The following is a 56,963-nucleotide window of genomic DNA, read 5'->3' as shown; positions in this document are numbered from 1 at the left end:
CGGGACGGAAGGGGAGCAAGGGAAATGAAGGGCACTGTTGGTGAGCTCGGGGAGTTCGGGCTCATCAGGGAGCTCACCTCCCGTCTCACCACCACCCCGGCGGTCCGGGTCGGCCCCGGCGACGACGCCGCGGTCGTCGCCGCGCCCGACCGGCGGGTCGTGGCCAGCACCGACATCCTCCTGGAGGGACGGCACTTCCGCCGCGACTGGTCCACCGCCTACGACGTGGGACGCAAGGCGGCCGCGCAGAACCTCGCGGACATCGCCGCCATGGGCGCCGTGCCGACCGCGCTGCTGCTCGGCCTGGTCGTGCCGGCCGAGCTGCCGGTGACCTGGCCGAGCGAGCTGATGGACGGCCTGCGCGACGAGTGCCAGGTCGCGGGCGCCTCCGTGGTCGGCGGCGACGTCGTACGCGGCGACACGATCATGGTGTCGATCACCGCGCTCGGCGACCTGCGCAACCAGGAGCCCGTCACCCGGGGCGGCGCGCAGCCCGGCGACCGGGTCGCGGTCACCGGCTGGCTGGGCTGGTCCGCGGCCGGGCACGCGGTGCTCTCCCGCGGCTTCCGCTCCCCGCGGGCGTTCGTCGAGGCGCACCGGCGCCCCGAGCCGCCCTACCACGCCGGGCCGGCCGCCGCGGCGCTCGGCGCGACCGCGATGTGCGACGTCAGCGACGGGCTGATCGCCGACCTCGGGCACATCGCCGAGGCCAGCAAGGTCCGCATCGACATCCGCTCCGGCGCGATCGACATCCCGTCCCAGATGAACGACATCGGGCAGGCCGTCGGCGTCGACCCCATGCAGTGGGTGCTGACCGGAGGAGAGGACCACGCGATCGTGGCGACCTTCCCGCCGGACGTGAAGCTGCCCGCGCGCTGGAAGGTGATCGGCGAGGTGCTCAACCCCTCGGCGCTGCCCCAGGTGACGGTCGACGGGGCGCCGTGGACCAGCAAGGGCGGCTGGGACCACTTCGGGGACATCGAGGCGTGATCCCGCGCGTGCTGACGGTGGCGGGCTCCGACTCCGGCGGGGGCGCCGGGATCCAGGCCGACCTGAAGACCATGCTGGCGCTCGGGGTGCACGGGATGAGCGTCGTCACGGCGGTCACCGCGCAGAACTCCGTGGGCGTGCAGGGCGCCTGGGAGCTGCCGGTGGAGGCGGTGCGGGCCCAGTACCGCAGCGTGGTCGACGACATCGGCGTACAGGCCGTGAAGACCGGGATGCTCGCCTCGGCCGAACTCGTCGAGGCGGTGGCCGAGTTGATCGGCGCGACGGACGCGCCTGCGGTCGTCGACCCGGTGGGCGTCTCCAAGCACGGGGACCCGCTGCTCGCGGCCTCCGCGCTGTACGCCGTACGGACGAGGCTGCTTCCGGTCGCGACCGTCGCGACGCCGAACCTCGACGAGGTGGCCCGGCTCACGGGTGTGCGGGTGGAGTCGGAGGCGCAGCTGCGCCCGGCCGCGGCGGCCGTCCTCGCGTACGGTCCGGCGTGGGTGCTGATCAAGGGCGGTCACCTGCCCGGCGACGCCGTGGACCTGCTCACCGACGGCTCCGTGGAGCACTGGCTGCGCGCGCCCCGGCTCGACAACCGGCACACGCATGGCACGGGCTGCACCCTCGCCTCGGCGATCGCCGCGCAGCTCGCGAAGGGGCGGTCCGTGCCCGAGGCGGTGGCCGCGGCCAAGGAGTACGTCACCGGGGCGATCGCCGCCGGCTTCCCGCTCGGCGCCGGCATCGGACCCGTCGACCACGGGTGGGCCCTCAGGAGGGAGACTCCCTCGCCCTGACCCGCCTCCGGGCCCCGGGCACAGCAGGAAGCCGGCCCACCTGGTGGTGGACCGGCTCCGTGCAGCGAACCAGCGGTGGCCGCGCGCTCAACAGCAGAGCGTCAGCGCGAGACCTTGCCGGCCTTGATGCACGAGGTGCAAGCGTTCACGCGCTTCGGCGTCCCGCCCACCACGGTACGCACACGCTGGATGTTCGGGTTCCAGCGGCGGGACGTACGGCGGTGCGAGTGCGAGATGTTGTTGCCGAAGCCCGGCCCCTTGCCGCAGACGTCGCAGTTGGCAGCCACGGGTCACTCCAAAGACTTCAGATGCACTTACGGTTGATCCCGGCATGCCGGGATCAAGATCTAGGATCAGCGATCTGGATGGCGTTGCCAGGGGAATGGCCCGATCAGGATCGGGCAACCGGAGCAGCATACAACGACCGCGCCGGTGCAACGAAACTACCATGGCTGCTCAGACCCCCGCTCCCGGCCCCCGTCCGGCCCGCCGCCGGGTCCGCACCGGCCCGGGGTCTACGCTGCGTGCAGTCCAGCAGCTCAAGGAGGCGCAGGTGGCGCACGTGCCGCAGACATTCTTCGATGCTCTCGCGGTGCGCACCTGGTGCGGCCTCGCGCTGGAGGCGCTCGGACGCGCGCGCGAGGAGATCGACGCGATCAACGTCTTCCCCGTCGCCGACGGGGACACCGGCACGAACCTGTACCTGACCGTGGAGTCAGCCGTCGCGGCCGTCGAGGCGGTGTTCACGGCCCACGAGACCGGCTCCCGGGCGCCGGGCAGCACCGACGGGCCCCTGCTGGCCGACGCGGTGCACGCGATGGCGCACGGGGCACTGATCGGCGCGCAGGGCAACTCCGGGACGATCCTCGCGCAGTTGCTGCGCGGCATGGCCCAGGTCCTCGCCGACGGTGAGACACCGCACACCGACGGACCCGGTCTGCGGCGCGCCCTGCACAACGCCGCCGAGTCCGCCCGCCGGGCCGTCGAGCACCCCGTCGAGGGCACGGTCCTGTCGGTCGCCGCCGCCGCCGCGGAGGCGGCCGTCGCGGCGGACGGGGACTGCGGGGCGGTCGCGCGGGCCGCCTACGAGGGCGCGCGGGCGGCACTCGCCGCGACGCCCGGCCAGCTGGGGGTGCTGGGCCGCGCCGGGGTGGTCGACGCCGGCGGCCGGGGGCTGGTGGCGGTGCTGGCCGCGCTGGTGGAGACGTTCACGGGGGAGACGCCGAGGGCGGTGCCGGTGCGGGTCGCCCCGGCCCACGCGCGCGTGGCGGACGCGGCCGACGGGCCCGAGGAGGGCGCGGCGGACCGCACGACCGCCGGCGCCGGCGGCGAGTGCGGCGACGGCCCGGAGGACGGCGGCCCCGCCTTCGAGGTGATCTACCTCCTGGAGGCCGGGGACGCGGCGGTGGCGCGGCTGCGCGAACGCCTCGACGGCCTCGGGGACTCGCTGGTCGTGGTCGGCGGCGACGGGCTGTGGAACGTCCACGTGCACGTGGACGACGCCGGGGCCGCGGTGGAGGCGGGCATCGAGGCCGGACGGCCGCACCGGATCAGGATCACCCACTTCGGGGCCGGCGCCGTGCACACGCGCGCCGGTGAGCGCCTGCCGCAGGAGCCCGCCCAGCGCGCGGTGGTGGCCGTCGTGCCCGGCGAGGGACTGGCCGGGCTGTACGCCGAGGCCGGCGCGACCAGCGTGCTCGCGCGCCCGGGGGAGCCGCCCGCCAGCGGGGAGCTCGTGGACGCCGTACGGCGGGCCCACGCGCGCGAGGTCGTGCTGCTGCCCAACGACGCCGAGCTGCGCCACACCGCTGCCGCGGCGGCCGAGCAGGCGCGCGCCGAGGGCGTCCGGGTGGCCCTGATCCCGACGCGCTCCCCGGTCCAGGGGATCGCGGCGCTGGCCGTGCACGAGCCCGGGCGCCGCTTCGACGAGGACGTCGTGGCGATGACCTCGGCGGCGGGCGCGACCCGGTACGCCGAGGTGGCCGTCGCCGAACGCGAGTCCTGGACCACGGCCGGGATCTGCCAGGCCGGCGACGTGCTCGGCCTGATCGAGGGCGACGTGGCCGTGATCGGCTCCGACGTCACCGCCGTCGCCGAGACGGTCCTCGACCGCATGCTCGCGGCCGGCGGCGAACTCGTCACGCTCGTCCTCGGCGACGAGGCGCCCGAGTCCATCGCCGGCCACCTCGAAGCACGCGTGCGTGAGTCGTACCTCGCCGTCGACACGGTCGTCCACCACGGCGGACGGCAGGGCGCCCCGCTGCTGATCGGCGTCGAGTAGCGCGCCCCCGCGGCCCCTTGCGCCCCGCGGCCCCTTGCGCCCCGCGGCCCCTTGCGCCCCGCTGCCTTGCGTCCTGCCGCCCTGCGCCCCGTGGTCCTGCGTCCGCGGGCTTGCGGGGCGGGGCAGCTCGGTCGGCGTGGGGCTCCGGACGATCCGCCGCTCTGGCGTCCCGCTGCTCTGGCGTCCCGCCGTCTTGCGTCACTCCGCTCGCGCGCCCGCCGCCTCGCGCCCTGCCGCCCTGCGCCCCGCGGTCCAGCGTCCGCGGCCTTGCGGGGCGGGGCAGCTCGGTCGGCGTGGGGCTCCGGACGATCCGCCGCTCTGGCGTCCCGCCGTCTTGCGTCACTCCGCTCGCGCGCCCGCTGCCTTGCGTCCTGCCGTGCTGTGCCCCGCGGTCCTGCGTCCGTGGTCCTGCGTCCGTGGCCTTGCGGGGCGGGGCAGCTCGGTCGGCGTGGGGCTCCCGGACGCCGCAGCCCTGCGTTCCGCCGGTCTGCGTCCTGGGGCCTGGTGCCGGCAGCCTGTGCCCCGCCGCCCTGCGTTGTGCCGTCCGGCGTCGCTCTGCGCGCTCCAGCCCCGCGGTCGGCAGCCTCGCGGGGCCGCTCAGCCGGTCTGCTGCTCCCGGACGGCCCGCAGCAGGTGCTCCGCCTCCGCCCGCCGCCCCGCGACCGTCCCGTCGGGCTCGTCCGGTTCGTCGGTCGTCTCCGACTCGTCGCGGCCGTCGTACGCCGCCAGCACCGCACGCGCGCGTGCCGACGCCCGCTCGGGCCGGCCGAGGTCGGCCTCCAGCCACCCGGCGGCCAGTTCGGCGCCGGTGCGGCTGTGCAGGGCGTCGCCGCCGAGGGAGGCGAACACCGCGGCCGCCTCGGAGACCTGGGACAGGGCTGCCTCCAGCGTGGCCCGGATGGCGTCGTCGTCGGTGTCCTCGGCGGCGGAACGGGCCAGCAGTTCGCCGAACTGGCGGTGCGTGTGCCCGAGTTCGGCGAGCAGTTGCGGCCGCGCCGGTTCGTCGGGCGGGCCGGCGTCCAGCGCCGCCCGGCACTCCCGGACCGCGTCCGTCATCAACTCCCGTGCCGCCCCGGCTCCGTCGTCCGTGCGCAGCGCGAGCCACGCGCGGGCGCGCAGGGAGCGCACCAGGCCGTGGACGTCGCCGAGGGAGCGCCACAGCTCGCCCGCGCGCACGTAGGCCCGGTCGGCCTCGGCCGGCAGCCCCGCGTGCCCGAGGGACTCGGCGGCGAGGTGGGCGAGCGTGGCGTGGTCGTGCTGCTCCGGCCAGTGCCGGGCGATCTCGGCCGCCCGCAGCCGCCGTTCCGCGGACGCGCGGTGCTCGCCGAGCTCGCTCAGGCAGTCGCCGAGCCACCACAGCGTCTGCACGACCGCGCCGTCGCCGTGCGTCCGGACGTTCAGGTCGGGCAGCGCGGACTCCAGCACCTCCGCGGCCTCCGCCCACCGGCCCTGGCGCAGCAGCAGGCCGCCGAGCTGGTGCCGGGCCCAGGCGCCCAGCGCGGGACCCTCGTCGGCCTCGTCGGCCCAGTGGGCGGCCTCCAGGGCGTGCGCGGCGGCCTCCTCGGCCAGGTCCCGCCCGCCGAGCACCTCGGCGAGCTGGAGGTGGAGCTGGGCCCGTCCGACCGCCTCCAGGTACGGTCCGCCGTGCTCCAGGGCCGCCCGCAGCGCCCGTTCCGCCTCCGCGACGTCGCCCAGGTGGTGCGCCAGTCCGGCCAGCCGCGCCTCGTACTCCACCGCGAACCACGGCAGCCCCGCGTCGACGAACTGCGCGGCGGCCCGCCGGAACAGCTCCGCCGCCTCCGCCAGGTCCCCCGCGCGGGCCGCGAGGTCCGCCAGCATCGCCCGCGCCTCGGCCGCCCGCGAGGCGAGCCGTATGTCGCCCCCGGCGTGCCCGTCGACCAGGGTGAGCACCTCGCGCACCGCGGCCTCGGCCCCGGCGGTGATCTCCTCCGCGACGCCTCCGCCCCCGGCGGCCTCGCCCGCCTCCTGCACCCGCCGCATCCAGATCCGCGCCCGCCCCATCAGCACGGACGCCGTCGGCCGTACACCCGTGGCGCCCTCGGCGTACAGCGCCAGCACCCGGTCGCAGGGCTCGGCGACCGCGGCGAGGGCCTCCTCGACCCGGCCCGCCAGGGCGCGTACGTAGGCCGCACGCGTGCGTGCCGCCAGCGCCTCCCCGGGATCGCCCGCCTCCGCGTACAGCTCGGCGGCCCGCTCGAACAGCTCGGCGCCCTCCGGTCCCCGGCCCATCGCCTCGTGGTCGACGACCTCGGCGCGGTCGCGGGCGTCCAGCCGGTCGCCGCCGGCCGCCTCCGCGGCCCGTGCGACCGCCGCCCACGCCTCGACGGCGTGCGGTCGCAGGCCCTCCGACAGCCGCCGCGCCTCGGCCAGCAGGGCGTCCAGGCCGGGCTCGCTCGCGCCCGCGGCGACCGGCGCCGCCACGGGAGGCGGTGGCGCGGAGACCGGGCGGGCGGTGCGCACACCGAGCGGCAGCCGTTCCACCAGCGGCTCCTGCGCCATGCGCGCGCGTGCCCGGTCACTGACGTACGGGGTGCCGTTGCGCTGGTCGAACCGCGCCGCCAGGGCGAGGGCCTCCGCGCGCGCGTGCGCGCCCAGTTCCCGCGCCGTCCACGCCCGGCCCGCCGGACCCGGCACCTGCTCCTCGCCCAGCCCCCGCTGCTCCAGCCGGTCCATGAGCAGCGCCACGACCGCCATGAAGTCCAGCTTGCTGCGCGGATGCCCGGTGTCCGTGAAGTACGCCGGCCGCTCCGCGAGCAGTTCGAGACCGCGCGCCTCGTTGCCGGTCAGCGCGCAGAACTCCACGTGGTCCGCGTACGCGCCCCGCATGCTCTCCATGGACCGCACCAGCCGGAAGCCCCGCAGGTGGTTGGCGCGCGCCTCGCCGGGCCGGTCCAGCCGCAGCAGCGGCACCAGGGAGGACGCCAGCACCGTATGCGGTTCGTGCGCGCAGGTGAACTCGCCGTCCAGGACCGGCCGCCACAGCCGCAGCGCCTCCGCGTCCCGGCCCCGCTCCGCCTGCCACCAGCCCTGCCCGTGCAGCTCGCACGCGTGGCAGTCGGCCATCGCGTCCCGGTCCGCGGCCAGCCACGCGGCGTACGCCCGTTCCGCCCGCTCCACGTCCCCGACATGCGCGGCCACGCTCAACTCGGCGCTGCGCACCGCCCGTTCGGAGTGACCCGCGAGCCGGTAACGGTGCTCCATCTCGGCGAGCCACTTCTCGATCGAGGCGAGCGGGATGTGCGGCTGGTCGAGCATGCCGGCCGACATCCACTTGAAGACCCAGTGCAGCGAGTGCGTCTCGTACTCGTCGAAGTCCTCCGGACGCTCGTCCCACATGCGCAGCAGGCGCGCGAAGGGGACGAACATCTTGTCCTTCTCGGAGCTGTAGTTGTAGACCTTCAGCTGGTGCCCGAGCGCCTCGATCACGGCCAGCGGGACGTCCAGCTTCTCGGCCTCGGCGAGCAACTGCTCCGCGCGCGCGTTGCGGGCCGGCCCCTCCGGCTGTTCGGAGTTGTCCGCCATCGCCCGGCGGAGGGAATCGATGTCCGTGACGCCGCTCACCGGTGACCGTCCTCGCCGTGCGTGGCCCACTCCAGCAGGCCGATGAACGCCCTGTTCAGCAGTGCCGAGTCGGCCGGCCGCAGCGGACGCTGGGACATCAGCAGGGCCTGCCCGTACAGGGACTCCGTCGCGGTGCCGATCAGCTCCGGATCACCCAGCGAACTGATCCGCCGCACCAGCGGGTTGAGGTGGTTGAGCACCAGACGCGCGCGCGGGGCGCTGCCGCGCAGCGAGCCGAGGATGCCGGCCCACAGGTCGTCGGCCTGCTCCTCCGCCTCGGCGCGGGCCTGTTCGTGACGGGCCGCGCGGTCGTCCAGGTGGAGGGCGGGGACGGACAGCGGGTGGAAGGCGCGGAGCACGATGTCGCACCCCACCGGGTCCAGCCTGGCCCGCGCCGCCGCCAGGAACCCGGCCAGCGCCAGCTCCTCCGACGGGTCGACGGCGTCCAGGTGCGCGGTCACCGTGTCCGCGTCCAGCTCGGCGACCACCGTCCCCGGCCGCACCGACGGCAGCGCCTCGACCAGCTCGCTGTCGTACGTGTAGCCGCCGTTGATCACCCCGACGCCCTGCGCGGACGCGATCGGCGCGACCTGCCGGTACTCCTCGACGGTCCGCGTGAAGTGCACCACCGGGTGCCGTTGCGCGAACTCCTCCAGCGACAGCCGCCCGTCCGTCGTCTCGAAGGGCAGCCACGGCAGCATCGTGCGCAGCATCTCCCTGTCGTGCCGCGCGAGCGACTTCACGCCCAGGTGGTGCACGGCCAGGAAGGCCGCCAGCCGCTCCGGGTCCCCGGCCGCGAGGCCCGTCAGCCAGGACCGGATCCGCTCGCCGAGCGCTTCCCGCACGGCCGCCAGCGTCTCGTCCTCGTAGAGCGACTCCCGGGAGGCGGTCGGCCGCAGGCTGTCCGTGTCCAGGACGCAACGCACGAAGAACGCCCAGTCCGGCAGCAGCTGTTCGGCCCGCTCGGTCAGCAGCATGCCCTTGAGGTGGACGCGGTGCGTCGCCCGCTGGGCGGGGCTGACGGCCGACGGCAGGACGTAGGCCACCCCGCGGATCCCGGCGAGCGGCACGTCCAGCCCGATCGAGTCCAGCGGGGTGAAGCCGAACAGCTCGTGACAGTGCCGCGCCAGGGCCACCCGGCGGGCGGCGGGGGAGGGGTACGGGCGGTCCCAGGGCGCGGGCAGGTCGGTGACCGTCTCGTCGCCGACCCGGACGTCGTAGGGCAGCAGGGAGCCGAAGTGGCGCGCGAGCGTGAGCACCCGCTCCGGCGACAGCCACTCCGCGGCCCCGGCCCGCGCCACCAGGTGCACGGTGGTGCCCGGCTCGGGCCGCGCCTCAGGGGGCAGCGTCCGCACGGTGTACGAGCCGTCGTCGCTCGCCGTCCACTCCACGGGCGCCGCGTCCGGCGTCCGGGCGCTGCGGCTGACCACGCGGATCCGCTCGGCGACCACGAAGCAGGCCAGCAGGCCGATGCCGAACTGCCCGAGGAAGTCCGAGCGGACCTCCTGGATGCCGTCGGCGCGCTTGGAGCTGCGTCCGATGGTGGCCAGCAGGTCGTGCACGTCCGACTCCGTCAGCCCGACGCCGGTGTCCTCGATCCGCAGGGCGGCACCGCCGTCGGGGGAATCCGCGTGGAGCCGCACCCGCGCGGGGGCGCCGGGCTCTTCCGCGCGCCGGGCCGTGATGGCGTCGACGGCGTTCTGCAGCAGCTCCCGCAGGTAGACCTTGGGGCTCGAGTAGAGGTGATGGGACAGCAGGTCCACCAGGCCGCGCAGGTCGACCTGGAACATGTGAGGTGGGTGGGGTGAGTGGGACGGCTGGGATGACTGTGAGGTCTGGGAGTCCATCATCGCTGCGCCGGTGGGGGGACGGGGGAGGCGCGGGGTCGGGCGGTCCCTGGTGGGGCGGTGACCGCGGGATGGCCGGAGGCGCGTCATCCTAGGGCCGGACCGAACCGCCTGACCATGGGTTTCGGGGTACGCATAAGGCAATGTCAGTGCCGTGGTGTGCAATGGATCCTGTGCCCGCACTGCAAGGACCACTGCAACAGCCGCTGAAGTCGGTGCTCGGCCCCGCCACCGCGAAGGTGATGGCCGAGCACCTCGGCCTGCACACCGTCGGCGACCTCCTCCACCACTACCCGCGCAGATACGAGGAGCGCGGCCAGCTCACCCACCTCGCCGACCTCCCCATGGACGAGCACGTCACGGTGGTCGCGATGGTCGCCGACGCCCGCCTGCACACCTTCGCCTCCTCCAGGGCCCCCCGGGGCAAGGGCCAGCGCCTCGAGGTCACGATCACGGATGGCAGCGGCAGGCTCCAGCTGGTCTTCTTCGGCAACGGCGTGCACAAGCCCCACAAGGAACTCCTGCCGGGCACCCGCGCGATGTTCTCCGGCAAGGTCTCCGTCTTCAACCGCCGCCTCCAACTGGCCCACCCCGCCTACGAGTTGCTGCGCGGCGCGGAGGGCGACCCGGGGGAGACGCCCGAGACCTGGGCCGGCGCCCTGATCCCCATCTACCCCGCCACCGCCAAGCTGGAGTCCTGGAAGATCGGCAAGGCGATCCAGACGGTGCTGCCCACCGCCCAGGAGGCGGTCGACCCCCTTCCGCCCTCCCTGCGCGAGGGCCGCGGCCTGGTCCCCCTGCCCGAGGCCCTGCTGAAGATCCACCGCCCGCACACCAAGGCCGACGTCGCCGACGCCCGCGCCCGCCTGAAGTGGGACGAGGCGTTCGTCCTCCAGGTGGCCCTGGCCCGTCGCCGGCACGCCGACACCCTGCTGCCCGCCGTACCCCGCAGACCGTCCTCCGACGGCCTCCTCACGGCCTTCGACGCCCGCCTCCCCTTCACCCTCACCGAGGGCCAGCGGAAGGTCTCCGAGGAGATCTTCGCCGACCTCGCGACCGAGCACCCGATGCACCGGCTGCTGCAGGGCGAGGTCGGTTCGGGGAAGACCCTGGTCGCCCTGCGCGCCATGCTCGCCGTCGTCGACGCCGGCGGTCAGGCCGCGATGCTGGCGCCCACCGAGGTGCTCGCCCAGCAGCACCACCGGTCCGTGGTGGAGATGATGGGGGAGCTGGCCGAGGGGGGCATGCTCGGCGGGGCCGAACAGGCCACGAAGGTGGTCCTGCTCACCGGCTCCACCGGCGCGGCCGCCCGGCGGCAGGCACTGCTCGACCTCGTCACCGGCGAGGCGGGCCTCGTCATCGGCACGCACGCGCTGATCGAGGACAAGGTGCAGTTCCACGACCTCGGGCTGGTCGTGGTCGACGAGCAGCACCGCTTCGGCGTCGAACAGCGCGACGCCCTGCGCGGGAAGGGCAAGCAGCCGCCGCACCTGCTCGTCATGACCGCCACCCCCATCCCGCGCACCGTCGCCATGACCGTCTTCGGCGACCTGGAGACCTCCGTCCTCGACCAGCTCCCGGCCGGCCGCTCGCCCATCGCCAGCCATGTCGTCCCGGCCGCCGACAAGCCCCACTTCCTCGCCCGCGCCTGGGAGCGGGTGCGCGAGGAGGTGGCGGGCGGCCACCAGGCGTACGTCGTCTGCCCCCGCATCGGCGACGAGGACGACGAGGGCGCGGACCCGAAGAAGCGCAAGTCGCCGGAGGACGAGGCCGAGAAGCGGCCCCCGCTGGCCGTCCTCGACGTGGCCGCCCAGCTGGCGAAGGGCCCGCTCCAGGGGCTCCGCATCGAGGTCCTGCACGGCCGTATGGCGCCGGACGACAAGGACGCCGTCATGCGCCGCTTCGCCGCCGGCGAGACCGACGTCCTGGTCGCCACCACCGTCATCGAGGTCGGCGTCAACGTCCCGAACGCCACCGCGATGGTGATCATGGACGCCGACCGCTTCGGCGTCTCCCAGCTGCACCAGCTGCGCGGCCGCGTCGGCCGGGGCTCCGCGGCCGGCCTGTGCCTGCTGGTCACCGAGATGCCGGAGGCCGCCCCGGCGCGGCAGCGCCTGAGCGCGGTCGCCGCCACCCTCGACGGCTTCGAGCTCTCCCGCATCGACCTCGAACAGCGCCGCGAGGGCGACGTCCTCGGCCAGGCCCAGTCCGGCGCCCGCACCAGCCTGCGCATGCTCACGGTCATCGAGGACGAGGAGATCATCGCCGAGGCGAGACAGGAGGCGACGGCCGTCGTGGCGGCCGACCCGGAGCTGACCGGCCTGCCGGGCCTGCGCACCGCTCTGGACGCCTTGCTGGACGAGGAGCGGGAGCAGTACCTGGAGAAGGGGTGAGTCCGGCCGCCGGCAGCGCGTGAGCACCCCCTTGCCCCCGGCTGCGAGACTGGACCCGTGGCCGTCCGGCCGACTGTCGGACGACCGTCGGACGACCCGTCCGACGAGCCATCGGACGACCCGTCCATGACCCGTCCGACGGCCCATCCATGACCCCATCCATGACCCCATCCATGACCCATCCGACGAACGAGGACCCGCGATGACCCGCGTGATCGCCGGCGCGGCCGGCGGACGCCGCCTGGCCGTCCCTCCCGGTACCGGCACCCGCCCGACCTCCGACCGCGCGCGCGAGGGCCTGTTCTCCACCTGGCAGTCCCTGCTCGGCGGCCCCCTCGACGGCGAGCGGGTCCTCGACCTGTACGCCGGCTCCGGCGCCGTCGGCCTGGAGGCGCTCTCCCGCGGCGCGGGCCACGTCCTCCTCGTCGAGGCCGACGCCCGCGCGGCCCGCGTCGTGCGGGAGAACGTCGGCCGCCTCGGCCTGCCGGGCGCCGAGGTCCGGGCGGGCCGCGCCGAACAGGTCGTCCAGTCGCCGGCGCCCGAGGAGCCGTACGACATCGTCTTCCTCGATCCGCCCTACGCCGTCCCGGACGACGATCTTCGGGAGATTCTCCTCACACTCCGCTCGCAGGGCTGGCTCGCGGCGCAGGCCCTCGTCACCGTGGAGCGCAGCACCAGAGGCGGCGAGTTCAGGTGGCCGGACGGCTTCGCCGCGATCCGGGCCCGTCGCTACGGCGAGGGAACGTTTTGGTACGGTCGCGCCGCCTCTACGTGCGAAGACGCACGATGACCGGACCGGAGAGCGAGGGATCACAAGTGCGCCGCGCCGTATGCCCCGGGTCGTTCGACCCGATCACCAACGGACACCTCGACATCATCTCCCGCGCCTCCCACCTCTACGACGAGGTGTACGTCGCGGTGATGATCAACAAGTCCAAGAAGGGCCTGTTCGAGATCGACGAGCGGATCGACCTGATCCGCCAGGTCACCGCCGAGTACGGCAACGTGATCGTGGAGGCCTTCCACGGCCTCCTCGTCGACTACTGCAAGGAACGCGACATCCCGGCCATCGTCAAGGGCCTGCGCGCGGTCAGCGACTTCGACTACGAGCTGCAGATGGCCCAGATGAACAACGGGCTCTCCGGCGTGGAGACCCTGTTCGTGCCGACCAACCCCACCTACAGCTTCCTGTCCTCCTCGCTCGTCAAGGAGGTGGCGACCTGGGGCGGCGACGTCTCCCACCTGGTGCCGCCGGTGGTCCTGGAGGCCCTGAACGGGCGCCTGCGCCAGGGCTGATGGGGCTACAGTCGTCCCGTCCGTCTCCAACACATCGGCAGGAAGTGGCGAGCACACGGTGGACGTGCAGAAGAAGCTCGATGAGATCGTCGCCGCGGTCTCCGGCGCCCGGTCCATGCCCATGTCGGCCTCGTGCGTGGTCAACCGCGCCGAACTGCTCGCGATGCTGGACGAGGTGCGCCAGGCCCTGCCCGGCTCGCTGGCGCAGGCGCAGGAGCTGATCGGCGACCGCGAGCAGATGGTGGAGCAGGCCCGTCAGGAGGCCGAGCGGATCATCGGGCAGGCGCACGCCGAGCGCGGCTCCCTGGTCTCCGACACCGAGATCGCCCGCCGCTCCCAGGCCGAGGCGGACCGCATCCTCGCCGAGGCCCGCAAGGAGGCCGAGGAGATCCGCGCCGAGGCCGACGACTACGTCGACTCCAAGCTCGCCAACTTCGAGGTCGTCCTCACCAAGACCCTCGGCTCGGTCGGCCGCGGCCGCGAGAAGCTGCTCGGCACGGGCCCCGGCCTCGACGAGCAGGGCTACGAGGACGAGGACGCCCCGGAACGCAGCCACGACCCGGAGACCCTGCGCCGCGACGCGGACGCGTACGTGGACAGCAAGCTGGGCGCCTTCGAGGCGGTCCTCGCCAAGACCCTGGAGGCCGTCGGCCGCGGCCGTCAGAAGCTGCACGGCCGCATCGCCACCGACGACCTCGGCGCCCTCGCCGACGACCAGGGCACCGTGCAGCACTCCAGCGACGCCGACTACCTGGCCGACCTGGCGGCCCTGGCGGAGCAGGACGCCCAGGCGGCGGCAGGCCGGTCCCAGCAGTACGACCAGCAGCCGGCGTACTCGGGCTACACCCAAGGCGCCCCCGTCCAGCAGGACGCCTACGACGGCTACCAGCAGCAGTACGGCGGCCGGCCGGACCCGTACGGCTACCAGCAGGCCGACCCCTACTCCACCGCCTCCGGCTACGCGTCGGCCGGCGCCCCCCTCCAGGGCTACGACGCCCAGCAGCCCGCCTACGACCCGAACCAGGCCCCGCAGCCTCAGCAGGCCTCGCAGGCCCAGGCGGGATACGCCCTCGACGAGACCAGCCTGTTCGACACCGGCATGATCACCCCCGAGCAGCTGCGGGAGTACGAGCAGGGCCGCGGCCAGTGAGCAACCCGCCGATTGGGCCGTAGGCGAAAGGTCCAGTATCCTGGCTGTTCGGTCGCGCGTACATCCGCGATCAACGCTGCCCGCACACCTGAAGGCGGCGTCCCCCCGAGTTCGGATCGAAAGCAGGAATGGCCTCCAACGCCCGCCTCGACCACCGCAACCCTCTCGTGTTCGACACGCACGAGCTGGGCCGGCGGCCCGGCGCGCTGCAGCGCCTGAACCGCACCGTCGACGCTCCCAGGGACCTGGGTATCCAGGGGGTCATCGGAGTGCCGGAAGGCGCCCCGGTGGAACTCGAACTCCGGCTCGAGTCGGTCATGGAAGGGGTGCTCGTCACAGGCACCGCCCGTGCACAGGCCGAGGGGGAGTGCGTAAGGTGTCTGGAGCCGCTTCAGCTCGATGTCGAAGCGGACTTCCAGGAGATGTTCTCGTACCCTGACGCCGACGACCGGGGCCGCACGCACCACGCGGAACCGGGCGACGACGCCGAGGACGACGAGGACAGGCTCTTCCTCGAGGACGGCCTGTTCGACCTCGAACCAGTGCTGCGTGATGCGGTGGTGCTCGCACTGCCGATGCAGCCGGTGTGCCAGGAAGACTGCCCGGGACTGTGCGCCGAGTGCGGAGCACGCCTCGCGGACGACCCGGACCACCACCATGACGCCGTCGACATCCGTTGGGCGGCACTGCAGGGACTCGCCGACACCATGACGGACGGCGAGAAGGACGAGATGAGCGGCGACGCGACTCGATCAGCGCGCGTCGACGAGAAGCAGGAGAAGTAGCCGTGGCTGTTCCGAAGCGGAAGATGTCGCGCAGCAACACGCGCCACCGCCGGTCGCAGTGGAAGGCTGCGGTCCCCACCCTGGTTGCGTGCGAGCGCTGCCACGAGCCCAAGCTGCAGCACATCGCGTGCCCGTCTTGCGGCACCTACAACAAGCGCCAGGTCCTCGAGGTCTGAGCGGCTGGTGAGAGGCACCGTGTCCACTGCCAAGAAGGCGGATGACGCCAAGGCGGACCCGTCCGCCAAGAAGAAAGCGGACAACACGGCCTCGTCCCACACGCTTCTGGAAGGGCGGCTCGGCTACAAGGTCGAGTCCGCCCTTCTGGTGCGAGCGCTGACCCACCGTTCCTACGCATACGAGAACGGCGGTCTGCCGACCAACGAGCGCCTGGAGTTCCTCGGGGACTCCGTGCTCGGCCTCGTGGTCACGGACACGCTGTACAACACCCACCCCGACCTGCCCGAAGGCCAGCTGGCCAAGCTGCGGGCCGCGGTGGTCAACTCGCGTGCGCTGGCGGAGGTCGGCCGCGGTCTCGACCTTGGCTCCTTCATCCGGCTCGGCCGCGGTGAGGAAGGCACGGGAGGCCGGGACAAGGCGTCCATCCTCGCCGACACCCTGGAAGCGGTGATCGGCGCGGTCTATCTCGACCAGGGCCTCGACGCGGCCTCCGAACTGGTGCACCGCCTGTTCGACCCGCTGATCGAGAAGTCCTCCAACCTCGGAGCCGGCCTGGACTGGAAGACGTCCCTGCAGGAGCTCACCGCGACCGAGGGGCTCGGCGTTCCCGAGTACCTGGTCACGGAGACCGGCCCCGACCACGAGAAGACCTTCACCGCTGCCGCCCGCGTCGGAGGCGTCTCGTACGGCACCGGCACCGGCCGCAGCAAGAAGGAGGCGGAGCAGCAGGCCGCCGAGTCCGCGTGGCGGTCCATCCGGGCCGCGGCGGACCAGCGCGCCGCGGCGGCGGCCGAGACGACGGCCGCGGCGGTCGCCGAGACGGCGGCCGAGGCGGTCGCCGAGACAGCGGCCGAGGCGGTCGCCGAAGAAGCCGCCGGAGACGGGGACAGCCCGTCGTCGCTCTCCGCCTGACCGCACGGCGAACAGCACATCCCGAGCGCCCGTTCCCGACCCGGGACGGGCGCTCGGCTCGTACACCGGTCTGCCCACGGGGGGATCCCATGCCCGAGTTGCCCGAGGTCGAAGTCGTCCGGCGCGGCCTGGAACGGTGGGTCGCCCACCGGGTCGTCGCCGACGCCGAGGTGCTGCACCCGCGCGCCGTGCGCCGTCACGTGGCCGGCGCCGACGACTTCACACACCGTCTCAAGGGCCACCGCGTCGGCGTGCCCAGCCGCCGCGGCAAGTACCTGTGGCTGCCCCTGGAGGACACCCGCCAAGCGGTGCTGGCGCACCTCGGCATGAGCGGCCAGCTGCTGGTCCAGCCGCACGAGGCGCCGGACGAGAAGCACCTCAGAGTCCGGGTCCGGTTCGGCGACGACCTGGACACCGAACTCCGCTTCGTCGACCAGCGCACCTTCGGCGGGCTGTCGCTGCACGACACCACCGACGACGGCCTGCCCGACGTCATCGCGCACATCGCCCGCGACCCCCTGGACCCGCTGTTCGACGACGAGGCCTTCCACCGGGCCCTGCGCCGCAAGCGGACGACGATCAAACGGGCCCTGCTCGACCAGTCGCTGATCAGCGGGGTCGGCAACATCTACGCGGACGAGGCCCTGTGGCGCGCCCGCATCCACTTCGAACGCCCCACCGCGACCTTCACGCACCCGCGCACCGCCGAACTCCTCGGCCACATCCGGGACGTGATGAACCAGGCCCTGGCGGTCGGCGGCACCAGCTTCGACAGCCTCTACGTCAACGTCAACGGCGAGTCCGGCTACTTCGACCGCTCGCTCGACGCGTACGGCCGTGAGGGGCTGCCCTGCAGGCGCTGCGGTACGCCGATGCTTCGCCGCCCCTGGATGAACCGGTCCAGTTACTTCTGCCCGCGCTGTCAGCGGGCGCCGCGCGTCCCGTCGTAGCGGCGGCGGGCCTCGAGCACGTCGTCCATGCGGCCCTCCACGAAGTGGATGAGCCCCAGCAGGCGCTCGGCGACCTCGCGGCCGAGCGGGGTGAGTTCGTAGTCCACGCGGGGCGGGTTCGTCGGCTGGGCCTCGCGGTGCACCAGGCCGTCGCGCTCCAGCGCGTGCAGCGTCTGGGACAGCATCTTCTCGCTCACGCCGTCGACCCTGCGGCGCAGTTCGTTGAAGCGCAGGGAGCCGTCGTGCAGCGCGCCGAGGATGAGCGCGCCCCAACGGCCCGTGACGTGCTCCAACGTGCCGCGCGACGGGCAGGCCCTGGCGAACACGTCGTAGGGCAGGTCCCGCGCCGGCGCGCGCTCCTCGGTGCTGTCCATGACGTCAGCGTACTCGGACACAGCGCTGCCCGACGGGTGGCGCTGCACAGCGGTCAGCGCTCCCGTCCGTGACGGCCCGTCCCCTCAGTAGCCGAAGTCCTGCGTCCACCAGGGGCCGCCCGACCCGAAGTGCACGCCGACGCCCAGCGTCTTGAAGTCGCAGTTCAGGATGTTCGCGCGGTGGCCGGGGCTGTTCATCCAGGCGTCCATCACCGCGGCCGGGTCCGTCTGGCCGCGGGCGATGTTCTCGCCGCCGAGGTTGCTTATGCCGAGCTTGGCCGCCCGGTCCCACGGCGTCGCGCCGCTGGGGTCGGTGTGGTCGAAGAAGCCCTCCTCGGCCATGGCGTCGCTGAAGTCGCCGGCCAGCTCGCCCAGCGAGCTGTTGGCGGCCAGCGCGCTGCAGCCCACCTTGGCGCGCTCGTCGTTGACCAGCCTGAGCACCTCGGCCTCGGCGGCCGTCGCCGCCGACACCGTCACCGCGGGGGCGGCGGTCTCCGCGGGCTTCGAGGTCTGCTTCTTCGAGGGCGTCGTCTTCGGCTTCTTGGCCTTGCCCGGCTCGGGCTTCGGCTTCGGCCGCTTCGTCGTCGGCGCCTCGCTGGGCGCGGCCGTCGACGTGGACGGCGCCGGGGACGAGGGCGACGTGGTGCGGCCGGTGCCGCGGCTCGTCGCGGAGCCGGCGGCGCGGCTGTCCGCGCTGCCGGACGTGCCGCCCTGCTCGCTCGCCGAGTTGGTCGGCGAGCCGGCGGCCTGCACCTTGTCGCCGCTGCTGCTGCCGCCGCCGAGCTTGTAGTTGTCGAGCCCCGGCACCGCGCCGGTGCTCACCGCGACGGTGCCCAGGGCGACCGCAGCCGAGACGCCGAGCAGACCGCTGCGCACCGGCGTCACGGCCCGCTTCCTGCGCCGGCGGTGGTTGCCGCCGCGCCGCGTGCCGCCGTCGGGCGTGAACCCGTGCTCCGGGAAGACGGTGGCGAAGTCGTCCTCGCTGGCGAAGAGGTACGCGGCGCTCCTCGCCGACGCCTCGGCGTACGCCTCGGTGTCCAGGAACGGCGCGGTGCCCATGCCGGGCGACCCGCCCGGGCCGGACGTCTGCGGCGGGTCGTAGCTGTACGAGTACTGCGGGGGGTCGTAGCTGCCCGGGTAGGAGCCGCCCGTTTCTGTAACCCCCGTGGCGCGGCCCGTGGCGGCGCGGCCGGCGGCGGAGCGTCGGTGGCGTCCCATGTTCTGGCCTTCCTCGTCCTGGCGGTCAGCCCGGCTCGCACGGCGCGTGCGGGTGACGCCGCTCACTCGAAGGAGTGAGTTTCATATGAGATTCATTGGGTCGGGACGGTACCGCATGCCGCGCGGGGAGGAAGTGCCCAGGGAGACATCGGTTCGCTAGGTTGCAGCCATGAGCGAGGATGTGCGACTGGTCGCCTGGGTACGAGGACGCGTCCAGGGTGTGGGTTTTCGCTGGTTCACGCGGGCCAAGGCCCTCGAGATCGGCGGCCTGAGTGGTTTTGCTCTCAATTTGGGCGACGGGCGGGTCCAGGTGGTCGCGGAGGGCCCGCGGGAGCACTGCGAGGGGCTGCTCGACTGGCTCCAGGGTGACGACACGCCCGGACGCGTGGACGGCGTCACCGAGATCTGGGACACACCCCGCGGGGGCTACGACGGCTTCGCCGTCCGCTGATCCGGCCCGGTGCCATCGGGGTCCCGGAGCCCGGTACATGCCGCCGGCACCTGCCCGAACCGGGACTGACCTGGTGGTTGCCAAGAACCGCCAGTCATGGCAGGCTCCGCACCTGAGGATGATCTCCCCGCCCCCAGGGGCCCCGCAGGGATCGCGGCGCTGCCCCTTCCGGCCGCGCGACCCAGGGTTGCCCGCCGATACGGGGCGTGATCGTGTTGACCGTCAAACTTTTTGGTGAGACGCTGAAAGTACCCCGCGCACCCTGGCTGTTTGGCATGGTTGAACGGCAGTGTGAGCTCAACAGTGTCAAGCACCGCGGGTGCGAATCCCTCACGACCCACACCGCATCGGTCGGTCACTCATTGTGGAGGACCATCCATCATGGCAAAGGCGCTTCTCGGTTACGTCGGCGGCTCCGACCCTCGACTCCTCGCCGAGATGCGACGGCTCCAGCAGCGCGTACAGGACCTGGAATCCGAGCTGGTACGGATCCAGGCCGAGAACGAGGCGCTGACGGCTGCCGCTTCTCACGACAGGATCATGGAGAGCATCGACGCACACCAGGCGGAGCCTGCGCTCACCTGATCACTGCAGCACACAATGACAGCGGTGGTTGGGGTGCTCGTACCAACCGCTGGGTTGTCAGATTTGCAAGGGACGCCTCGGCGTCCCTTCTTTCTTGCCCCCGCGCTGTTCTTCGTCCCCCGCGCATCCTTTCACCGTCTTAACTTCTGGTGTGCCCTGCGCCATCGTGGGTGAAACCGCAAGTGCGCCGCCGTTCACGGTGTGAGACGGACCCCGGAAGGTAAAGTCCAGCGGCGTGCACCTCAAGGCCCTGACCCTCCGCGGGTTCAAGTCGTTCGCCTCGGCGACCACGCTCCGGTTCGAGCCGGGGATCACGTGCGTCGTCGGACCGAACGGCTCGGGCAAGTCCAACGTGGTGGACGCCCTCAGCTGGGTCATGGGCGAACAGGGCGCCAAGTCGCTGCGCGGCGGCAAGATGGAGGACGTCATCTTCGCCGGCACCACCGGCCGCCCCCCGCTCGGCCGGGCCGAGGTCTCCCTGACCATCGACAACTCCGACGGCGCCCTCCCGATCGAGTACTCCGAGGTCACCATCACGCGGATCATGTTCCGCAACGGCGGCAGCGAGTACCAGATCAACGGCGACACCTGCCGCCTGCTCGACATCCAGGAACTGCTCTCCGACTCCGGCATCGGCCGGGAGATGCACGTCATCGTCGGCCAGGGCCAGCTCGACTCCGTCCTGCACGCCGACCCCATGGGCCGCCGCGCCTTCATCGAGGAGGCGGCCGGCGTCCTCAAGCACCGCAAGCGCAAGGAGAAGGCGCTGCGCAAGCTGGACGCGATGCAGGCCAACCTCGCGCGCGTGCAGGACCTGACCGACGAGCTCAGGCGGCAGCTCAAGCCCCTGGGCCGGCAGGCGGCGGTCGCGCGACGGGCGGCCGTCATCCAGGCCGACCTGCGCGACGCCCGGCTGCGCCTGCTCGCCGACGACCTGGTACGGCTGCGGGAGGCGCTGAAGGCCGAGATCGCCGACGAGGCCGCCCTCAAGGAACGCAAGGAGGCCGCCGAGCGGGAACTGAGCAGGGCCCTGCAGACCGAGGCGCTCCTGGAGGACGAGGTACGGAAGCTCACCCCGCGCCTGCACAGCGCCCAGCAGACCTGGTACGAGCTCTCCCAGCTCGCCGAGCGGGTGCGCGGCACGGTCTCGCTGGCCGACGCACGCGTCAAGAGCGCCACCTCCGCGCCCCCCGAGGAGCGGCGCGGCCGCGACCCCGAGGACATGGAGCGCGAGGCCGCCCGCATCCGTGAGCAGGAGGCCGAACTCGAAGCGGCCCTGGAGGCCGCCGAGCGCGCCCTGGAGGACACCGTCGCCCACCGTGCCGACCTGGAGCGGGACCTTGCCCTGGAGGAACGGCGCCTGAAGGACGTGGCCCGCGCCATCGCCGACCGGCGCGAGGGCCTGGCCCGGCTCAGCGGGCAGGTGGGCGCGGCCCGTTCGCGGGCCGCCGCCGCGCAGGCCGAGATCGGCCGGCTGGCCGCCGCCCGCGACGAGGCGCAGGAGCGGGCCGCCGCGGCCCAGGAGGAGTACGAGGCCCTGCAGGCCGAGGTCGACGGCCTCGACGCCGACGACGCCGAGCTCGCCGAACGGCACGAGGCCGCGAAACGGCGGCTGGCCGAGGCCGAGGCCGCCCTGACCGCCGCCCGGGAGGCCGCCACCGTGGCGGAACGCAGGCGCGCGGCGACCCAGGCCCGCCACGAGGCGCTCGCCACGGGCCTGCGCCGCAAGGACGGCACGGGGGCGCTGCTCGGCGCGACGGACCGCCTCACCGGGCTCCTCGGCCCGGCGGCCGAGCTGCTGACGGTGACCCCCGGATACGAGGTCCCGCTGGCCGCCGCCCTCGGCGCCGCCGCGGACGCCGTCGCGGTGACGACCACGTCCGCGGCCGCCGACGCCGTCCGCCTGCTGCGCAAGCAGGACGCGGGCCGCGCGACGCTGCTGCTGGCGGGCGCCCCGGAGGAACCGGAGGACGCCGCGCCCGGACCGCCGGCGCACCTCCGCGCCGGCGCCGCGCCCTTCGCCGCCGACCTCGTCCGCGGCCCCGCCGAGCTCATGCCGGCGGTACGCCGGCTGCTGCGCGGCATCGTCGTCGTCGGCACCCTGGAGGACGCCGAGGACCTCGTCCACGCGCGCCCCGGCCTGACCGCGGTGACCGCCGAGGGCGACCTGCTGGGCGCGCACATGGCGCACGGCGGGTCCGCGAGGGCGCCCAGCCTGCTGGAGGTGCAGGCGTCCGTGGACGAGGCCGCCGCCGAGCTGGCCGAACTCGCCGTGCGCTGCGAGGAGCTGGCCGAGGCGCAGCACGCGGCGGCCGAGCGGCGCCGGGAGTGCGCCGTGCTCGTCGAGGAACTGGGCGAGCGCAGACGGGCCGCCGACCGGGAGAAATCGGCCGTGGCCCAGCAGCTCGGCCGGCTCGCCGGGCAGGCCAGGGGAGCGGCGGGGGAGGCCGAGCGGTCGGTGGCGGCCGCCGCCCGCGCCCAGGAGGCCCTGGACAAGGCCCTGCGAGAGGTCGAGGAACTCGCCGAGCGGCTCGCCGTGGCCGAGGAGATGCCGGCCGAGGAGGAGCCCGACACGTCGGTACGCGACCGTCTCGCCGCCGACGGCGCCAACGCCCGGCAGACCGAGATGGAGGCCCGCCTCCAGGTCCGCACGCACGAGGAACGCGTCAAGGGGCTCGCCGGACGCGCCGACTCCCTGGACCGGGCCGCCCGTGCCGAACGCGAGGCACGCGCGCGTGCCGAACAGCGGCGTGCCCGGCTGCGGCACGAGGCGGCCGTCGCCGGGGCCGTCGCCCACGGCGCCCGCCAGCTCCTCGCGCACGTCGAGGTCTCCCTCGCCCGCGCCGAACAGGAGCGGGCCGCCGCCGAGGCCGCCAAGGCCCGGCGCGAGGAGGAACTCGCCGCCGCCCGCACCACCGGCCGGGACCTCAAGGCCGAACTCGACAAGCTGACGGACTCGGTCCACCGGGGCGAGGTGCTCGGCGCCGAGAAACGGCTGCGCATCGAGCAGCTGGAGACCAGGGCGCTGGAGGAACTCGGTGTGGAGCCGGCGGGGCTGGTGTCCGAGTACGGCCCCCACCAGCCGGTCCCGCCCTCGCTCCCGGCCGACGGCGAGCAGCTGCCCGAGGAACCGGAGCACCCGCGCAACCGGCCGAGGCCGTTCGTCAGAGCCGAGCAGGAGAAGCGGCTCAAGGCCGCCGAACGCGCCTACCAGCAGCTCGGCAAGGTCAACCCGCTCGCCCTGGAGGAGTTCGCGGCCCTGGAGGAACGCCACAAGTTCCTCAGCGAACAGCTCGAGGACCTCAAGAAGACCCGCGCCGACCTGCTGCAGGTGGTGAAGGAGGTCGACGAACGCGTCGAGCAGGTCTTCACCGAGGCCTACCGGGACACGGCCCGGGAGTTCGAGGGCGTCTTCGGCCGGCTGTTCCCGGGCGGCGAGGGGCGACTGGTGCTGACCGATCCGGACAACATGCTCACCACCGGCGTGGACGTCGAGGCGCGCCCGCCGGGCAAGAAGGTCAAGCGGCTGAGCCTGCTCTCGGGCGGCGAACGGTCGCTGACGGCCGTCGCGATGCTCGTGTCGATCTTCAAGGCCCGGCCGAGCCCCTTCTACGTCATGGACGAGGTCGAGGCCGCCCTCGACGACACCAACCTGCAGCGGCTGATCCGCATCATGCAGGAGCTGCAGGAGACCTCGCAGCTGATCGTGATCACCCACCAGAAGCGCACGATGGAGGTCGCCGACGCGCTGTACGGCGTCTCCATGCAGGGCGACGGCGTGTCGAAGGTCATCAGCCAGCGGCTCCGCTGAGCGAGAGCACCGCGCCATCAGGTTCAAAGAATGAACGCATGGCACTCCGGTCTATCGTTCACGTCACACAGGCGAGCACTTGACTTCGAGACTTGAAGGAATAGCCTCAGCGTCGTTGCTTTTGTCTTCATGTCTCAGTGGCGTGTCATGGGTGCGCGACGGGGCATTCGTAAGGGGCCGACCCCCACCCGGCGAGGTTGCCGGTGGCCCGAGGAGTGGAACGTGACCAGCACGACGCGGACGCAGCAGTCAAGAGCCGGGACGGCTCACCCCGATCATCTCGGGCACGTCATATTCATCGCGGCGGCGGCCGCGATGGGCGGTTTCCTCTTCGGCTACGACAGCTCCGTGATCAACGGCGCCGTCGAGGCCGTCCGGGACCGCTACGACGTCGGCTCCGCGGCCCTGGCCCAGGTCATCGCCGTCGCCCTGATCGGCTGCGCCGTCGGCGCCGCGACCGCCGGCCGCATGGCCGACCGCATCGGCCGCATCCGCTGCATGCAGATCGCCGCCGTGCTGTTCACCGTCAGCGCCGTCGGCTCGGCGCTGCCGTTCGCCCTGTGGGACCTCGCCCTCTGGCGCGTCGTCGGCGGCTTCGCCATCGGCATGGCCTCGGTCATCGGCCCCGCCTACATCGCCGAGGTCGCCCCGCCCGCCTACCGCGGCCGGCTCGGCTCCTTCCAGCAGGCCGCGATCGTCGTCGGCATCGCCGTCTCCCAGCTGGTCAACTGGGGCCTGCTGAACGCCGCCGGCGGCGACCAGCGCGGCAGCCTGATGGGCCTGGAGGCCTGGCAGGTCATGCTCGGCGTCATGGTCGTCCCCGCCGCCCTCTACGGCCTGCTCTCCTTCGCGATCCCGGAGTCCCCGCGCTTCCTGGTCTCCGTCGGCAAGTACGACCGCGCCCGCGGGATCCTGACGGAGGTCGAGGGCGAGGGCGTCGACCTCGACGCCCGTATCGCCGAGATCGAGCTCGCGATGAAGCGGGAGGACAAGTCCACCTTCCGGGACCTGCTCGGCGGCTCCTTCTTCTTCAAGCCGATCGTCTGGATCGGCATCGGCCTGTCGGTCTTCCAGCAGTTCGTCGGCATCAACGTCGCGTTCTACTACTCCTCGACGCTGTGGCAGTCGGTCGGCGTCGACCCCACGGACTCGTTCTTCTACTCGTTCACGACGTCGATCATCAACATCGTCGGCACCGTCATCGCCATGATCTTCGTGGACCGCGTCGGCCGTAAGCCGCTGGCCCTGATCGGTTCCGTCGGCATGGCGGTCGGCCTCGGGCTGGAGGCCTGGGCCTTCTCCCACGACCTGGTCGACGGCAAGCTCCCGGCCGCCCAGGGCTGGACCGCCCTGATCGCCGCGCATGTCTTCGTCCTCTTCTTCGCCCTGTCCTGGGGCGTGGTCGTCTGGGTGTTCCTCGGCGAGATGTTCCCGAACCGGATCCGCGCCGCCGCCCTGGGCGTGGCCGCCTCCGCGCAGTGGCTCGCCAACTGGGCCATCACCGCGAGCTTCCCGTCGCTGGCCGACTGGAACCTGTCCGCGACCTACGTGATCTACACGGCCTTCGCCGCGCTCTCCGTCCCCTTCGTCCTCAAGTTCGTCAAGGAGACCAAGGGCAAGGCGCTGGAGGAGATGGGCTGATCCGGCCCCGCAAGAGGCCCCCGGACCCGGGGAGAAGGGCCCAGTCCCCGCTGCCCCTCTCCTCGCCCCGTAGACGTGCCGCCCCGGCTCACGCCCCGAGCCGGGGCAGTACGTCCTCGCAGAACAGCCGCAGCCCGCGCCACCCCTCGTCCACCGGCATCCCGCCCGCCAGCGGGTGCAGGACGAGGCTGTCCAGGCCCTGCGCCACGCACTCGTCCGGCGTGAGGACCCGGTACACGCCCTCGGCGCGCAACCGGTCCACGGTCGTGGCCGCCGACCGCACCGCCGACCGGATGGAGCCGGACTGCCAGGAGGCGTAGGTCCGCGCCTCGTGCAGGAAGTGCTCGCCGTACGCCGCCCAGACCCGGTCGGGATCCTCGGCCACGTGCAGCAGCGGCGTCTCGGCCGCCGGCATCATGGTCCAGCCCTCGGTGCCGTACTCGGCCAGCCGCTCCTTGTAGTACGCCTCCAGCTCCGGCAGGTGCGCGCTCGGGAAGAAGGGCAGGCCGAGCCGCGCGGCGCGGCGGGCGGCGGCCTTCGAGGAGCCGCCGACCAGCAGCAGCGGGTGCGGCGCGGAGCACGGGCGCGGGGTGACCCGCACCGTACGGCCCCGATAGCCGAACTCCTCGCCGGTCCAGGCCTTCAGCAGGGTCTCCAGCAGTTCGTCCTGGAGCCTGCCGCGCCGCTTCCAGTCGACGCCGAACTGCGCGTACTCCTCGGGCCGGTATCCGATCCCCGCGACCGTCACCAGCCGCCCGCCGCTCAGCAGGTCCAGCACCGCGATCTCCTCGGCCAGGCGCAGCGGGTCGTACAGCGGGCCGATGGCGGCCGACACCGTGACCGCGATCCGCCGGGTCGCCCCGAACACCGCGCCCGCGAAGGCGAACGGCGACGGCAGCCAGTTGTCGGCGACGCCGTGGTGCTCCTCGGTCTGCACGGTGTCGATCCCGCATGCGTCGGCGTACGCGGCCATCTCCAGGGCGGCCCGGTAGCGGGCGGCGAGCGAGGCCGGGCCGGCGCCGGGCTCGACGAGGTTGAAGCGTACGACCGTGACGGGCATGGCGGTCCCCTCGGCCGGGGCGGACGGGTGTCGGGGACCTTAGCTGACGCACCGTCAGGTTTCCAGGGTCGCGGCACGCCTCCGTTCGGCCGCCGGGCGACGGCCCGCCGGGGGAGGGGTCGCGCATACTGGAGCCGTTATGGAATTCGTCATCCTTGCTGTAGTCATCGCCGTGGTCGTGTTCGGCGTGCTCGGCGGGCTCATCGTCGGCAGCCGGCGCAAGAAGTCGCTGCCTCCGCCACCGCCCGCCGCACCCGACATCACCGCCCCACCGGCCGAGCCGCACGTCGGCGAAGAGGCCGAGACGCCGCGCGAGGAACCTCGCCGGACCATAGAGGAGGTGGATCTTCCGGGCGGCCCGGCTCCGGTCGTCGTCGAGGAACCGATCGCCGCCGCGGAGGCGCCCGCGATCGAGATCCCGGAGCCCACCGCCGGGCGCCTGATCCGCCTGCGCGCCCGCCTCTCCCGCTCCCAGAACGCCCTCGGCAAGGGGCTGCTCACGCTGCTGTCGCGCGAGCACCTCGACGAGGAGACCTGGGAGGAGATCGAGGACACGCTGCTCACCGCCGACGTCGGCGTGGCCCCCACCCAGGAGCTGGTGGACGGCCTGCGCGGGCGCGTGAAGGTCCTCGGCACCCGCACCCCCGAGGAGCTGCGCGGCCTGCTGCGCGCGGAGCTGCTCAAGCTGGTCGGCACCGACCTCGACCGCACGGTCAGGACCGAGCCCGCGACCAGCAAGCCCGGCATCGTGATGGTCGTCGGCGTCAACGGCACCGGCAAGACCACCACCACCGGCAAGCTCGCCCGCGTCCTGGTGGCGGACGGCCGCAGCGTGGTGCTGGGCGCCGCCGACACCTTCCGCGCCGCCGCCGCCGACCAGCTGCAGACCTGGGGCGAGCGGGTCGGCGCCTACACCGTGCGCGGGCCGGAGGGCGGCGACCCCGCCTCCGTCGCCTTCGACGCGGTGAAGGAGGGCAAGGAGATGGGCGCCGACGTCGTGCTCATCGACACCGCCGGGCGGCTGCACACCAAGACCGGCCTCATGGACGAGCTCGGCAAGGTCAAGCGAGTGGTCGAGAAGCACGCGCCGCTGGACGAGGTGCTGCTCGTGCTGGACGCCACGACCGGGCAGAACGGTCTGGTGCAGGCCCGCGTGTTCGCCGAGGTCGTCGACATCACCGGCATCGTGCTCACCAAGCTCGACGGCACGGCCAAGGGCGGCATCGTGGTCGCGGTCCAGCGTGAGCTGGGCGTGCCGGTGAAGCTGGTCGGCCTGGGCGAGGGCGCGGACGACCTGGCGCCGTTCGAGCCGGAGGCGTTCGTGGATGCGCTCATCGGCGACTGAGCAGGAAACGCGTGCGAAGAAGCGCCCGCCCCCCGAGGTGCAGTCGGGGAGCGGGCGCTTCGCTGTGCGGGCCTGCCGGGAGCCTGGGCGCGGGCGCTAGGCGCGCGACCGGTGGGCGACGTACGCCAGCGTCCCCAGCAGCAGGCGGGCCTGCGGTGGCTTGGAGGCCGTGTCCAGGGCGGGGGAGCGCAGCCAGCGGACCGGGCCGAGGCCCGCCCGGTCGGAGGGCGGGGCGGTGATGTACGCGCCGGGGCCGAAGCCGCGCAGGTCGAGGGAGGCCGGGTCGTCCCAGCCCATGCGGTACAGCAGCCCGGCCAGCTCGGCGGCGCCGCCCGGCGCGACGAAGAAGTGGGCGCGGCCGTCGGGGGTCGCGGTGACCGGGCCGACGGGCAGGCCCATCCGCTCCAGCCGGACCAGGGCGTGGCGCCCGGCCGGCTCGGCCACCTCGATCACGTCGAACGCGCGGCCCACCGGCAGCATCACCGCGGCGCCGGGGAACTCCGCCCACGCCCTGGTCGCCTCGTCGAGCGTGGCGCCGGCCGGGATCGGCGGCGCGAACTCCAGCGGGTGCGCGCCCGGCGCGCGGCAGTCCGGCCGGCCGCACGAGCAGGCGCCCGCCGCCGTCCGCGCGCCCGGCACCACGTCCCAGCCCCACAGCCCCGTGAACTCGGCGACGGCGGTGCACTCCGAGGAGCGGCCGCGCCGACGCACGCCGGAGCGGATCTCCCGGATCCCGCCGATCGTGAAGTCCATGCCCCCTCCAACGGTTCCGATGCGCCGACGGTTACGGCACGGAAGTGGAACGTGACTCTCTGTTTCGGACTCCCCGGCTTCGCGCGGTCCATGCGGCGCATTGAAGCGCCGTGGGTGGTGATCCCGGCGGCACGCGCCCCTGAGTGCATCGCTCCGCCCGCGTTCGGTTGTCCTGTGTCAAGTGAATCGTGCGGAGGCTGCTGTGGATTCATTCGAAGGGGTGGCGAATGGTGGCGTTTCCGTGTTCGCCATGGCTGGACGGGTGATCGTAGGATTACGGTGAGTGCGCGAGTCCCTGGGGCACATGCACTCATGGGTATGCCGGAGGCAAGGCGGCTCCCCGTTCGACGGGTGAGGACCGCCGGACGGGCGACCGTATCCACCGGCATTCTGGTAGGGCTTGGCGCACTCAGCGACAAGCTGGTCTCAGGAATGGGGGCGTTCCAGTGAGCGGCAACGGAGGAAGCGGGACGACCGCGGTCGGCGCGGAGAAACGTCCCAACGAGCTGCTCATGTCGTGGTTCGTCCGCAGCGGCTGGTCGAAGGGCGAGCTCGCCCGTCAGGTCAACCGCCGGGCGCGGCAGCTGGGGGCCAACCACATCTCCACGGACACCTCGCGGGTGCGCCGCTGGCTGGACGGTGAGAACCCCCGCGAGCCCATCCCCAGGATCCTGTCCGAGCTGTTCTCCGAACGCTTCGGCCTCGTCGTCTCCGTCGAGGACCTCGGCCTGCGCGCCACCCGCCAGTCGGCGTCCGTGTCCGGCGTCGACCTGCCCTGGACGGGCCCGCAGACAGTGGCCCTGATCAGCGAGTTCTCGCGCAGCGACCTGATGCTGGCGCGGCGCGGCTTCCTCGGGAGCTCGCTGGCCCTGTCCGCGGGCCCGGCGCTCATCGAGCCCATGCAGCGCTGGCTCGTGCCCACCCCCCAGGCGCCCCAGACCGCCCAGACCCCGCAGTCCGGCCCCGAGCCCGTGCCCGCGAGCCGCCGACCGGGCCGGCTGTCCAAACCGGAGCTGGACCTGCTGGAGTCCACCACGATGATGTTCCGGCGGTGGGACGCCCAGTGCGGCGGCGGCCTGCGCCGCAAGGCGGTCGTCGGCCAGCTGCACGAGGTGACCGACCTGCTGCAGGAGGCCCAGCCCGAGGCCACCACCCGCCGGCTGTTCAAGGTCGCCGCCGAGCTGGCCGAGCTGGCCGGATGGATGTCCTACGACGTCGGGCTCCAGCCGACCGCGCAGAAGTACTTCGTGCTCGCCCTGCACGCCGCCAAGGAGGCGGGCGACAAGCCGCTCGGCTCGTACATCCTCTCCAGCATGAGCCGCCAGATGATCCACGTCGGGCGGCCCGACGACGCCCTGGAACTGATCCACCTCGCACAGTACGGCAGCCGGGACTGCGCGAGCCCGCGCACCCAGTCCATGCTGTATGCGATGGAGGCCCGCGCATACGCCAACATGGGCCAGCCCGGCAAGTGCAAGCGGGCGGTCCGGATGGCCGAGGACACCTTCACCGAGGCCGGCGAGTGGGACGAGCCCGACCCGGACTGGATCCGTTTCTTCTCCGAGGCGGAGTTGTACGCCGAGAACAGCCACTCCTTCCGCGACCTCGCCTACGTCGCCGGCCGCAGCCCCGCGTACGCCTCCCTGGCCGAACCCCTGATGCGGCGGGCCGTCGAGCTGTTCGCCGACGACCCCGAGCACCAGAGGTCGTACGCGCTGAACCTGGTCGGCCTGGCCACGGTGCACCTGCTGCGGCGCGAGCCCGAGCAGAGCACGCTCCTGGTCGAGCGGGCCCTGCGGACCGCCAAGAACGTCCGCTCCGAACGCGTCAACACCCGCATCCGCAAGACCGTCGACGCGGCCGTACGCGATTACGGCGGCGTCGCCGAGGTCGTCGACCTCACCGAAAAGCTCGCGATCGCGCTCCCGGAGACCGCCGAGGCGGTCTGACCCCCGACTCCGGCCGCGGCCGGCCCTCCCGAACTGCCCGACTCGGCTCCCCCCATGCCAGGGTCATCGGAAGGCCGGCCGCGGCCGGATCCTTGCCTGCCCGGAAGGTTGCGCCACGATAACGATCGCGCGGCCGGACATCCGGGGGTTCATCGACGCGTAACACGCAAGGCGCCTTCGTCACTGCGGCGAAACATCGAGGGGCGTCCACGGAAACGGTGCTGCGCCAATCTCATGGCTCATAACCGGCCCACCCCTCACATCCGCTCAGGCTTCGCCCGCACGCGGCCGTACCAACGACGAGGAGACGCCGATGGCACCAGCCATCACGCTTGCCGCAGACAAACTGTCTGCCGCCAACACAGGCTTCATGCTCATCTGTTCCGCCCTGGTGCTGATCATGACCCCGGGCCTCGCCTTCTTCTACGGAGGCATGGTCCGCGTCAAGAGCACCCTCAACATGCTGATGATGAGCTTCATCAGCATGGGCATCGTCACCATCCTGTGGGTGCTCTACGGCTTCTCCATGGCGTTCGGCACGGACCACGGTTCGCTGATCGGCTGGGAGTCCGACTTCGTCGGATGGACCGGCATCGACAAGGCCGACATCTGGTCCGGCTACACCATCCCGGTCTTCGTCTTCGCCGTCTTCCAGATGATGTTCGCGATCATCACGCCCGCCCTGATAAGCGGCGCCGTCGCGGACCGCGTCAAGTTCACCGCCTGGTCGATCTTCCTCGTGCTGTGGGCGACGATCGTGTACTTCCCGGTCGCCCACTGGGTCTGGGGCACCGGCGGCTGGGCCTTCGAACTCGGCGTGATCGACTTCGCCGGCGGTACGGCGGTCCACATCAACGCCGGTGCCGCGGCGCTCGGCGTGATCCTCGTCATCGGCAAGCGCGTCGGATTCAAGAAGGACCCGATGCGCCCGCACAGCCTCCCGCTGGTCATGCTCGGCGCCGGCCTGCTGTGGTTCGGCTGGTTCGGCTTCAACGCCGGCTCCTGGCTCGGCAACGACGACGGCGTCGGCCCGCTGATGTTCGTCAACACGCAGATCGCCACCGCCGCCGCCATGCTCGGCTGGCTGCTGTACGAGAAGATCCGCCACGGCGCGTTCACCACCCTGGGCGCCGCCTCCGGCGCGGTCGCCGGCCTGGTCGCCATCACCCCCTCCGGCGGCGCGGTCACCCCGGTCGGCGCGATCGCGGTCGGCGCCATCGCCGGTGTGCTGTGCGCCATGGCCGTCGGCCTGAAGTACAAGTTCGGCTACGACGACTCGCTCGACGTCGTCGGCGTCCACATGGTCGGCGGTATCGCCGGCTCCCTGCTGATCGGCTTCTTCGCCAGCGGCAAGGGCCAGTCCGACGTCGCGGGCCTCTTCTACGGCGGCGGCCTGGACCAGTTCTGGAAGCAGTGCGCCGGCGTCTTCGCCGTCCTCGCCTACTCCCTGGTCGCCTCCGCCATCCTCGCCTTCCTGCTCGACAAGACGATCGGCATGCGGGTCAGTGAGGACGAGGAGATCTCCGGCATCGACCAGGCCGAGCACGCCGAGACCGCATACGACTTCAGCGGCGCCGGCGGCGGTGCCGCCCGGACCGTCCCGGCCCCGGTCGCCGACACTGCGAGCAAGAAGGTGGACGCATGAAGCTCATCACCGCCGTCGTGAAGCCCCACCGGCTCGACGAGATCAAGGAAGCCCTGCAGGCCTTCGGGGTCCACGGACTCACGGTCACCGAGGCGAGCGGTTACGGTCGTCAGAGAGGCCACACCGAGGTCTACCGCGGTGCGGAGTACACGGTCGACCTGGTGCCCAAGATCCGCATCGAGGTCCTGGCCGAGGACGACGACGCCGAACAGCTGATCGACGTCATCGTCAAGGCGGCGCGGACCGGCAAGATCGGTGACGGCAAGGTCTGGTCCCTGCCGGTCGAGACGGCCGTCCGGGTCCGCACCGGCGAGCGCGGCCCGGACGCGCTCTGAACGGAAAGAAAGACAGGAGTCGCTGGGTGACGAGTACGGACGTGGACAAGCAGGCAGATGACTCGGGACCCAGCGGCTACGCGGCGGCCCGGCTGCGCCTCCTCACCGAGGGGGCGCGGTCCGGGCCGCCGCGCCGTACGGCACTCTCCGAGCTGACGGACGACTGGCTGTCGGGCCTGTTCGGCGCGGCGGCCGAGCGGCTGCGCGGGGTCTCCCTGGTGGCCGTCGGCGGCTATGGGCGCGGCGAGCTCTCGCCGCGCAGCGACCTCGACCTGCTCCTGCTGCACGACGGCGGCGACACCAGGGCCGTCGCCGCCCTCGCCGACCGCATCTGGTACCCCGTCTGGGACCTGGGCCTCGCCCTCGACCACTCCGTACGGACCCCCGCGGAGGCCCGCAGGACGGCCGGCGAGGACCTCAAGGTCCAGCTCGGCCTCCTGGACGCCCGCCACATCGCCGGCGACCTCGGCCTGACCACCGGTCTGCGCACGGCCGTCCTCGCCGACTGGCGCAACCAGGCGCCCAAACGCCTGCCGGAACTGCGGGAGCTGTGCGCCGAACGGGCCGAGCGCCAGGGCGAACTGCAGTACCTGCTCGAACCCGACCTCAAGGAGGCACGCGGCGGCCTCCGCGACGCCACCGCGCTGCGCGCCGTCGCCGCCTCCTGGCTGGCCGACGCCCCGCGCGAGGGCCTCGACGACGCCCGGCGCCGCCTCCTCGACGTCCGCGACGCCCTCCACCTGGCCACCGGCCGCGCCACCGACCGGCTCGCCCTGCAGGAGCAGGACCAGGTCGCCGCCGAGCTCGGCCTGCTGGACGCCGACACCCTGCTGCGGCAGGTCTACGAGGCGGCCCGCGTCATCTCGTACGCCGGCGACGTCACCTGGCGCGAAGTGGGGCGCGTGCTCAGATCGCGCGCCGTGCGGCCACGCCTGCGCGCCATCCTGGGCGGCGGCAAGCCGGTCACCGAGCGCTCCCCGCTGGCGGAGGGCGTCGTGGAGCAGGACGGCGAGGTGGTGCTCGCCCGCGCCGCGCGCCCCGAACGCGACCCGGTGCTGCCGCTGCGCGCCGCGGCCGCCGCCGCACAGGCCGGACTCCCGCTCTCCCTGCACGCCGTACGCCGCCTCGCCGCCACCGCGCGCCCCCTGCCCACGCCCTGGCCCGCCGAGGCACGCGAACAACTGGTCACCCTGCTGGGCTCCGGACAGCCCACCGTCCCGGTCTGGGAGGCGCTGGAGGCCGAGGGCCTGGTCACCCGCCTGCTGCCCGACTGGGAGCGGGTGCGCTGCCGCCCCCAGCGCAACGCCGTGCACATCTGGACCGTCGACCGGCACCTGATCGAGACCGCCGTGCGCGCCTCCGAGTTCACCCGCCGCGTCAGCCGCCCCGACCTCCTCCTGGTCGCCGCGCTGCTGCACGACATCGGCAAGGGCTGGCCAGGCGACCACTCGGTGGCCGGCGAGATCATCGCCAAGGACGTCGCCGCCCGCATCGGCTTCGACCACGCGGACGTCACCGTCCTGTCCACCCTCGTACGCCACCACCTGCTGCTGGTCGAGACCGCCACCCGGCGCGACCTGGAGGACCCGGCCACCGTCCGCTCGGTCGCCGATGCGGTCGGCACCCAGAGCACGCTGGAACTGCTGCACGCCCTGACCGAGGCGGACGCGCTGGCCACCGGCCCGGCCGCCTGGTCGTCCTGGCGCGGCTCCCTCGTCGCCGACCTGGTCCGGCGGGTCTCCGCCGTCCTCGCCGGGGACCTCCTCGACGAGCCCGCGGCCGCCGCCCCCACCGCCGAGCAGGAACGTCTCGCCATCGAGGCGATCGCGACGGGCAGCCCGGTGCTGTCGCTGCGCGCCCAGACCGAGCCGCCGGCGCAGGACGAACCGGCCGTGCCGGGCGAGCCCGAGCCGCTCGGCGTCGAACTGCTCATCGCCGTCCCCGACCAGCCGGGCGTGCTGCCCGCCGTCGCCGGCGTGCTGGCGTTGCACCGGCTCACCGTCCGCACCGCCGAACTGCGGGCGCTGGAGCTGCCGGAGGGCGTCGAGGGCTCCGTGCTGCTGCTGGACTGGCGGGTCGCCGCCGAGTACGGCTCGCTGCCCCAGGCGGCCCGGCTGCGCGCCGACCTGGTCCGCGCGCTCGACGGCTCCCTGGACATCACGGGCCGCCTCGCCGAGCGGGACGCCGCCTACCCGCGCCGCCGGGGCGTCGTGGCGCCGCCGCCCCGGGTGACCGTGGCGCCGGCCGCGTCCCGGCTCGCCACGGTGATCGAGGTCCGGGCCCAGGACGCCCCGGGGCTGCTGTTCCGGATCGGGCAGGCACTGGAGGACGCGGCCGTACGCGTGCGCAGCGCGCACGCGAGCACGCTCGGCGCCAACGCCGTCGACGCCTTCTATGTGACGACGCCCACGGGCTCACCGCTGCCGGCGCAGGAGGCGGAGGCGGTGGCGCGGAAACTGGAGGAGATGCTGCGGGGGTGACCCCGGGCCGTGTCATGCGTTGACCGGGTGTGCTCCCCGCCTGTGCGGGGAGCGGTCCCGGCGAGTTCCTGACGGTCCCCGGCCGCTCCCCGCCCACGCCGGGCTCCGGTCCCGGTCCGCTCTCCGCGGCGGGCAGGGACGATTTGCCGGTCGGTCCGGATACCCTGGAGGGCGACCCACACAACCGCCGACGCGAGGACCTACGCCGCCGTGTTCGATACTCTCTCCGATCGCCTCTCAGCGACTTTCAAAGGCCTGCGCGGCAAGGGACGGCTTTCCGAGGCGGACATCGACGCCACGGCCCGCGAGATCCGCATCGCACTCCTCGAAGCGGACGTGGCGCTGCCGGTCGTCCGCACGTTCATCAAGAACGTCAAGGAGCGGGCGCTCGGCGCCGAGGTCTCCAAGGCGCTCAACCCCGCGCAGCAGGTCCTCAAGATCGTCAATGACGAGCTGGTCCGGGTGCTCGGCGGCGAGACCCGGCGCCTGCGTTTCGCCAAGCAGCCGCCGACGGTGATCATGCTGGCCGGTCTGCAGGGTGCCGGTAAGACCACCCTCGCGGGCAAGCTCGGCCGGTGGCTGAAGGAGCAGGGCCACTCGCCGCTGCTGGTCGCCTGCGACCTCCAGCGCCCCAACGCCGTCAACCAGCTCAGCGTGGTCGCCGAGCGCGCCGGCGTCGCCGTCTACGCGCCGGAGCCGGGCAACGGCGTGGGCGACCCGGTCAAGGTCGCCGGCGACTCCATCGACTACGCCAAGTCCAAGGTCCACGACATCGTGATCGTGGACACCGCCGGCCGCCTGGGCATCGACCAGGAGATGATGCAGCAGGCCGCGGACATCCGCGACGCCGTCCGCCCCGACGAGATCCTGTTCGTCGTCGACGCGATGATCGGTCAGGACGCGGTCAACACCGCCGAGGCCTTCCGCGACGGCGTCGGCTTCGACGGCGTGGTGCTCTCCAAGCTCGACGGCGACGCCCGCGGTGGTGCCGCCCTGTCGATCCGCGAGATCACCGGCAAGCCCATCATGTTCGCGTCGAACGGCGAGAAGCTCGACGACTTCGACGCCTTCCACCCGGACCGGATGGCCTCCCGCATCCTCGACATGGGTGACCTGCTCACCCTGATCGAGCAGGCGGAGAAGACCTTCAGCCAGGAAGAGGCCGCCAAGATGGCCTCCAAGCTGGCGTCCAAGAAGGGCCAGGACTTCACCCTCGACGACTTCCTGGCCCAGATGGAGCAGGTCAGGAAGATGGGCTCGATCTCCAAGCTGCTCGGCATGCTGCCGGGCATGGGCCAGATCAAGGACCAGATCAACAACCTCGACGAGCGGGACGTCGACCGCACAGCCGCGATCATCAAGTCGATGACCCCGGCCGAGCGCCAGGACCCCACGATCATCAACGGCTCGCGCCGCGCCCGCATCGCCAAGGGCTCCGGCGTCGAGGTGAGCGCGGTCAAGAACCTCGTCGAGCGGTTCTTCGAGGCCCGCAAGATGATGTCCCGCATGGCCCAGGGCGGCGGCATGCCGGGCATGCCGGGGATGCCGGGGATGGGCGGCGGCCCGGGCCGCAGCAAGAAGCAGCCGAAGAAGACCAAGGGCAAGCAGCGCTCCGGCAACCCGATGAAGCGCAAGCAGCAGGAGCAGGAGGAGGCCGCTCGCCGTGCCGCCGCCGCGCAGGGCGGCAGCGCCTTCGGCCTGCCGGGCCAGCAGGCCGGCCAGGAGTTCGAGCTGCCGGACGAGTTCAAGAAGTTCATGGGCTGACCGCCCGCCGCACGCATGACCGGGGGCGCCTCCCAGAGCCGGGAGGCGCCCCCGGTCATGCGTATCCGTGTTCTTTTCTCTCTTCTTGTGCTTCTTTCACCGCACCTTTTCGGCCGATCTGCCGGGCCGGGTGGTCACGGGACGCGGGCGATCAGGTACCGGAACACGTTCGGCATCCACACGGTGCCGTCGCCGCGCAGATACGGGTGCAGCGCCTCGGTCAGCTCCTTGTCCACCTGCGCCTGGTCGGTGGCGTTGATCGCCGCGTCGAACAGGCCGGTGGACAGCAGGCCCTTCAGGGCGCTGCCCACATCGGCGTACCCGAACGGGCAGGAAACCCGCCCGGAGCCGTCCGGCCGCAGCCCGGCCCGCTCGGCGACCTCCTCCAGGTCGTCCCGGAGGGCCGGGCGCCAGCTGCCCGCGCCGCGCAGCGGTTCCGCCAGCTCGGCGGCCACCCGCAGCACGGACGACGTGGCGCACCGCTCCGGCGGACCCCAGCCGGCCAGCACCACGGCAGCCCCGCGCTCGGCGAGCGGGGTCGCCGCCCGCAGCGTCTCGCCGAGCCCCTCGGAGTCGCCCGCGAGGCACCCGATCGGCGCGAAGGCGGTCACCAGGTCGTACGCGGGCGTCTCCGCGTCGGCCGCGTCCTCGGGTGAGCCTTCGACGATGCGGGTACGCGCCCGCGGACGGGTGTCCCACCCTTCCGGCAGCAGCCGCCGGCGTGCGAGGGCCAGCAGCCCGGGAGAGGAGTCGACACCGGTGATGGCCGTGGCGCCTCTCGACGCGGCCAGCAGCAGGGCCAGCCCGGAGCCGCAGCGAAGGCCCAGCAGCCGCGTGCCGGTGCCCACGCCGAGTCGCTCGTAGACGGCCTCGTAGAGCGGTACCAGCATCCGCTCCTGGATCTCGGACCAGTCACGCGCGCGTGCACACAGGTCCACGCGGGGCGCCGCGCCCGCGTGGGGTAGGTGCTGCCGCGCGAGCGTAGGTGTCATCAAAAGTGCCCCAATCCGCCGAGTCTTGCAGCCGATCCCGTTTCCGTGGCCCCCGTGGCATGCGCTCGCATTCCCCCGTATGCCAGGTAACTCCGCACCCGCGGCCGCGTCCAGGGGTCGCGGCGCCCGGCTTGCGCCCTGTGCGCGCCAGTGGCGAGATTTCACCTCCCGGCAATCCGGGCCCGTACGATCGCGCCATGGCAAAGGCACCCGTTCTCACGCCGCAGACGGAAGACTTCCCGCGCTGGTACCAGGATCTGATCAACAAGGCAGAGCTGGCCGACAACGGACCGGTGCGCGGCACCATGGTCATCCGACCGTACGGCTACGGGCTGTGGGAGCGGATGCAGGTCGAGATGGACGCCCGCATCAAGGCCACCGGCACCCAGAACGCGTACTTCCCGCTGCTGATCCCGCAGTCGTACCTCACCAAGGAGGCCGATCACGTCGAGGGGTTCGCGCCCGAGCTCGCCGTGGTCACGCACGGCGGCGGCAAGGAGCTGGAGGAGCCCGCCGTCGTCCGGCCCACCTCCGAGATGATCGTCAACGACTACTTCTCGAAGTGGGTGCAGAGCTACCGTGACCTGCCGCTGCTGATCAACCAGTGGGCGAACGTGGTGCGTTGGGAACTGCGGCCGCGTCTGTTCCTGCGCACGACGGAGTTCCTGTGGCAGGAGGGCCACACCGCGCACGCCACCTTCGAGGAGGCCCGCGACTTCGCCGCGCACATCCACCGCCGGGTCTACGAGGACTTCATGGTGAACGTCCTCGCGATGGACGTCGTCCCGGGCCGCAAGACGGCCCGGGAGCGCTTCGCCGGCGCCGTCAACACCCTGACCCTCGAAGGCATGATGGGCGACGGCAAGGCCCTGCAGATGGCCACCAGCCACGAGCTGGGCCAGAACTTCGCCAAGGCCTTCGACACCCGGTACCTGTCGAAGGACGGGCGGCAGGAACTGGTCTGGCAGACCTCCTGGGGCTCCACCACCCGCATGATCGGCGCCCTGGTGATGATGCACGGCGACGACAACGGCCTCCGGGTCCCGCCGCGCCTCGCCCCGACCCAGGTCGTCGTGCTGGCGGTCAAGGACGACGACGCGGTGGTGGCCGCGGTCCGCGGGATCGGCGACCGGCTGCGCGCGGCCGGTCTGCGCGTGAGCGTGGACGACCGCACGGACACCCCGTTCGGGCGCCGTGCCGTCGACTGGGAGCTCAAGGGCGTTCCGGTACGCGTCGAGGTCGGCCCGCGCGATCTGGCGGCCGGCACCGCGATGCTGGCCCGCCGCATCCCGGGCGGCAAGGAGCCCGTCGCGCTGGACTCGCTCGCCGCCCTGCTCCCGGAGATCCTCGAAGAGGACCAGGCGCTGCTGCTCGCGCAGTCCCGCGAGCGCCGCGAGTCCCGCACGGCGGAGGTGTCGACCCTCGCGGAGGCCGTCGAGGCTGTCGGGTCCGCCGGCGGCTGGGCGCGCATCCCGTGGGCGGCGCTCGGCGAGCAGGGCGAGGCCGCGCTGGCCGAGCACGGGATGACCGTACGGTGTCTCGTCGCCGAGGACGGGTCGGTTCCGGCGGCCGACGACGCACCCGGTAACGTCGCGGTCGTCGCACGCGCTTACTGATACAGCGCCCTCCGTCGCCCAGGCGGCCGAAACGCCTCTTGCGCATCCACGTATCCCGGTACGCACCAGCGCTGGACACCGTCCGATCGCCGGTGCGTACCGGGAACTACGCACCAGCTTGGTAGGAGCTGCGCCGCTTCTCCGCAGATCAGCGCACCCGCCCTCGTCAGGACGCATCAGCGGCAACTGACGGGTAAGTGCAAATTATTTGGGATGCCCCGGAATCGGAACACAGCGGCACTCCCGCTCGTTGTCATTACGTGAGCACGACACAGACACCACCTGTTCTCGCCGCAGAGCTGGCAGAGGCGTGGGCCGACATTCAGCGGTACCACCCCGAACTGCCGGATCTGGCCGCGCCCGAGTCCCTGATCGGAGAGTCGTCGTCCGCGTGCGGTCACGAGCTCTCCTTCGAGCGACTGCTGCATGAGGCAGTCCATGGCATCGCCGCCGCGCGCGGTGTGCGCGACACCTCCCGCGCCGGCCGCTACCACAACCGCAGATTCCTCGCCATCGCCGAGGAGCTGGGCCTGGACCACCCGGAGGAACCGCATCCCAGCAGCGGTTTCTCGCTGGTCACGCTCAGCCCCGAGGCCAAGAGCCGCTACCGCCCCACGATCGAGCGGTTGCAGCGCGCCCTGAAGGCCCACACGGCCGCCACCTCCGCCGACACCTCCCGCACCTTCCGCGGCCCGGCCGCCCGTCACGGCTCCTCCGGGGGCGGCGTGCGGGTCAAGGCCGTCTGCGACTGCGGGCGCAACGTACGGGTCGTCCCGTCCGTGCTGGCCCAGGCGCCGATCGTGTGCGGCGGCTGCGGGAAGCCGTTCCGGATCCCCGAGGTCGCGGGAGCGGCGTAACCGCCCGGCGGGTCGTACCGGCATCTCGTGGCTGCCGGTGCGGCGTGCGGCACGAGGGGCGCCGCCCTCCTCGGCGCCCCCTCGCCACGCCGGCCGCGCATCCGGTGACCCCACCTCCGCGCCGGATGCCGATCAGGCGTGCCCGGGGACGGGCCCGGTCGGCCCCCGGAGGAAGGGACCCGCCGGGTATGGCACAATGGCTAGCTGTACTCGACAGCCGCACAGGACCCCTCTCTCCTCCGGCTGACGCGTCCATCGGGCACTCGGGTACCGCAACCCCACGCGGCCGTCTCGCCGTGCCCAACCACGTCAAATCCAGGAGAACCCACTCCCGTGGCAGTCAAGATCAAGCTGAAGCGTCTGGGCAAGATCCGTTCGCCTCACTACCGCATCGTCGTCGCCGACTCCCGTACCCGTCGTGACGGTCGTGCGATCGAGGAGATCGGCCTGTACCACCCGGTGCAGAACCCCTCGCGCATCGAGGTCGACGCCGAGCGCGTGGCGTACTGGCTCTCCGTCGGCGCCCAGCCGACCGAGCCCGTTCTCGCCATCCTGAAGAAGACCGGCGACTGGCAGAAGTTCAAGGGCGAGCCCGCCCCGGCTCCGCTGCTGCAGCCGGCCGAGAAGGCCACACGTCCGTCGTTCGAGGCCCTCGGTGGCGAAGACGAGGGCAAGGGTGAGGCCATCACCCAGAAGAAGAAGGCTGAGAAGAAGGACGAGGCAGCCGCTGCGTCCTCTTCGTCTGAGTCGACCGAGGCCTGAGCATGCTCGAGGAGGCTCTCGAGCACCTCGTGAAGGGCATCGTCGACAACCCTGACGATGTGCAGGTCGCCTCGCGCAACCTGCGCCGCGGGCGCGTGCTCGAGGTCCGGGTCCACCCGGACGACCTCGGCAAGGTGATCGGCCGCAACGGCCGCACCGCACGCGCTCTGCGCACCGTCGTGGGCGCCATCGGCGGCCGCGGTGTCCGCGTCGACCTCGTCGACGTCGACCACGTCCGCTGACGCCGAAACGCAGCACGCAGCACCGGCTCGGGCCGGGGAGGGCCAGTGAGCCGTCCCCGGCCCGTAGTCGTATGACAGGAGATTCATACAAGTGCAGCTGGTAGTCGCGCGGATCGGCCGCGCCCACGGCATCAAGGGCGAGGTCACCGTCGAGGTCCGTACCGACGAGCCGGAGCTGCGGCTCGCGCCCGGCGCCGTCCTGTCCACGGATCCCGCCCCGGTGGGACCGCTCACCATCGAGACCGGCCGCGTGCACAGCGGCCGCCTGCTCCTGCGCTTCGAGGGCGTCGCCGACCGCAACGCAGCCGAGGCCCTGCGCAACACCCTCCTGATCGCCGAGATCGACCCGGAGGAGCTGCCCGAGGAAGAGGACGAGTACTACGACCACCAGCTCATCGACCTCGACGTCGTGACGAAGGACGGCGTGGAGGTGGGCCGGATCACCGAGATCTCGCACCTGCCCTCGCAGGACCTGTTCATCGTGGAGCGGCCCGACGGCAGCGAGGTGATGATCCCGTTCGTCCAGGAGATCGTCACCGAGATCGACCTCGAGGAGCAGAAGGCCGTCATCGACCCGCCCCCCGGCCTGATCGACGACCGGGCGGAGACCGCCTCCAGCAGGGACGACAGCGCATGAGACTCGACGTCGTCACGATCTTCCCCGAGTACCTCGAACCCCTGAACGTCTCCCTGGTCGGCAAGGCACGCGCGCGCGGACAGCTGGACGTGCACGTCCACGACCTGCGCTCCTGGACCTACGACCGCCACAACACCGTGGACGACACCCCGTACGGCGGCGGCCCCGGCATGGTCATGAAGACCGAGCCCTGGGGGGACGCCCTCGACGAGATCCTCGCCGACGGCTACGAGACGGGCTCCCGCGCGCCCGCCCTGATCGTCCCCACCCCCAGCGGCCGGCCCTTCACCCAGGAACTCGCCGTCGAACTCTCCGAGCGCCCCTGGCTGGTCTTCACCCCGGCCCGCTACGAGGGCATCGACCGCCGCGTCGTCGACGAGTACGCGACCCGCGTGCCCGTCTACGAGGTGTCCATCGGCGACTACGTCCTCGCCGGCGGCGAGGCGGCCGTCCTCGTCGTCACCGAGGCGGTGGCCCGGCTGCTGCCCGGCGTCCTCGGCAACGCCGAGTCCCACCGCGACGACTCCTTCGCCCCCGGCGCCATGGCCAGCCTCCTCGAAGGCCCCGTCTACACCAAGCCGCCCGAGTGGCGCGGCCGCCCCATCCCCGACGTGCTGCTCAGCGGCCACCACGGGAAGATCGCGCGCTGGCGCCGCGACGAGGCCCTGCGGCGCACCACGGCCAACCGGCCCGACCTCATCGAACGGTGCGAGCCGAAGGCCTTCGACAAGAAGGACCGCGAGATGCTCTCGATCCTGGGCTGGTCACCCGACCCGGCGGGGGAGCCGTACGGCCGATTTTGGCGCAGGCCTCAGGGCGTGGAAGAATAGGCCGCTGCTGTGCGCCGTCCGGTGTGGCGCCCCTGCCACAGGGGGACACGACGCCCGCCCCGACCGCGCACGGCTCCGTTCCGAAATCCCCGTTCCCGTTGATGACCTGTGGCATCAGCGAAGAAAGCAGACGAAATGTCTCACCTGCTCGACACCGTCGACTCCGCGTCGCTGCGCAGCGACATCCCGGCCTTCCGCCCGGGTGACACCGTCAACGTCCACGTCCGCGTCATCGAGGGCAACCGCTCCCGTGTGCAGCAGTTCAAGGGCGTGGTGATCCGCCGCCAGGGTTCCGGCGTGCGCGAGACCTTCACCGTCCGCAAGGTCTCCTTCTCCGTCGGCGTCGAGCGTACCTTCCCGGTGCACACCCCGATCGTGGAGAAGATCGAGCTCGTCACCCGCGGTGACGTGCGTCGCGCCAAGCTGTACTACCTGCGCGAGCTGCGCGGCAAGGCGGCGAAGATCAAGGAGAAGCGCGACAACTGAGCGCTTCCGGGTGGTCTCAGCGGGGGCGGATAGCATCTGACCCCGATGGACACCGAAGCACAGCCGACGGAGCGCGACCGCTCCTCACGCCCTTCCGATTCCGAGGAGCCCTCGGACACCGGAGCGCGCGAGGGGCGGTCGCGTTCGTCGTGGGCGGCGCGGATCACCGACTGGCTGCCCGGCGGGCGGATCACCCTGACCCTGCTGGTCTGCCTGGCGTTCCTGCTGCTCCTCAGCATGTTCGTGGCGCAGCCTTTCCAGATTCCCAGCGCATCCATGGAACAGGGATTGAGGATCGGGGACCGCGTTCTCGTAAACAAGTTGGCGTACCGTTTCGGTGCCGAGCCGCGGCGGGGCGATGTGGTCGTGTTCGACGGAACCGGGTACTTCGGGGACGCCGACTACATCAAGCGCGTTGTCGGTGTGGGGGGAGACCACGTGGTCTGCTGCGACGAGGAGGGCAGGATCGAGGTGAACGGCCGGTCGGTCGACGAGTCGGACTTCCTGTACCCCGGTGACAGTCCGTCCACGGTGCCCTTCGACGTCGTCGTGCCCGACGGCACTCTCTTCGTCCTCGGCGACCACCGCGGCGACTCCGCCGACTCCCGCGACCACCTGGGTTCGCCCGGCGGCGGCATGATCCCCGTCGGCCGGGTCGTCGGCCGCGCGGACTGGATCGTGTGGCCGTCCGCCCACTGGACCCGGCTGCACCGCCCCAGCGCCTACGCGCGCGTGCCCGCGACGGGCGGTGCCCATGGGTAACCGCGGCAAACCGCGCCGCACGGGGCCGAGCGGCCCCTTCGGCGCCGAGGACCTGCTGCCCACCGGCACCCGCCGCACCTCCGCCCCGTCCGCCGGCGGCCGCAGCCGCGCCGAGCGGCGCAAGCTGCAGCGCAAGGTGAAGCGGAAGCGCAGGCGCGGCGCGGTCAAGGAGATACCGCTCCTCGTCGGCGTCGCCGTCCTCATCGCACTGGTCCTGAAGACCTTCCTGGTCCAGGCGTTCGTGATCCCGTCCGGCTCCATGGAGCAGACGATCCGCATCGGCGACCGCGTCCTGGTGGACAAGTTCACGCCATGGTTCGGCTCCAAGCCCCAGCGCGGGGACGTCGTCGTCTTCAAGGACCCCGGCGGCTGGCTCCAGGACGAGCAGACCACGACGAAGAAGAACGACCCCGTCGTCGTCAAGCAGGTCAAGGAGGGGCTGACCTTCATCGGCCTGCTGCCGTCCGCCGACGACAAGGACCTCATCAAGCGGGTCGTCGGCGTGGGCGGCGACCACGTCAAGTGCTGTGACAGCCAGGGGCGCGTCACCGTCAACGGCGTGCCGCTGAACGAGGGCGCCTACCTGTACCCCGGGAACACCCCGTCCGACCAGCAGTTCGACATCACGGTCCCGCAGGGGCGGCTGTGGGTGATGGGCGACCACCGGGCCAACTCGGCGGACTCCCGGGCGCACCAGAACACCGACTACGGCGGCACGGTCTCCGAGGACTCGGTGGTGGGCCGGGCCATGGTCATCGCCTGGCCGTTCGGTCACTGGACCAGCTTGGAAGAACCTAAAACTTTCGCCTCGGTGTCCGACTCCGTGTCGGGGACGACCGCGTCCTCCCGGCTGTCGCATAGGGTTGCCTCCGAGGAACCGAACGGAACGATCCCACTCCCGAGCCCTGCGGAACTCCCGCTCGTTATGGGAGTAGTGGGCCTGCACCGCGTATGGGGCAGGCAGCGGCCGAGAGTAAGGAGTTGGCGTGGGGGATGTGGCGGTTGGCGCACGGTCCGGGCACGACGGCGAGGAGCACCGCGGACGCCCCGCGGAATCAGCCGCCCCGGCCGCGGACGGCGCCGTGACCTCCGGGAGTGACGCCGGGGCGGCCGGGGACGGCCCCACGGACGAGCCCGCCGGCGAGCAGCACCCCGGGCCGCGGGACGACGGACCGGGCGACTCGGCCCCCAAGCAGCGCAAGCAGCGTTCCTTCTGGAAGGAACTGCCCATCCTGATCGGCATCGCGCTGGTGCTCGCGCTGCTGATCAAGACGTTCCTGGTGCAGGCGTTCTCGATCCCGTCCGACTCGATGCAGAACACCCTCCAGCAGGGTGACCGCGTCCTCGTCGACAAGCTGACGCCCTGGTTCGGTTCCGAGCCCGAGCGCGGCGAGGTCGTCGTCTTCCACGACCCCGACAACTGGCTGGCGGGCGAGCCCACGCCCAACCCGAACGCGCTGCAGAAGGTGCTCAGCTGGATCGGCCTGATGCCGTCCGCCGAGGAGAAGGACCTCATCAAGCGCGTCATCGGCGTCGGCGGCGACACGATCTCCTGCAAGGGCAGCGGCCCGGTGAAGGTCAACGGCAAGGCGCTGAACGAGACGTCGTTCGTCTACGCGGGCAACACGCCCTGCAGCGTCGACGACCAGGGCGGCCAGTTCACGGTGAAGGTCCCCAAGGGCTACATCTGGGTGATGGGCGACCACCGCCAGAACTCGCGCGACTCCCGCTACAACCGCGACGACAAGCACAACGGCATGGTCCCGGTGAGCAAGGTCGTCGGCCGCGCCGTCGTGATCGCCTGGCCGATCAACCGCTGGGACACCCTCCCGGTCCCGGACACCTTCGACCAGCCGGGCCTGAACGACCGGTCGTCGGCGTCCCGCGCCCTGACGGCCGCCCCGGACGCGCTGGCGCTGGCCGGTGCGGTGCCGCTGGTGCTGTGGCGGCGCCGGCGCGGCGTGGCGGCCGAGAACGGCTGAGGCCCGCCCGACGTGCCCCCGGCCGCCGTGTGAAACCCCGGCGGAGCTTGTGACCGTGCTCGTTCCACAAGGGCTGACCGGGTCAGGTACCGCCGGGTAGGGTGCGGACCCATGGGTGGCGAGAGCACGACGCGTACGGCCCCGCGCAGCGGCGGCACAGGCACCGGCCCGGCGGGCGGCAGGACCGGACAGCGACTGTCCGGGCTGGCCGTCGCGCTGGGCATTGTGCTGTTCCTCGGAGGGTTCGCCTGGGGAGCGGTGGTCTACCGCCCCTACACGGTTCCCACCAGTTCGATGTCGCCGACGATCGACGCCGGGGACCGGGTGCTGGCGCAGCGGGTCGACGGCGGTGAGGTCCGCCGGGGCGACGTCGTCGTCTTCAAGGACCAGAGCTGGGTCACCAACGCCGCCGTGGTCAAGCGCGTGGTCGCGGTCGGCGGCGACAAGGTCTCCTGCTGCACGGACGGCAAGCTGACCGTCAACGGCAGGCAGATCGACGAGCCGTACCTGCCCGCGGGCAGCCTGGCCGAGATCAAGAACTTCCCCAGTGTCACCGTCCCCAAGGGCCGGCTGTTCCTGCTCGGCGACGAGCGGCAGGGCTCCCTGGACTCCACCGCCCACCTCACTGACGCCGCGAGCGGCACGGTCGCGCGCGGTGCCGTGACGGCCCGTGTCGACGCCGTGGTCTGGCCGATGGACGGCATGCTGAAGAAGCCGACCGGGTTCGAGGCCCTCGGCACGCTGTCCTCGCCGGGTCCGCTGCGCACGATCGTCACCATGATCGTCGTCGGCGCGGTGCTCGTCCTCGGCGGCGGCGCGTACGGGCCCGTCGCCGAGCGGCTGGCGGGCCGTCGCTCCCGTACCGGGACGGAGCCCGTGGGTGTCCGCTGAGGAATCCGGCCCGGACGGGCTGCGCAAGGTGGCCCGCGTGGTCCTGCTCGACCCGCACGACCGCATCCTGCTGCTGCACGGCCACGAGCCGGACGATCCGGCCGACGACTGGTGGTTCACACCCGGTGGCGGTCTGGAGGGCGCCGAGACTCGTGAGGAGGCCGCTCTCAGGGAACTCGCCGAGGAGACCGGCATCACCGAGGTGGAACTCGGGCCGGTGCTGTGGCGGCGGACGTGCTCGTTCCCGTTCGCGGGCCGTCGCTGGGACCAGGACGAGTGGTACTACCTGGCCCGTACGAGCCAGACCGTGATCGAGGCCGCGGCCCTCACGGAGCTGGAACGGCGCAGCGTCGCCGGAGCGCGCTGGTGGACGTGTCAGGAACTGACCCGGGCACATGAGACGGTGTATCCGACCAGACTCGCCGAGTTGCTGCGCAGGCTGCTCGACGAAGGTCCCCCGGCCGGGCCCGTGACCCTGGACACCGAAATCGTCTAGGGGCTGGCGGGACTGGCGCACAATGGTGGGATCGCACGGCTGAAGGGGAACATGCCATGAGCGCCGAGGACCTCGAGAAGTACGAGACCGAGATGGAGCTGAAGCTCTACCGGGAGTACCGCGATGTCGTCGGTCTGTTCAAATACGTGATCGAGACCGAGCGGCGCTTCTACCTGACCAACGACTACGAGATGCAGGTGCACTCGGTCCAGGGCGAGGTGTTCTTCGAGGTGTCGATGGCGGATGCCTGGGTCTGGGACATGTACCGGCCGGCTCGTTTCGTGAAGCAGGTCCGCGTCCTCACGTTCAAGGACGTGAACATCGAGGAGCTGAACAAGAGCGACCTGGAGCTTCCCGGCGGGTGACGGAGTTGTCCACAACCGGTGAGTAGTCCACCGGCCGCAACACGGTCGGGCCGGATGCGTGACGGTTGGCGCCGGAGGTGGTGCCGACATGAACGCACGAGGCGCGCTCGGCAGGTACGGCGAGGAACTCGCCGCGCGACGGCTGGCCGAGGCCGGGATGACCGTTGTGGAACGCAACTGGCGGTGCGGCCGGACGGGTGAGATCGACATCGTGGCCCGGGACGGCGACGTCCTGGTGATCTGCGAGGTCAAGACCCGCCGGGCGGGCTCCTTCGAGCATCCGATGGCCGCGGTCACCGCGGCCAAGAGCGACCGGCTGCGCGGGCTGGCGGGGCGCTGGGCGCAGGAGCACGGAGGCGCTCCACCGGGAGGCGTCCGCATCGACCTGATCGGCGTCCTGCTCCCCGACCGCGGCGCCGCCGTGGTCGAGCACGCCCGGGGGGTGGCGTGATGGGGTTCGCCCGCACGTGCTCGGTGGCGCTGGTCGGCGTCGAGGGCGTGCTGGTCGAGGTCCAGGCCGATCTGGAACCGGGCGTGGCGGCGTTCACGCTGGTGGGGCTGCCGGACAAGAGCCTGTCGGAGAGCCGGGACCGGGTACGGGCGGCCGTGGTCAACTCGGGCGGCGAGTGGCCGCAGAAGAAACTGACGGTCGGACTCAGCCCGGCCTCGGTGCCCAAGGCCGGCAGCGGTTTCGACCTCGCCGTGGCGTGCGCGGTGCTCGGCGCCGCCGAGCGGATCGACCCGCGGGTGCTCGCCGACATCGTGATGATCGGGGAGCTGGGGCTCGACGGACGGGTACGGCCGGTGTGCGGCATCCTCCCGGCGGTGCTGGCCGCGGCGGACGTCGGCTACGAGCAGGTGGTCGTGCCGGAGTGCGCCGCCGCCGAGGCGTCCCTGGTGCCCGGTGTGTCCGTCCTCGGAGTACGCACCCTGCGGCAGCTGATCGCCGTCCTGGCCGACGAACCCGTGCCCGAGGAGGAACCGGACGAGCAGGGCCGCCCGGACCCGCTGCTCGCGGGCCTGCGGGTGCCGGGCACCGGCGCGGCCACCGGGAGTCCCGGCGCGGGCGCCGCACCGCACGACCAGGGCCACGACCTGGCCGACGTGGTGGGACAGCTCTCGGCGAGGACGGCGGTGGAGGTGGCCGCGGCGGGCGGCCACCACCTGTTCCTCGAAGGCCCGCCCGGCGCCGGGAAGACGATGCTGGCGGAGCGGCTGCCCGCCGTGCTGCCCCGGCTCACCCGCCAGGAGTCCCTGGAGGTCACCGCGGTGCACTCGGTGGCCGGGCTGCTGCCGGCGGGCAGACCCCTGATCGACGCGGCCCCCTACTGCGCCCCGCACCACTCGGCGACCATGCAGGCGCTGGTGGGAGGCGGCCCCAACACCGCCCGGCCCGGCGCCGTGTCGCTGTCCCACCGGGGCGTCCTGTTCCTGGACGAGACACCCGAGTTCAGCGGCAAGGCCCTCGACGCGCTGCGGCAGCCCCTGGAAGCCGGGCACGTGGTGATCGCCCGCAGCGCCGGTGTGGTGCGGTTCCCGGCGAAGTTCCTCATGGTGCTCGCGGCCAATCCCTGTCCGTGCGGCCGCTTCTCGCGGACCGACGACTTCTGCGAGTGTCCGCCCTCGGTGATCCGCCGCTACCAGGCCAGGCTGTCCGGGCCGCTGCTCGACCGCGTCGACCTGCGGGTCGAGGTCGACCGCGTCACCCGCGCCGAGCTGACCGGGCACGGCGCCCGGGGTGAGACCACGGCGACCGTCGCCGACCGGGTGCGGGCGGCCAGGGAGCGGGCGGCGGCCCGGCTCGCGGGCACCCCGTGGCGCACCAACGGCGAGGTGCCCGGCCGGGAACTGCGCGGCCGCTGGCACGCCGCGGCGGGCGCGATGGACGAGGCGGAACGCCACCTGGAGCGGGGCGTCCTGACCGCACGCGGCATCGACCGCGTGCTGCGGGTCGCCTGGACCGTCGCCGACCTGGCCGGCCACGACCGGCCCGCCGCGACGGACGTCGCCCTGGCACTGCAACTGCGCACCGGCGTGCCACGAGGGGTGCCCATGGCGATCGGGGCACTGACATGAGCACCGACATGAACACCGGCACGAGCGGCGCCGACGGCCGCGACCGGGACCGCGACAGCGCCGACCGAGTCCGGGACCGCGACAACCGCGTCGGGAACCGCGACGGCGACGACCGCGACCGTGAGCTGCTCGCCCGTGTCTTCCTCGCCCGTGTCGCCGAGCCGGGCGACGAGGCGGTCGGGCGCTGGGTGCGGGAGCACGGGGTGTGCGAGGTCGCCCGGCGGCTGGCGGGGGACCACGCGCCCCTGCCGGGGATCAGTCGGCGGCGGTGGGACGGGCTGCGGGCCCGGGCCGGGCATGCCGACGCCCGGCGGGATCTCGCCCTGGCCGGTGACGTCGGGGCGCGGTTCGTGGCGCCCGGCGACGTGGAATGGCCGGGGCAGCTCGACGACCTGGGGGACGCGCGGCCGCTCGGCCTGTGGGTGCGGGGACGGCCCAGCCTGCGGATGTGGGCGCTCAGATCGGTCGCCCTCGTGGGCGCCCGCGCCTGCACCGAGTACGGCGCGCACATGGCCGCCGACCTCGCCGCGGGCCTCGCCGAACGCGGCTGGGTGGTGGTCTCCGGCGGCGCCTACGGAGTCGACGGCGCCGCCCACCGCGGCGCGCTCGGCGCCGGCGGCGCCACCGTCGCCGTACTCGCCTGCGGGGTCGACCGGCCCTATCCCCGCGGCCACACCGCGCTGATCACCAGGATCGCGGAGCAGGGACTCGTGGTCGGGGAGCTGCCGCCCGGCGACCACCCGACGCCGAGCAGGTTCATCGTGCGCAACAGGGTGATCGCCGCGCTGACCCGGGGCACCGTGGTCGTCGAGGCCGCCTGCCGCAGCGGCTCGCTGGCCACGGTGCGGGCCGCGCGGCGCCTCGGCCGCCACACGATGGGCGTCCCGGGGCCGGCCACCAGCAGCCTCTCCGCGGGCGTGCACGAACTGCTGCGCTCGGAGGCGGTACTGGTCACCGATGCCGCCGAGGTCGTCGAACTGGTCGGCGACATGGGAGAACTGGCGCCCGCACGCCACGGCCCGGTGCTGCCCCGCGACCTCCTCGAACCCGCGGCCCGCCGTGTCCTCGCCGCGCTGCCCGGACGCGGCGCCGCGCCGCCCGGCGAGATCGCGCGCGGCGCGCAGACCACGCAGGACGACGCCATCGCGAGACTGTACGAACTCCGATCACTCGGTTACGTCGAACGACACGGCGATGGCTGGAAGTTGACACGCCAGGCGATGATCTCGGTCCGCGCGGACCCCGGCCGGTGCTGACCGAGCGTGTTCGGCCGTCCGGGGGAGGCCGGACACCTGTGGAAATTCCCGTAGTTGGCCCGCCGTGCCGATCACGCAGAGCGATCGGCGGGACGCCGGGCGTGCCTCACGGAACGTATCTGCGGACGCGTGGCACTTCGCCCTTCGCGCACCGCGACGCCGCAGTCACGCTACGCTCACGAGGATTCCGGCGCAGACCGGCCATGGCAGGCAATCTCGACACTCGACACCCAAGCGACAGCTCCCCCAGGCATCCCCACTTCACGGCAGAACGGCACAAGGCGACGAATGCCCCAGCACACCTCCGGGTCCGACCGGGCGGCCATCCCCCCAGCCGCCCGCGACGGTGGCAGCGTGCGGCCGCCCGCTCCCTCGACGCTCGACGAGCTGTGGCGGTCGTACAAGGCGACGGGAGACGAGCGGCTGCGGGAGCAGCTGATCCTGCACTACTCGCCCCTGGTGAAGTACGTGGCGGGCCGGGTGAGCGTCGGTCTGCCGCCCAACGTGGAACAGGCCGACTTCGTCTCCTCCGGGGTCTTCGGGCTCATCGACGCGATCGAGAAGTTCGACGTCGACCGGGAGACCAAGTTCGAGACCTACGCGATCACCCGCATCAGGGGCGCGATGATCGACGAACTGCGGGCGCTCGACTGGATCCCGCGGTCGGTGCGGCAGAAGGCGCGGAACGTGGAGCGGGCGTACGCCGCGCTGGAGGCACGGCTCAGGCGCACCCCGTCCGAGGGGGAGGTGGCCGCCGAACTGGGCGTCACCGTGGAGGAACTCCATTCGGTGTTCAGCCAGTTGTCGCTGGCCAACGTGGTGGCCCTGGAGGAGTTGCTGCACGTCGGGGGAGAGGGCGGGGACGGCCTCAGCGTGATGGACACGCTGGAGGACACCGCCGCCGACGATCCCGTGGAGGTCGCCGAGGACCGCGAGCTCAGACGGTTTCTGGCGCGGGCGATCAACACCCTGCCCGAACGCGAGAAGACCGTCGTCACGCTCTACTACTACGAGGGGCTGACGCTCGCCGAGATCGGCAACGTGCTCGGCGTCACCGAGAGCCGGGTCAGCCAGATCCACACCAAGTCGGTGCTGCAGCTGCGGGCGAAGCTGGCGGCCTTCGGCCGCTGAGCGACGCGTCACTCCCGCCCGCGGCGGCGCGTCCGTAAAGTGGTCGACGTGCCAAGGATTCGAGCGGCCTCCGTGGCCGAGCACAGGTCGATGCAGCGAGCCGCCCTGCTGGACGCGGCCCGGTCCCTGTTGTCCGAGGGCGGCACGGAGGCGCTGACCTTCCCGGCCCTCGCCGAGCGCACCGGCCTCGCGCGGTCGTCGGTGTACGAGTACTTCCGCTCGCGCGCCGCGGTCGTCGAGGAGCTGTGCGAGGTCGACTTCCCCGTCTGGGCGGCCGAGGTCGCGGCGGCGATGGAGGTCGAGCTGACGCCCGAGACCAAGGTCGAGGCGTATGTGCGTCGGCAGCTGGCGCTGGTGGGCGACCGGCGGCACCGGGCCGTGGTCGCGATCTCGGCGAGCGAACTCGACGCCGGCGCCCGGGAGAAGATCCGGGCCGCGCACGGCGGCCTCGTCGCGCTGATCGTCGAGGCGCTCGGCGAGATGGGGCATGCCGAGCCGCGGCTGGCCGCGATGCTGCTCCAGGGCGTCGTGGACGCGGCGGTACGGCGGATCGAGCTGGGGGCGGCCGAGGACCCGGCGGCGATCACGGAGGCGGCCGTGGCGATGGCACTGCGCGGCGTACGCGGCTGACCCCGCACGCCCCGCGGCGACGGACGGCACGCGGACGGCACGCGGACGACACTCGGACCTCACGGCGGGGCGGCACACGGTCGCCGCGGAGGGACGGTGCGCGGTCGCGGCGCCGACGCGGCCCGGTCATGGCTTCACCGCGGTTCGCGGCCATGACGGCGGCCCGGCCACCTCGCGGCAACGGCACACCTCGCGGCATGCGGCACGGGGCATGCGGCGGGGCACGGGGCACGGGCGTGGCACCCGGACAGCAGCGGCCCGGCCCGGCCCGGCCCGCGGCAGCGGCTACGGCGTCGGCTGCTGCGGCAGCGGTACGCCGAGTACCGGCAGCAGGCGGGACGGTCCCCTGCCCAGCAGCCACGGCGGCAGCAGCGACAGCGGGTCGAGGTAGGTCCCGCCCCGGAGCAGCCCCCAGTGCACGCACACCACCGCGCAGTGCGCCGCCACCGGCTCCACCGTGCCCACCACCTCGCCCGCCGCCACGTCGTCCCCCGTCCGCGCCGACGCCCGCACCGGCTCGTACGTCGTCCGCAGCCCGGTGCCCGCCAGCGCCACGGAGACCACGCCCCGGCCCGCCACCCGGCCCGCGAAGGACACCCGCCCCGCCGCCACCGCCCGTACCGGCGCCCCGGCCGGCGCCGCGAGATCCACACCCCGGTGACCCGGGCCGTACACCGTGGCCGGGGGTTCCCAGCCACGCAGCACCGCCGGCCGGTCGCCCACCGGCCAGACCCGGGCGACGGCGGGCACCGGAGGAACCGACCCGGTCGGCGCAATCGGGCCGTCCGCCCACGCCCAGGGCGCCAGGACGGCCGACACCACCCCCAGCAGCACCGCGCCCGCCCGGCCCGTGTCTCGTTTCGCTCGCATGCCGGAACCGTCCCGCACCCCCGCCGTCCGGGGCCGGGACCTGTGGACCACCGCCCGGTTGTGGACAACGGCGTCACCCGGCACCTCGCCGGTCCCGTACACTTCTTCTGGCGATCCGGGTCACCGGGTCGACTTCGCACGCCCCGACACCTGGTGATCACAAGCCGGAGTCAGCGCCCCTCGGTCCCTTGCGGCACGGCGCGCGCGGGCGTCAGGCGCGGGAGCCATCCGGCATCCGCGGCACAACCGAGAACTTCAAGGAGATACGGCCATGGCCGTCGTCACGATGCGGGAGCTGCTGGAGAGCGGCGTCCACTTCGGTCACCAGACCCGTCGCTGGAACCCGAAGATGAAGCGCTTCATCTTCACCGAGCGCAACGGCATCTACATCATCGACCTGCTCCAGTCGCTGTCGTACATCGACCGCGCCTACGAGTTCGTCAAGGAGACCGTCGCCCACGGCGGCACGGTCATGTTCGTCGGCACGAAGAAGCAGGCGCAGGAGGCCATCGCCGAGCAGGCCACCCGCGTCGGCATGCCCTTCGTCAACCAGCGCTGGCTGGGCGGCATGCTCACCAACTTCTCCACCGTCTACAAGCGTCTGCAGCGCCTGAAGGAGCTGGAGCAGATCGACTTCGAGGACGTCGCGTCCTCCGGTCTGACCAAGAAGGAGCTCCTGGTCCTCTCGCGTGAGAAGGCCAAGCTGGAGAAGACCCTCGGCGGTATCCGCGAGATGCAGAAGGTGCCCAGCGCCGTCTGGATCGTGGACACCAAGAAGGAGCACATCGCGGTCGGCGAGGCCCGGAAGCTCAACATCCCGGTCGTCGCGATCCTCGACACCAACTGCGACCCCGACGAGGTCGACTACAAGATCCCGGGCAACGACGACGCCATCCGCTCCGTCACCCTGCTCACCCGTGTGATCGCCGACGCCGTCGCCGAGGGCCTCATCGCCCGTTCCGGCGTCGCCACCGGCGACAAGGGCGAGAAGGCCGCGGGCGAGCCGCTCGCCGAGTGGGAGCGCGACCTGCTCGAGGGCGAGAAGAAGGCGGACGAGGCCGAGAAGCCGGCCGAGGCCGCCGCGGAGGCTCCGGCTGCCGAGGCCCCCGCCGCGGAGGCCGCCGAGGCTCCCGCCGCCGAGGCCGCCGAGGCCCCCGCCGCCGAGGCCGAGCAGGCCTGACCCGTCAGCGTCCGTGGTGACGGCGGGAGCGGTACTGCATCCGGTACGCCTCCGGCGCGGTGAAGACCGCCCCCGCCGTTCACCCGTGGATCAGCGGAGCGTCAGCGGCATCCCTCTTGATGGGTGCCGCGAACCCCGTAGATCTTCGATCTTCCAGACTTCGAGAAAGATTCAGACTCATGGCGAACTACACCGCCGCCGACGTCAAGAAGCTTCGTGAGCTCACCGGCGCCGGCATGATGGACTGCAAGAAGGCGCTGGACGAGGCCGAGGGCAACGTCGACAAGGCCGTCGAGGCGCTGCGCATCAAGGGCCAGAAGGGCGTCGCCAAGCGCGAGGGCCGCTCCGCCGAGAACGGCGCCGTGGTCTCCATCATCGCCGACGACAACTCCTCCGGCGTCCTGGTCGAGCTGAAGTGCGAGACGGACTTCGTCGCCAAGGGCGACAAGTTCCAGGCCGTGGCCAGGGCCATCGCCGAGCACGTGGCGAAGACCTCCCCGGCCGACATCGAGGCCCTGCTCGCCTCCGAGATCGAGGCCGGCAAGACCGTCCAGGCTTTCGTGGACGAGGCCAACGCCAACCTCGGTGAGAAGATCGTCCTGGACCGCTTCGCGCAGTTCTCGGACGGCTACGTGACGGCGTACATGCACCGCACGATGCCCGACCTGCCCCCGCAGATCGGTGTCCTGGTCGAGCTCGACAAGGAGAATGCCGAGGTCGCCAAGGGCGTCGCCCAGCACATCGCCGCCTTCGCGCCGAAGTACCTCTCCAAGGAGGACGTCCCGGCCGAGGTCGTCGAGTCCGAGCGTCGCATCGCCGAGGAGACCACCCGCGCCGAGGGCAAGCCCGAGGCCGCGATCGGCAAGATCGTCGAAGGCCGCCTCAACGGCTTCTTCAAGGACGCCACGCTCCTCGGTCAGCCGTACGCGCTCGACAACAAGAAGTCCGTCCAGAAGGTCCTGGACGAGGCCGGTGTCACCCTGAAGCGCTTCACGCGCATCAAGGTCGGCATCTGAGTCCGTGCCGCGACGGGTACTCGATCCCTATAGGGTCGGTAGCAGTCGTGCGCGTACGGCGTCGAGCACGCGTGCGTGACGGACAGCAGAACTGACGAGGAGGCCATTGCCGAGCAAGGGTTGCGAACCACCCCCACCGGCAGTGGCCTTCTTCGTATGTGCAACACGTGAAAGAGGCGGATCTCGATGACCACCAAGCCCGAGAAGAGCGACGACGGCAAAGTACGCGGCCGGTTTCTGCTGAAGCTGTCCGGAGAGGCCTTCTCCGGCGGCGGGGGCCTGGGCGTCGACCCCGACGTGGTGCACAAGATCGCCCGCGAGATCGCGGCCGTCGTGCGTGACGGCGCGCAGATCGCGGTCGTCATCGGCGGAGGCAACTTCTTCCGCGGCGCCGAACTCCAGCAGCGCGGCATGGACCGGGCCCGCTCGGACTACATGGGCATGCTCGGCACGGTGATGAACTGCCTCGCCCTCCAGGACTTCCTGGAGAAGGAGGGCATCGACAGCCGGGTGCAGACCGCCATCACCATGGGCCAGGTCGCCGAGCCGTACATCCCGCTGCGTGCCGTGCGCCACCTGGAGAAGGGCCGCGTGGTCATCTTCGGCGCCGGTATGGGCATGCCGTACTTCTCCACCGACACCACCGCCGCCCAGCGCGCCCTGGAGATCGACGCCGAGGCGCTGCTGATGGGCAAGAACGGCGTGGACGGGGTCTACGACTCCGACCCGAAGACCAACCCGGACGCCGTCAAGTTCGACTCCCTCGGCTACGGCGAGGTCATCACGCGCGAGCTCAAGGTCGCCGACGCCACCGCCATCACGCTGTGCCGCGACAACAAGCTCCCCATCCTCGTCTTCGAGCTTCTGGCGGAGGGCAATATCGCCCGCGCCGTCAAGGGTGAGAAGATCGGCACGCTGGTGGGTGACCAAGGCAGCCAGAGCTGAGGAGCCTGACCGGGGGATGGACAATGTCCTGCCGGTCGGGAACCGTTCAGGAAAAAGACGCGACGAAGCCGGCCGCCGCCCCCACCAAGGACGCAGCCGGGCCTACTCAAGACACGCAGGAGCAAGTGGTGATCGAAGAGACCCTCCTCGAGGCCGAGGAGAAGATGGAGAAGGCCGTCGTGGTCGCCAAGGAGGACTTCGCCGCGATCCGCACCGGCCGTGCGCACCCGGCGATGTTCAACAAGATCGTGGCCGACTACTACGGCGCGCCGACGCCGATCAACCAGCTGGCTTCGTTCTCCGTGCCGGAGCCGCGCATGGCCGTGGTGACGCCGTTCGACAAGACCGCGCTGCGCAACATCGAGCAGGC

52 protein-coding genes (1 of these 52 cut by a window edge) are annotated in these 56,963 nt (G+C 72.5%); 43 read left to right on the top strand and 9 right to left on the bottom strand.

The window, feature by feature from the left end; translation table 11 throughout:
• Window positions 1-24 precede the first annotated feature (24 nt).
• Entirely contained in the window at window positions 25-990 is a 966-nt protein-coding gene (locus ACH4ZX_RS16505; RefSeq protein ID WP_324788850.1) for a thiamine-phosphate kinase, read from the top strand.
• Complete coding sequence (gene thiD / locus ACH4ZX_RS16500) at window positions 987-1,787, top strand: bifunctional hydroxymethylpyrimidine kinase/phosphomethylpyrimidine kinase (RefSeq protein ID WP_398272694.1); 801 nt, start codon at window positions 987-989, stop codon at window positions 1,785-1,787. The genes ACH4ZX_RS16505 and thiD overlap by 4 nt, the downstream gene beginning before the upstream one ends.
• A 101-nt stretch (window positions 1,788-1,888) precedes the next feature.
• On the opposite strand, the gene rpmB is transcribed toward thiD, so the two are convergent.
• A complete protein-coding gene (rpmB, locus tag ACH4ZX_RS16495) occupies window positions 1,889-2,074 on the bottom strand; it encodes a 50S ribosomal protein L28 (RefSeq protein WP_003993230.1) in 186 nt (61 codons plus the stop codon).
• A 266-nt stretch (window positions 2,075-2,340) separates the two neighbouring features.
• Here rpmB and ACH4ZX_RS16490 point away from each other — a divergent pair, with 266 nt between their 5' ends.
• Entirely contained in the window at window positions 2,341-4,068 is a 1,728-nt protein-coding gene (locus ACH4ZX_RS16490; protein ID WP_398272737.1) for a DAK2 domain-containing protein, read from the top strand.
• A gap of 597 nt (window positions 4,069-4,665) precedes the next feature.
• On the opposite strand, the gene ACH4ZX_RS16485 is transcribed toward ACH4ZX_RS16490, so the two are convergent.
• The gene (locus tag ACH4ZX_RS16485; protein ID WP_398272692.1) at window positions 4,666-7,650 is read right to left on the bottom strand and encodes a tetratricopeptide repeat protein; all 2,985 of its coding nucleotides are present in this window, start codon (window positions 7,648-7,650) and stop codon (window positions 4,666-4,668) included.
• Window positions 7,647-9,497 carry an HSP90 family protein gene (locus ACH4ZX_RS16480; RefSeq protein ID WP_398272735.1) on the bottom strand — a complete coding sequence of 617 codons (1,851 nt, stop codon included), beginning with the start codon at window positions 9,495-9,497 and terminating at the stop codon, window positions 7,647-7,649. Before ACH4ZX_RS16480 ends, ACH4ZX_RS16485 begins: the two co-directional genes overlap by 4 nt.
• Before the next feature lie 164 nt (window positions 9,498-9,661).
• On the opposite strand from ACH4ZX_RS16480, the gene recG reads away from it, so the two are divergent.
• From recG to mutM, 8 genes are all read left to right on the top strand, one after another.
• Window positions 9,662-11,890 carry an ATP-dependent DNA helicase RecG gene (recG, locus tag ACH4ZX_RS16475; protein ID WP_398272690.1) on the top strand — a complete coding sequence of 743 codons (2,229 nt, stop codon included), beginning with the start codon at window positions 9,662-9,664 and terminating at the stop codon, window positions 11,888-11,890.
• Between the two features lie 202 nt (window positions 11,891-12,092).
• Window positions 12,093-12,680 (top strand): 16S rRNA (guanine(966)-N(2))-methyltransferase RsmD, encoded by a 588-nt coding sequence (rsmD, locus tag ACH4ZX_RS16470; protein WP_398272688.1) that lies wholly within the window; start codon window positions 12,093-12,095, stop codon window positions 12,678-12,680.
• A 26-nt stretch (window positions 12,681-12,706) separates the two neighbouring features.
• Window positions 12,707-13,186, top strand: coding sequence for a pantetheine-phosphate adenylyltransferase (coaD, locus tag ACH4ZX_RS16465; protein ID WP_398272734.1), 480 nt, complete (start codon window positions 12,707-12,709; stop codon window positions 13,184-13,186).
• 58 nt (window positions 13,187-13,244) lie between these two features.
• Window positions 13,245-14,336 (top strand): cell division initiation protein, encoded by a 1,092-nt coding sequence (locus tag ACH4ZX_RS16460; protein WP_398272686.1) that lies wholly within the window; start codon window positions 13,245-13,247, stop codon window positions 14,334-14,336.
• 128 nt (window positions 14,337-14,464) lie between these two features.
• On the top strand, window positions 14,465-15,121 hold the full coding sequence (locus tag ACH4ZX_RS16455) for a YceD family protein (RefSeq protein ID WP_360749767.1): 657 nt from the start codon (window positions 14,465-14,467) through the stop codon (window positions 15,119-15,121).
• A 2-nt stretch (window positions 15,122-15,123) separates the two neighbouring features.
• Entirely contained in the window at window positions 15,124-15,297 is a 174-nt protein-coding gene (gene rpmF, locus ACH4ZX_RS16450; protein ID WP_007493396.1) for a 50S ribosomal protein L32, read from the top strand.
• A 7-nt stretch (window positions 15,298-15,304) separates the two neighbouring features.
• A complete protein-coding gene (gene rnc / locus ACH4ZX_RS16445) occupies window positions 15,305-16,210 on the top strand; it encodes a ribonuclease III (protein ID WP_398272684.1) in 906 nt (301 codons plus the stop codon).
• 89 nt (window positions 16,211-16,299) lie between these two features.
• Window positions 16,300-17,160, top strand: coding sequence for a bifunctional DNA-formamidopyrimidine glycosylase/DNA-(apurinic or apyrimidinic site) lyase (mutM, locus tag ACH4ZX_RS16440; RefSeq protein ID WP_398272682.1), 861 nt, complete (start codon window positions 16,300-16,302; stop codon window positions 17,158-17,160).
• Here mutM and ACH4ZX_RS16435 read toward each other — a convergent pair.
• Together ACH4ZX_RS16435 and ACH4ZX_RS16430 are read right to left on the bottom strand one after the other, a co-directional pair.
• Complete coding sequence (locus ACH4ZX_RS16435) at window positions 17,133-17,534, bottom strand: winged helix-turn-helix transcriptional regulator (RefSeq protein ID WP_398272680.1); 402 nt, start codon at window positions 17,532-17,534, stop codon at window positions 17,133-17,135. The genes mutM and ACH4ZX_RS16435 overlap by 28 nt on opposite strands.
• A gap of 84 nt (window positions 17,535-17,618) precedes the next feature.
• Window positions 17,619-18,752 (bottom strand): CAP domain-containing protein, encoded by a 1,134-nt coding sequence (locus ACH4ZX_RS16430; protein ID WP_398272678.1) that lies wholly within the window; start codon window positions 18,750-18,752, stop codon window positions 17,619-17,621.
• A 169-nt stretch (window positions 18,753-18,921) separates the two neighbouring features.
• Between ACH4ZX_RS16430 and ACH4ZX_RS16425 the strand changes: the two genes are divergently transcribed.
• From ACH4ZX_RS16425 to ACH4ZX_RS16410, 4 genes are all read left to right on the top strand, one after another.
• Window positions 18,922-19,203 carry an acylphosphatase gene (locus ACH4ZX_RS16425; RefSeq protein WP_324788861.1) on the top strand — a complete coding sequence of 94 codons (282 nt, stop codon included), beginning with the start codon at window positions 18,922-18,924 and terminating at the stop codon, window positions 19,201-19,203.
• 381 nt (window positions 19,204-19,584) lie between these two features.
• Window positions 19,585-19,788, top strand: a complete 204-nt coding sequence (locus ACH4ZX_RS16420) for a hypothetical protein (protein WP_055623302.1) — start codon at window positions 19,585-19,587, stop codon at window positions 19,786-19,788.
• Between the two features lie 235 nt (window positions 19,789-20,023).
• A complete protein-coding gene (smc, locus tag ACH4ZX_RS16415; RefSeq protein WP_398272675.1) occupies window positions 20,024-23,599 on the top strand; it encodes a chromosome segregation protein SMC in 3,576 nt (1,191 codons plus the stop codon).
• Between the two features lie 222 nt (window positions 23,600-23,821).
• On the top strand, window positions 23,822-25,240 hold the full coding sequence (locus tag ACH4ZX_RS16410) for a sugar porter family MFS transporter (RefSeq protein WP_398272673.1): 1,419 nt from the start codon (window positions 23,822-23,824) through the stop codon (window positions 25,238-25,240).
• Window positions 25,241-25,328: 88 nt separating this feature from the next.
• On the opposite strand, the gene ACH4ZX_RS16405 is transcribed toward ACH4ZX_RS16410, so the two are convergent.
• Entirely contained in the window at window positions 25,329-26,300 is a 972-nt protein-coding gene (locus tag ACH4ZX_RS16405) for an LLM class flavin-dependent oxidoreductase (RefSeq protein ID WP_398272671.1), read from the bottom strand.
• 139 nt (window positions 26,301-26,439) lie between these two features.
• Between ACH4ZX_RS16405 and ftsY the strand changes: the two genes are divergently transcribed.
• Entirely contained in the window at window positions 26,440-27,645 is a 1,206-nt protein-coding gene (ftsY, locus tag ACH4ZX_RS16400; RefSeq protein WP_324788865.1) for a signal recognition particle-docking protein FtsY, read from the top strand.
• Window positions 27,646-27,741: 96 nt separating this feature from the next.
• Here ftsY and ACH4ZX_RS16395 read toward each other — a convergent pair whose 3' ends face one another.
• Complete coding sequence (locus tag ACH4ZX_RS16395; RefSeq protein WP_398272669.1) at window positions 27,742-28,398, bottom strand: bifunctional DNA primase/polymerase; 657 nt, start codon at window positions 28,396-28,398, stop codon at window positions 27,742-27,744.
• A gap of 446 nt (window positions 28,399-28,844) precedes the next feature.
• Between ACH4ZX_RS16395 and ACH4ZX_RS16390 the strand changes: the two genes are divergently transcribed.
• From ACH4ZX_RS16390 to ffh, 5 genes are all read left to right on the top strand, one after another.
• Entirely contained in the window at window positions 28,845-30,347 is a 1,503-nt protein-coding gene (locus ACH4ZX_RS16390; protein ID WP_398272667.1) for a hypothetical protein, read from the top strand.
• Window positions 30,348-30,660: 313 nt separating this feature from the next.
• Complete coding sequence (locus ACH4ZX_RS16385; protein ID WP_398272665.1) at window positions 30,661-31,992, top strand: ammonium transporter; 1,332 nt, start codon at window positions 30,661-30,663, stop codon at window positions 31,990-31,992.
• A complete protein-coding gene (locus ACH4ZX_RS16380) occupies window positions 31,989-32,327 on the top strand; it encodes a P-II family nitrogen regulator (RefSeq protein WP_003997576.1) in 339 nt (112 codons plus the stop codon). Before ACH4ZX_RS16385 ends, ACH4ZX_RS16380 begins: the two co-directional genes overlap by 4 nt.
• A gap of 26 nt (window positions 32,328-32,353) precedes the next feature.
• On the top strand, window positions 32,354-34,807 hold the full coding sequence (locus ACH4ZX_RS16375; protein ID WP_398272663.1) for a [protein-PII] uridylyltransferase: 2,454 nt from the start codon (window positions 32,354-32,356) through the stop codon (window positions 34,805-34,807).
• A gap of 210 nt (window positions 34,808-35,017) precedes the next feature.
• Entirely contained in the window at window positions 35,018-36,571 is a 1,554-nt protein-coding gene (gene ffh / locus ACH4ZX_RS16370; RefSeq protein ID WP_398272661.1) for a signal recognition particle protein, read from the top strand.
• 134 nt (window positions 36,572-36,705) lie between these two features.
• Here ffh and ACH4ZX_RS16365 read toward each other — a convergent pair whose 3' ends face one another.
• Window positions 36,706-37,563: a class I SAM-dependent methyltransferase gene (locus tag ACH4ZX_RS16365; protein ID WP_398272659.1), complete on the bottom strand. Its 858-nt coding sequence runs from the start codon at window positions 37,561-37,563 to the stop codon at window positions 36,706-36,708.
• A 197-nt stretch (window positions 37,564-37,760) separates the two neighbouring features.
• Here ACH4ZX_RS16365 and proS point away from each other — a divergent pair, with 197 nt between their 5' ends.
• The 18 genes from proS to ACH4ZX_RS16275 all read left to right on the top strand — a co-directional run bounded on the left by proS (window position 37,761) and on the right by ACH4ZX_RS16275 (window position 52,582).
• A complete protein-coding gene (gene proS, locus ACH4ZX_RS16360; protein ID WP_398272657.1) occupies window positions 37,761-39,179 on the top strand; it encodes a proline--tRNA ligase in 1,419 nt (472 codons plus the stop codon).
• A 260-nt stretch (window positions 39,180-39,439) separates the two neighbouring features.
• A complete protein-coding gene (locus ACH4ZX_RS16355; RefSeq protein ID WP_360749821.1) occupies window positions 39,440-40,036 on the top strand; it encodes a hypothetical protein in 597 nt (198 codons plus the stop codon).
• A gap of 333 nt (window positions 40,037-40,369) precedes the next feature.
• A complete protein-coding gene (rpsP, locus tag ACH4ZX_RS16350) occupies window positions 40,370-40,798 on the top strand; it encodes a 30S ribosomal protein S16 (RefSeq protein WP_351887286.1) in 429 nt (142 codons plus the stop codon).
• Window positions 40,799-40,800: 2 nt separating this feature from the next.
• Window positions 40,801-41,040, top strand: coding sequence for an RNA-binding protein (locus tag ACH4ZX_RS16345; RefSeq protein ID WP_003973401.1), 240 nt, complete (start codon window positions 40,801-40,803; stop codon window positions 41,038-41,040).
• Window positions 41,041-41,131: 91 nt separating this feature from the next.
• Complete coding sequence (gene rimM / locus ACH4ZX_RS16340; RefSeq protein WP_398272655.1) at window positions 41,132-41,677, top strand: ribosome maturation factor RimM; 546 nt, start codon at window positions 41,132-41,134, stop codon at window positions 41,675-41,677.
• Window positions 41,674-42,507, top strand: coding sequence for a tRNA (guanosine(37)-N1)-methyltransferase TrmD (gene trmD, locus ACH4ZX_RS16335; RefSeq protein ID WP_398272653.1), 834 nt, complete (start codon window positions 41,674-41,676; stop codon window positions 42,505-42,507). Before rimM ends, trmD begins: the two co-directional genes overlap by 4 nt.
• Before the next feature lie 135 nt (window positions 42,508-42,642).
• Entirely contained in the window at window positions 42,643-42,993 is a 351-nt protein-coding gene (gene rplS / locus ACH4ZX_RS16330) for a 50S ribosomal protein L19 (protein ID WP_360958476.1), read from the top strand.
• Window positions 42,994-43,038: 45 nt separating this feature from the next.
• Window positions 43,039-43,755, top strand: coding sequence for a signal peptidase I (gene lepB, locus ACH4ZX_RS16325; RefSeq protein ID WP_398272651.1), 717 nt, complete (start codon window positions 43,039-43,041; stop codon window positions 43,753-43,755).
• On the top strand, window positions 43,748-44,854 hold the full coding sequence (gene lepB, locus ACH4ZX_RS16320) for a signal peptidase I (RefSeq protein ID WP_398272649.1): 1,107 nt from the start codon (window positions 43,748-43,750) through the stop codon (window positions 44,852-44,854). The genes lepB (ACH4ZX_RS16325) and lepB (ACH4ZX_RS16320) overlap by 8 nt, the downstream gene beginning before the upstream one ends.
• Window positions 44,742-45,737: a signal peptidase I gene (gene lepB / locus ACH4ZX_RS16315; protein WP_398272647.1), complete on the top strand. Its 996-nt coding sequence runs from the start codon at window positions 44,742-44,744 to the stop codon at window positions 45,735-45,737. The genes lepB (ACH4ZX_RS16320) and lepB (ACH4ZX_RS16315) overlap by 113 nt, the downstream gene beginning before the upstream one ends.
• 111 nt (window positions 45,738-45,848) lie before the next feature.
• The gene (gene lepB / locus ACH4ZX_RS16310) at window positions 45,849-46,628 is read left to right on the top strand and encodes a signal peptidase I (protein WP_398272646.1); all 780 of its coding nucleotides are present in this window, start codon (window positions 45,849-45,851) and stop codon (window positions 46,626-46,628) included.
• Complete coding sequence (locus ACH4ZX_RS16305) at window positions 46,618-47,124, top strand: NUDIX hydrolase (protein ID WP_360749843.1); 507 nt, start codon at window positions 46,618-46,620, stop codon at window positions 47,122-47,124. Before lepB (ACH4ZX_RS16310) ends, ACH4ZX_RS16305 begins: the two co-directional genes overlap by 11 nt.
• Window positions 47,125-47,180: 56 nt before the next feature.
• The gene (locus tag ACH4ZX_RS16300) at window positions 47,181-47,489 is read left to right on the top strand and encodes a DUF2469 domain-containing protein (RefSeq protein WP_003965949.1); all 309 of its coding nucleotides are present in this window, start codon (window positions 47,181-47,183) and stop codon (window positions 47,487-47,489) included.
• A 58-nt stretch (window positions 47,490-47,547) separates the two neighbouring features.
• Entirely contained in the window at window positions 47,548-47,940 is a 393-nt protein-coding gene (locus ACH4ZX_RS16295) for a YraN family protein (protein ID WP_398272644.1), read from the top strand.
• Window positions 47,940-49,565 (top strand): YifB family Mg chelatase-like AAA ATPase, encoded by a 1,626-nt coding sequence (locus ACH4ZX_RS16290; protein WP_398272642.1) that lies wholly within the window; start codon window positions 47,940-47,942, stop codon window positions 49,563-49,565. The genes ACH4ZX_RS16295 and ACH4ZX_RS16290 overlap by 1 nt, the downstream gene beginning before the upstream one ends.
• Window positions 49,562-50,821, top strand: a complete 1,260-nt coding sequence (gene dprA / locus ACH4ZX_RS16285; protein WP_398272640.1) for a DNA-processing protein DprA — start codon at window positions 49,562-49,564, stop codon at window positions 50,819-50,821. Before ACH4ZX_RS16290 ends, dprA begins: the two co-directional genes overlap by 4 nt.
• Window positions 50,822-51,109: 288 nt before the next feature.
• Window positions 51,110-51,952, top strand: a complete 843-nt coding sequence (gene whiG / locus ACH4ZX_RS16280) for an RNA polymerase sigma factor WhiG (RefSeq protein ID WP_398272638.1) — start codon at window positions 51,110-51,112, stop codon at window positions 51,950-51,952.
• 72 nt (window positions 51,953-52,024) lie between these two features.
• Window positions 52,025-52,582, top strand: coding sequence for a TetR/AcrR family transcriptional regulator (locus ACH4ZX_RS16275; RefSeq protein WP_398272732.1), 558 nt, complete (start codon window positions 52,025-52,027; stop codon window positions 52,580-52,582).
• Window positions 52,583-52,867: 285 nt separating this feature from the next.
• Here ACH4ZX_RS16275 and ACH4ZX_RS16270 read toward each other — a convergent pair whose 3' ends face one another.
• Window positions 52,868-53,452, bottom strand: a complete 585-nt coding sequence (locus tag ACH4ZX_RS16270; RefSeq protein WP_398272636.1) for a peptidoglycan DD-metalloendopeptidase family protein — start codon at window positions 53,450-53,452, stop codon at window positions 52,868-52,870.
• Between the two features lie 271 nt (window positions 53,453-53,723).
• On the opposite strand from ACH4ZX_RS16270, the gene rpsB reads away from it, so the two are divergent.
• From rpsB to frr, 4 genes are all read left to right on the top strand, one after another.
• Window positions 53,724-54,632: a 30S ribosomal protein S2 gene (gene rpsB, locus ACH4ZX_RS16265; protein WP_398272634.1), complete on the top strand. Its 909-nt coding sequence runs from the start codon at window positions 53,724-53,726 to the stop codon at window positions 54,630-54,632.
• 179 nt (window positions 54,633-54,811) lie between these two features.
• Window positions 54,812-55,648, top strand: coding sequence for a translation elongation factor Ts (gene tsf / locus ACH4ZX_RS16260; protein WP_398272632.1), 837 nt, complete (start codon window positions 54,812-54,814; stop codon window positions 55,646-55,648).
• Between the two features lie 186 nt (window positions 55,649-55,834).
• Window positions 55,835-56,593, top strand: a complete 759-nt coding sequence (pyrH, locus tag ACH4ZX_RS16255; protein WP_398272630.1) for a UMP kinase — start codon at window positions 55,835-55,837, stop codon at window positions 56,591-56,593.
• Between the two features lie 128 nt (window positions 56,594-56,721).
• On the top strand, window positions 56,722-56,963 hold the 5' end (the start) of the coding sequence (gene frr, locus ACH4ZX_RS16250) for a ribosome recycling factor (RefSeq protein WP_324788892.1). The gene runs 316 nt beyond the window's last position; the window shows 242 of its 558 coding nt (coding positions 1-242); its start codon is at window positions 56,722-56,724; the stop codon falls past the right edge of the window.

This window comes from Streptomyces sp. NPDC020490 (assembly GCF_044335305.1).
In the GTDB taxonomy this organism is placed as follows: domain Bacteria; phylum Actinomycetota; class Actinomycetes; order Streptomycetales; family Streptomycetaceae; genus Streptomyces.
Note: the sequence above shows the minus strand (reverse complement) of the source record. Positions and strands in the feature narration are given on the sequence as shown.

Coding starts and splice junctions, on each gene's coding strand:
- ACH4ZX_RS16480 (WP_398272735.1), bottom strand. CDS start 9,497: ATGGACTCCCAGACCTCACAGTCATCCCAGCCGTCCCACTCACCCCAC.
- ACH4ZX_RS16505 (WP_324788850.1), top strand. CDS start 25: ATGAAGGGCACTGTTGGTGAGCTCGGGGAGTTCGGGCTCATCAGGGAG.
- mutM (WP_398272682.1), top strand. CDS start 16,300: ATGCCCGAGTTGCCCGAGGTCGAAGTCGTCCGGCGCGGCCTGGAACGG.
- rsmD (WP_398272688.1), top strand. CDS start 12,093: ATGACCCGCGTGATCGCCGGCGCGGCCGGCGGACGCCGCCTGGCCGTC.
- lepB (WP_398272651.1), top strand. CDS start 43,039: ATGGACACCGAAGCACAGCCGACGGAGCGCGACCGCTCCTCACGCCCT.
- rplS (WP_360958476.1), top strand. CDS start 42,643: ATGTCTCACCTGCTCGACACCGTCGACTCCGCGTCGCTGCGCAGCGAC.
- ACH4ZX_RS16365 (WP_398272659.1), bottom strand. CDS start 37,563: ATGACACCTACGCTCGCGCGGCAGCACCTACCCCACGCGGGCGCGGCG.
- ACH4ZX_RS16380 (WP_003997576.1), top strand. CDS start 31,989: ATGAAGCTCATCACCGCCGTCGTGAAGCCCCACCGGCTCGACGAGATC.
- ACH4ZX_RS16420 (WP_055623302.1), top strand. CDS start 19,585: ATGGCAAAGGCGCTTCTCGGTTACGTCGGCGGCTCCGACCCTCGACTC.
- ACH4ZX_RS16270 (WP_398272636.1), bottom strand. CDS start 53,452: ATGCGAGCGAAACGAGACACGGGCCGGGCGGGCGCGGTGCTGCTGGGG.
- recG (WP_398272690.1), top strand. CDS start 9,662: ATGGATCCTGTGCCCGCACTGCAAGGACCACTGCAACAGCCGCTGAAG.
- ACH4ZX_RS16300 (WP_003965949.1), top strand. CDS start 47,181: ATGAGCGCCGAGGACCTCGAGAAGTACGAGACCGAGATGGAGCTGAAG.
- pyrH (WP_398272630.1), top strand. CDS start 55,835: ATGACCACCAAGCCCGAGAAGAGCGACGACGGCAAAGTACGCGGCCGG.
- ACH4ZX_RS16385 (WP_398272665.1), top strand. CDS start 30,661: ATGGCACCAGCCATCACGCTTGCCGCAGACAAACTGTCTGCCGCCAAC.
- ACH4ZX_RS16430 (WP_398272678.1), bottom strand. CDS start 18,752: ATGGGACGCCACCGACGCTCCGCCGCCGGCCGCGCCGCCACGGGCCGC.
- proS (WP_398272657.1), top strand. CDS start 37,761: ATGGCAAAGGCACCCGTTCTCACGCCGCAGACGGAAGACTTCCCGCGC.
- ACH4ZX_RS16395 (WP_398272669.1), bottom strand. CDS start 28,398: ATGGACTTCACGATCGGCGGGATCCGGGAGATCCGCTCCGGCGTGCGT.
- ACH4ZX_RS16405 (WP_398272671.1), bottom strand. CDS start 26,300: ATGCCCGTCACGGTCGTACGCTTCAACCTCGTCGAGCCCGGCGCCGGC.
- lepB (WP_398272649.1), top strand. CDS start 43,748: ATGGGTAACCGCGGCAAACCGCGCCGCACGGGGCCGAGCGGCCCCTTC.
- trmD (WP_398272653.1), top strand. CDS start 41,674: ATGAGACTCGACGTCGTCACGATCTTCCCCGAGTACCTCGAACCCCTG.
- ACH4ZX_RS16455 (WP_360749767.1), top strand. CDS start 14,465: ATGGCCTCCAACGCCCGCCTCGACCACCGCAACCCTCTCGTGTTCGAC.
- ACH4ZX_RS16290 (WP_398272642.1), top strand. CDS start 47,940: ATGGGGTTCGCCCGCACGTGCTCGGTGGCGCTGGTCGGCGTCGAGGGC.
- tsf (WP_398272632.1), top strand. CDS start 54,812: ATGGCGAACTACACCGCCGCCGACGTCAAGAAGCTTCGTGAGCTCACC.
- whiG (WP_398272638.1), top strand. CDS start 51,110: ATGCCCCAGCACACCTCCGGGTCCGACCGGGCGGCCATCCCCCCAGCC.
- ACH4ZX_RS16435 (WP_398272680.1), bottom strand. CDS start 17,534: ATGGACAGCACCGAGGAGCGCGCGCCGGCGCGGGACCTGCCCTACGAC.
- ACH4ZX_RS16425 (WP_324788861.1), top strand. CDS start 18,922: ATGAGCGAGGATGTGCGACTGGTCGCCTGGGTACGAGGACGCGTCCAG.
- ACH4ZX_RS16345 (WP_003973401.1), top strand. CDS start 40,801: ATGCTCGAGGAGGCTCTCGAGCACCTCGTGAAGGGCATCGTCGACAAC.
- dprA (WP_398272640.1), top strand. CDS start 49,562: ATGAGCACCGACATGAACACCGGCACGAGCGGCGCCGACGGCCGCGAC.
- ftsY (WP_324788865.1), top strand. CDS start 26,440: ATGGAATTCGTCATCCTTGCTGTAGTCATCGCCGTGGTCGTGTTCGGC.
- lepB (WP_398272646.1), top strand. CDS start 45,849: ATGGGTGGCGAGAGCACGACGCGTACGGCCCCGCGCAGCGGCGGCACA.
- rpsB (WP_398272634.1), top strand. CDS start 53,724: ATGGCCGTCGTCACGATGCGGGAGCTGCTGGAGAGCGGCGTCCACTTC.